At 71.5% G+C, this 56,708-nt stretch carries 44 protein-coding genes and 7 pseudogenes (1 of these 51 running past the window's edge); 23 read left to right on the top strand and 28 right to left on the bottom strand.

Annotation, left to right across the window (positions count from 1 at the left end; translation table 11 throughout):
- Together ACFP2V_RS24365 and ACFP2V_RS24360 are read left to right on the top strand one after the other, a co-directional pair.
- Positions 1–837, top strand: the 3' portion of a protein-coding gene (locus ACFP2V_RS24365) for a LysR family transcriptional regulator (protein WP_381216387.1). Its footprint begins 48 nt before the window's first position; 837 of the gene's 885 nt are visible here — the last part of the coding sequence; its start codon lies off the left edge, out of view; the stop codon is at positions 835–837.
- A 110-nt stretch (positions 838–947) separates the two neighbouring features.
- Positions 948–1,463, top strand: a complete 516-nt coding sequence (locus ACFP2V_RS24360; RefSeq protein WP_381216480.1) for a mycothiol transferase — start codon at positions 948–950, stop codon at positions 1,461–1,463.
- Here ACFP2V_RS24360 and ACFP2V_RS24355 read toward each other — a convergent pair.
- Together ACFP2V_RS24355 and ACFP2V_RS24350 are read right to left on the bottom strand one after the other, a co-directional pair.
- A complete protein-coding gene (locus tag ACFP2V_RS24355) occupies positions 1,445–2,521 on the bottom strand; it encodes an adenosine deaminase (RefSeq protein WP_381216384.1) in 1,077 nt (358 codons plus the stop codon). The genes ACFP2V_RS24360 and ACFP2V_RS24355 overlap by 19 nt on opposite strands.
- Before the next feature lie 81 nt (positions 2,522–2,602).
- Positions 2,603–2,995 (bottom strand): VOC family protein, encoded by a 393-nt coding sequence (locus ACFP2V_RS24350; RefSeq protein ID WP_381216381.1) that lies wholly within the window; start codon positions 2,993–2,995, stop codon positions 2,603–2,605.
- Positions 2,996–3,149: 154 nt separating this feature from the next.
- Between ACFP2V_RS24350 and ACFP2V_RS24345 the strand changes: the two genes are divergently transcribed.
- Complete coding sequence (locus ACFP2V_RS24345; protein ID WP_381216378.1) at positions 3,150–3,611, top strand: pyridoxamine 5'-phosphate oxidase family protein; 462 nt, start codon at positions 3,150–3,152, stop codon at positions 3,609–3,611.
- A 255-nt stretch (positions 3,612–3,866) separates the two neighbouring features.
- On the opposite strand, the gene ACFP2V_RS24340 is transcribed toward ACFP2V_RS24345, so the two are convergent.
- The 4 genes and pseudogenes from ACFP2V_RS24340 to ACFP2V_RS24325 form a co-directional block, all read right to left on the bottom strand.
- A complete protein-coding gene (locus tag ACFP2V_RS24340) occupies positions 3,867–5,246 on the bottom strand; it encodes a PI-PLC domain-containing protein (RefSeq protein ID WP_381216375.1) in 1,380 nt (459 codons plus the stop codon).
- 122 nt (positions 5,247–5,368) lie between these two features.
- Entirely contained in the window at positions 5,369–6,271 is a 903-nt protein-coding gene (locus ACFP2V_RS24335; RefSeq protein WP_381216373.1) for a glycoside hydrolase family 19 protein, read from the bottom strand.
- A gap of 232 nt (positions 6,272–6,503) precedes the next feature.
- Positions 6,504–7,660 (bottom strand): annotated as a pseudogene (locus ACFP2V_RS24330) (LLM class flavin-dependent oxidoreductase).
- A 26-nt stretch (positions 7,661–7,686) separates the two neighbouring features.
- Positions 7,687–8,241, bottom strand: a pseudogene (locus tag ACFP2V_RS24325) (acyl-CoA dehydrogenase family protein); the annotation flags it as partial.
- A gap of 292 nt (positions 8,242–8,533) precedes the next feature.
- Between ACFP2V_RS24325 and ACFP2V_RS24320 the strand changes: the two are divergent.
- Positions 8,534–8,974, top strand: a complete 441-nt coding sequence (locus tag ACFP2V_RS24320; protein WP_381216370.1) for an SPW repeat protein — start codon at positions 8,534–8,536, stop codon at positions 8,972–8,974.
- A 287-nt stretch (positions 8,975–9,261) separates the two neighbouring features.
- Complete coding sequence (locus ACFP2V_RS24315) at positions 9,262–9,525, top strand: GlsB/YeaQ/YmgE family stress response membrane protein (RefSeq protein ID WP_381216367.1); 264 nt, start codon at positions 9,262–9,264, stop codon at positions 9,523–9,525.
- Positions 9,526–9,741: 216 nt separating this feature from the next.
- On the opposite strand, the gene ACFP2V_RS24310 is transcribed toward ACFP2V_RS24315, so the two are convergent.
- Both ACFP2V_RS24310 and ACFP2V_RS24305 read right to left on the bottom strand, forming a co-directional pair.
- A complete protein-coding gene (locus ACFP2V_RS24310; protein WP_381216364.1) occupies positions 9,742–9,915 on the bottom strand; it encodes a hypothetical protein in 174 nt (57 codons plus the stop codon).
- Between the two features lie 53 nt (positions 9,916–9,968).
- Entirely contained in the window at positions 9,969–10,793 is an 825-nt protein-coding gene (locus tag ACFP2V_RS24305; protein ID WP_381216362.1) for a GNAT family N-acetyltransferase, read from the bottom strand.
- A 117-nt stretch (positions 10,794–10,910) separates the two neighbouring features.
- Between ACFP2V_RS24305 and ACFP2V_RS24300 the strand changes: the two genes are divergently transcribed.
- The gene (locus tag ACFP2V_RS24300; RefSeq protein ID WP_381216359.1) at positions 10,911–11,396 is read left to right on the top strand and encodes a nucleoside deaminase; all 486 of its coding nucleotides are present in this window, start codon (positions 10,911–10,913) and stop codon (positions 11,394–11,396) included.
- 46 nt (positions 11,397–11,442) lie between these two features.
- Here ACFP2V_RS24300 and ACFP2V_RS24295 read toward each other — a convergent pair.
- A pseudogene (locus ACFP2V_RS24295) lies at positions 11,443–12,131 on the bottom strand (chaplin).
- Positions 12,132–12,427: 296 nt separating this feature from the next.
- Here ACFP2V_RS24295 and ACFP2V_RS24290 point away from each other — a divergent pair.
- The 3 genes from ACFP2V_RS24290 (at position 12,428) to ACFP2V_RS24280 (ending at position 17,000) form a co-directional block, all read left to right on the top strand.
- Entirely contained in the window at positions 12,428–14,002 is a 1,575-nt protein-coding gene (locus tag ACFP2V_RS24290) for an alpha/beta hydrolase (protein ID WP_381216356.1), read from the top strand.
- Between the two features lie 68 nt (positions 14,003–14,070).
- Positions 14,071–15,165 carry a baeRF3 domain-containing protein gene (locus ACFP2V_RS24285; RefSeq protein WP_381216353.1) on the top strand — a complete coding sequence of 365 codons (1,095 nt, stop codon included), beginning with the start codon at positions 14,071–14,073 and terminating at the stop codon, positions 15,163–15,165.
- A gap of 392 nt (positions 15,166–15,557) precedes the next feature.
- A complete protein-coding gene (locus ACFP2V_RS24280; protein ID WP_381216350.1) occupies positions 15,558–17,000 on the top strand; it encodes a PP2C family protein-serine/threonine phosphatase in 1,443 nt (480 codons plus the stop codon).
- 108 nt (positions 17,001–17,108) lie between these two features.
- Here the strand turns inward: ACFP2V_RS24280 and ACFP2V_RS24275 are convergent, their stop codons facing one another.
- Positions 17,109–18,602: a DNA-binding protein NsdB gene (locus tag ACFP2V_RS24275; protein WP_381216347.1), complete on the bottom strand. Its 1,494-nt coding sequence runs from the start codon at positions 18,600–18,602 to the stop codon at positions 17,109–17,111.
- A 234-nt stretch (positions 18,603–18,836) separates the two neighbouring features.
- Between ACFP2V_RS24275 and ACFP2V_RS24270 the strand changes: the two genes are divergently transcribed.
- Positions 18,837–19,976, top strand: coding sequence for an aminoglycoside phosphotransferase family protein (locus ACFP2V_RS24270; RefSeq protein WP_381216344.1), 1,140 nt, complete (start codon positions 18,837–18,839; stop codon positions 19,974–19,976).
- A 341-nt stretch (positions 19,977–20,317) separates the two neighbouring features.
- Complete coding sequence (locus ACFP2V_RS24265; RefSeq protein ID WP_381216341.1) at positions 20,318–22,309, top strand: N-acetylmuramoyl-L-alanine amidase; 1,992 nt, start codon at positions 20,318–20,320, stop codon at positions 22,307–22,309.
- A gap of 83 nt (positions 22,310–22,392) precedes the next feature.
- Here ACFP2V_RS24265 and ACFP2V_RS24260 read toward each other — a convergent pair whose 3' ends face one another.
- The 3 genes from ACFP2V_RS24260 to ACFP2V_RS24250 form a co-directional block, all read right to left on the bottom strand.
- The gene (locus tag ACFP2V_RS24260; protein ID WP_055574914.1) at positions 22,393–22,890 is read right to left on the bottom strand and encodes a glycosyltransferase family protein; all 498 of its coding nucleotides are present in this window, start codon (positions 22,888–22,890) and stop codon (positions 22,393–22,395) included.
- A gap of 127 nt (positions 22,891–23,017) precedes the next feature.
- Entirely contained in the window at positions 23,018–23,920 is a 903-nt protein-coding gene (locus tag ACFP2V_RS24255) for a universal stress protein (protein ID WP_381216337.1), read from the bottom strand.
- A 187-nt stretch (positions 23,921–24,107) separates the two neighbouring features.
- Positions 24,108–24,350 (bottom strand): DUF397 domain-containing protein, encoded by a 243-nt coding sequence (locus tag ACFP2V_RS24250; RefSeq protein ID WP_381216334.1) that lies wholly within the window; start codon positions 24,348–24,350, stop codon positions 24,108–24,110.
- Positions 24,351–24,736: 386 nt separating this feature from the next.
- Between ACFP2V_RS24250 and ACFP2V_RS24245 the strand changes: the two genes are divergently transcribed.
- Positions 24,737–26,578 carry an alkaline phosphatase family protein gene (locus ACFP2V_RS24245; RefSeq protein ID WP_381216331.1) on the top strand — a complete coding sequence of 614 codons (1,842 nt, stop codon included), beginning with the start codon at positions 24,737–24,739 and terminating at the stop codon, positions 26,576–26,578.
- 198 nt (positions 26,579–26,776) lie between these two features.
- Positions 26,777–28,072: a phenylacetate--CoA ligase PaaK gene (gene paaK / locus ACFP2V_RS24240; protein WP_381216478.1), complete on the top strand. Its 1,296-nt coding sequence runs from the start codon at positions 26,777–26,779 to the stop codon at positions 28,070–28,072.
- A 34-nt stretch (positions 28,073–28,106) separates the two neighbouring features.
- Here paaK and ACFP2V_RS24235 read toward each other — a convergent pair whose 3' ends face one another.
- Positions 28,107–29,603 (bottom strand): acyl-CoA synthetase, encoded by a 1,497-nt coding sequence (locus tag ACFP2V_RS24235; RefSeq protein WP_381216328.1) that lies wholly within the window; start codon positions 29,601–29,603, stop codon positions 28,107–28,109.
- Between the two features lie 153 nt (positions 29,604–29,756).
- Here ACFP2V_RS24235 and ACFP2V_RS24230 point away from each other — a divergent pair, with 153 nt between their 5' ends.
- Positions 29,757–32,240, top strand: coding sequence for a penicillin acylase family protein (locus ACFP2V_RS24230; protein ID WP_381216325.1), 2,484 nt, complete (start codon positions 29,757–29,759; stop codon positions 32,238–32,240).
- A gap of 101 nt (positions 32,241–32,341) precedes the next feature.
- Here ACFP2V_RS24230 and ACFP2V_RS24225 read toward each other — a convergent pair.
- A pseudogene (locus tag ACFP2V_RS24225) lies at positions 32,342–32,880 on the bottom strand (nitronate monooxygenase); the annotation flags it as partial.
- 227 nt (positions 32,881–33,107) lie between these two features.
- On the opposite strand from ACFP2V_RS24225, the gene ACFP2V_RS24220 reads away from it, so the two are divergent.
- The gene (locus ACFP2V_RS24220) at positions 33,108–34,916 is read left to right on the top strand and encodes a serine hydrolase (protein WP_381216322.1); all 1,809 of its coding nucleotides are present in this window, start codon (positions 33,108–33,110) and stop codon (positions 34,914–34,916) included.
- Between the two features lie 22 nt (positions 34,917–34,938).
- On the opposite strand, the gene ACFP2V_RS24215 is transcribed toward ACFP2V_RS24220, so the two are convergent.
- From ACFP2V_RS24215 to ACFP2V_RS24200, 4 genes and pseudogenes are all read right to left on the bottom strand, one after another.
- The gene (locus ACFP2V_RS24215) at positions 34,939–36,501 is read right to left on the bottom strand and encodes a phytoene desaturase family protein (RefSeq protein ID WP_381216319.1); all 1,563 of its coding nucleotides are present in this window, start codon (positions 36,499–36,501) and stop codon (positions 34,939–34,941) included.
- A 139-nt stretch (positions 36,502–36,640) separates the two neighbouring features.
- On the bottom strand, positions 36,641–38,926 hold the full coding sequence (locus tag ACFP2V_RS24210) for a serine/threonine-protein kinase (protein WP_381216316.1): 2,286 nt from the start codon (positions 38,924–38,926) through the stop codon (positions 36,641–36,643).
- 394 nt (positions 38,927–39,320) lie between these two features.
- A pseudogene (locus tag ACFP2V_RS24205) lies at positions 39,321–39,539 on the bottom strand (hypothetical protein); the annotation flags it as partial.
- An 89-nt stretch (positions 39,540–39,628) separates the two neighbouring features.
- Positions 39,629–40,030: a four-helix bundle copper-binding protein gene (locus ACFP2V_RS24200; RefSeq protein WP_381216313.1), complete on the bottom strand. Its 402-nt coding sequence runs from the start codon at positions 40,028–40,030 to the stop codon at positions 39,629–39,631.
- 109 nt (positions 40,031–40,139) lie between these two features.
- On the opposite strand from ACFP2V_RS24200, the gene ACFP2V_RS24195 reads away from it, so the two are divergent.
- Together ACFP2V_RS24195 and ACFP2V_RS24190 are read left to right on the top strand one after the other, a co-directional pair.
- Entirely contained in the window at positions 40,140–40,547 is a 408-nt protein-coding gene (locus ACFP2V_RS24195) for a DUF6479 family protein (RefSeq protein ID WP_381216310.1), read from the top strand.
- Between the two features lie 463 nt (positions 40,548–41,010).
- A complete protein-coding gene (locus ACFP2V_RS24190) occupies positions 41,011–41,412 on the top strand; it encodes a hypothetical protein (RefSeq protein ID WP_381216307.1) in 402 nt (133 codons plus the stop codon).
- Here ACFP2V_RS24190 and ACFP2V_RS24185 read toward each other — a convergent pair.
- The gene (locus ACFP2V_RS24185; RefSeq protein ID WP_381216305.1) at positions 41,366–42,145 is read right to left on the bottom strand and encodes an SDR family NAD(P)-dependent oxidoreductase; all 780 of its coding nucleotides are present in this window, start codon (positions 42,143–42,145) and stop codon (positions 41,366–41,368) included. The genes ACFP2V_RS24190 and ACFP2V_RS24185 overlap by 47 nt on opposite strands.
- 172 nt (positions 42,146–42,317) lie before the next feature.
- Here ACFP2V_RS24185 and ACFP2V_RS24180 point away from each other — a divergent pair, with 172 nt between their 5' ends.
- A complete protein-coding gene (locus tag ACFP2V_RS24180) occupies positions 42,318–42,953 on the top strand; it encodes a TetR/AcrR family transcriptional regulator (protein WP_381216302.1) in 636 nt (211 codons plus the stop codon).
- A gap of 68 nt (positions 42,954–43,021) precedes the next feature.
- Here ACFP2V_RS24180 and ACFP2V_RS24175 read toward each other — a convergent pair whose 3' ends face one another.
- Entirely contained in the window at positions 43,022–43,417 is a 396-nt protein-coding gene (locus ACFP2V_RS24175; RefSeq protein ID WP_381216299.1) for a winged helix-turn-helix transcriptional regulator, read from the bottom strand.
- 83 nt (positions 43,418–43,500) lie between these two features.
- Here ACFP2V_RS24175 and ACFP2V_RS24170 point away from each other — a divergent pair, with 83 nt between their 5' ends.
- Together ACFP2V_RS24170 and ACFP2V_RS24165 are read left to right on the top strand one after the other, a co-directional pair.
- A complete protein-coding gene (locus tag ACFP2V_RS24170) occupies positions 43,501–44,409 on the top strand; it encodes an NAD(P)-dependent oxidoreductase (protein ID WP_381216296.1) in 909 nt (302 codons plus the stop codon).
- Positions 44,410–44,435: 26 nt separating this feature from the next.
- Positions 44,436–44,582 (top strand): annotated as a pseudogene (locus ACFP2V_RS24165) (phosphotyrosine protein phosphatase); the annotation flags it as partial.
- A gap of 50 nt (positions 44,583–44,632) precedes the next feature.
- Here the strand turns inward: ACFP2V_RS24165 and ACFP2V_RS24160 are convergent.
- Positions 44,633–45,022 (bottom strand): ArsR/SmtB family transcription factor, encoded by a 390-nt coding sequence (locus ACFP2V_RS24160; protein WP_381216293.1) that lies wholly within the window; start codon positions 45,020–45,022, stop codon positions 44,633–44,635.
- A 164-nt stretch (positions 45,023–45,186) separates the two neighbouring features.
- The gene (locus ACFP2V_RS24155; RefSeq protein WP_381216290.1) at positions 45,187–46,170 is read right to left on the bottom strand and encodes a PstS family phosphate ABC transporter substrate-binding protein; all 984 of its coding nucleotides are present in this window, start codon (positions 46,168–46,170) and stop codon (positions 45,187–45,189) included.
- A 325-nt stretch (positions 46,171–46,495) separates the two neighbouring features.
- On the opposite strand from ACFP2V_RS24155, the gene ligA reads away from it, so the two are divergent.
- On the top strand, positions 46,496–48,586 hold the full coding sequence (ligA, locus tag ACFP2V_RS24150) for an NAD-dependent DNA ligase LigA (RefSeq protein ID WP_381216287.1): 2,091 nt from the start codon (positions 46,496–46,498) through the stop codon (positions 48,584–48,586).
- A gap of 905 nt (positions 48,587–49,491) precedes the next feature.
- Complete coding sequence (locus ACFP2V_RS24145; protein ID WP_381216284.1) at positions 49,492–50,484, top strand: phosphotransferase family protein; 993 nt, start codon at positions 49,492–49,494, stop codon at positions 50,482–50,484.
- A 554-nt stretch (positions 50,485–51,038) separates the two neighbouring features.
- Here ACFP2V_RS24145 and ACFP2V_RS24140 read toward each other — a convergent pair.
- The 5 genes and pseudogenes from ACFP2V_RS24140 to ACFP2V_RS24120 form a co-directional block, all read right to left on the bottom strand.
- The gene (locus tag ACFP2V_RS24140; RefSeq protein ID WP_381216281.1) at positions 51,039–51,257 is read right to left on the bottom strand and encodes an EF-hand domain-containing protein; all 219 of its coding nucleotides are present in this window, start codon (positions 51,255–51,257) and stop codon (positions 51,039–51,041) included.
- Between the two features lie 266 nt (positions 51,258–51,523).
- Positions 51,524–51,664: pseudogene (locus ACFP2V_RS24135) on the bottom strand (cation-transporting P-type ATPase); the annotation flags it as partial.
- Positions 51,625–52,494, bottom strand: a complete 870-nt coding sequence (locus ACFP2V_RS24130; protein ID WP_381216278.1) for a universal stress protein — start codon at positions 52,492–52,494, stop codon at positions 51,625–51,627. The gene ACFP2V_RS24130 and the pseudogene ACFP2V_RS24135, both read right to left, overlap by 40 nt.
- A gap of 132 nt (positions 52,495–52,626) precedes the next feature.
- On the bottom strand, positions 52,627–53,697 hold the full coding sequence (locus ACFP2V_RS24125) for a zinc-dependent alcohol dehydrogenase family protein (RefSeq protein WP_381216275.1): 1,071 nt from the start codon (positions 53,695–53,697) through the stop codon (positions 52,627–52,629).
- Between the two features lie 531 nt (positions 53,698–54,228).
- Entirely contained in the window at positions 54,229–54,912 is a 684-nt protein-coding gene (locus tag ACFP2V_RS24120) for a TetR/AcrR family transcriptional regulator (RefSeq protein WP_381216272.1), read from the bottom strand.
- Between the two features lie 104 nt (positions 54,913–55,016).
- Here ACFP2V_RS24120 and ACFP2V_RS24115 point away from each other — a divergent pair, with 104 nt between their 5' ends.
- Complete coding sequence (locus ACFP2V_RS24115) at positions 55,017–56,603, top strand: acyl-CoA mutase large subunit family protein (RefSeq protein WP_381216269.1); 1,587 nt, start codon at positions 55,017–55,019, stop codon at positions 56,601–56,603.
- The last annotated feature ends 105 nt before the right edge of the window (positions 56,604–56,708 follow it).

The raw sequence follows: 56,708 nt of genomic DNA, 5'->3' as shown, positions 1-56,708 counted from the left end.
CACTTCACCCGTGCGGCGGAGCGGCTGCTGGTCTCCCAGTCGGGTCTTTCGGCGTCGATCCGCTCCCTGGAGCGCGAGTTGCAGACGCCGTTGTTCGTACGGACGACCCGGAGGGTGACGCTCACGGAGGCCGGACGGGCGCTGCTGGTGGAGGCTGAGCGGATCCTGGCGCAGGTGCGGGCGGCGCACGAGGCGGTGGCCGCGGTACAGGGAGTGCTGCGCGGCACGCTCGCTCTGGGCGCCGAGCAGTGCATCGCCGGGGTGCATCTGGCGGAACTGCTGGCCGATTTCCGGCGGCGCCATCCGGATGTGGAGATCCGGCTGCGTCAATGGGGCTCGGCGGCACTGGCGGAGGAGGTCGCGGCGGGACGCCTCGACCTGGCCTTCGCCTACCGGACCCACACGGACCCCGACCAGTTGCGGTCGGTGGCCCTCACCAGCGAACCGATGACCGTGCTCTGCCATCCCGATCACCGCCTGGCACGGGCCGGGACGCCGCTGAACCCGCACGATCTGGGCGGCGAGGTGTTCGTGGACTTCCATCCCGACTGGGGCCCGCGTCGCGCCACCGACACCGCGTTCGCCGCTGCCGGCGTACGGCGCACAGTGGCGCTGGAGGTGAACGACGTGCACAGTCTGCTGGACCTGGTCGACGAGAACCTCGGCATCGCCGTCGTCCCCCAGCATTTCCGGCACAAGCGCGCGGCGCTGACCGCGCTGCCGCTGAAGGACACCGGTGAGTCGGTGTACGAGAGTGTGGTGCTGGTCCCGCCCGAGGAGGCGACCAGTCCGGCGGCGCGGGCGCTGATGGCTCTGCTGGACGGCGGGCAGGCGTAGCGACCGGCGCACGGAGAAGGGAAGGACGGCGCGTGTCCGCGCGCGGCCGGCGTGGCGCCCATGGGTGCAGCCAGGGCGCGTACGACGGCGGGATGCGCGAGGGTGGTGCCATGCTTGCCAAGGACATCCTCATCGACGGCTACGGCAGAATTCGCGAAGAGGTCCACGCCGCCGTGACCGGACTCGGCCCGGACGCCCTGAACACTGCGCCGGCCCCGGGCGCCAACTCCGTCGCCTGGCTGGTCTGGCACCTCACCCGGATCCAGGACGACCATGTCGCGGACGCCTTCGGGCTCGACCAGGTGTGGCTCGCCCGGGGCTTCGAGAAGCGGTTCGCACTCGGTCTGCCCCGCCACGACACCGGGTACGGCCACACCCCGGAGCGGGTCGCCGAGGTACGGGTCGACTCGGGCGACCTCCTCACCGGCTACTACGACGCGGTGCACGAGCAGACCCTGGACGCCCTGCGCGCACTGGCCGCCAAGGACCTGGAGCGCATCGTGGACGAGCGCTGGGACCCGCCGGTGAGCCTGGGGGTGCGCCTGGTCAGCGTCCTGTCCGACGATCTCCAGCACGTCGGACAGGCCGCCTATGTACGGGGACTGCTTCAGCGCACGGAGTCGTAGCCGGGCAGGACCACGTCCCTGAGCAGGGCGTTGCGCTCGTCGAACGGGAGGAACGCGCTCTTGACGGCGTTCACCGTGACGGTCCGCAGGTCCTCGACGGTCCAGCCGGCCTGCTCCACCAGCAGGGACATCTCACGGGTCATCGTGGTGCCGGACACCAGCCGGTTGTCCGTGTTGAGGGTGACCCGGAAGCCGAGGTCCTTCAGCGCGGTGATGGGGTGCGTGGCGATCGAGCCGGCTGCTCCGGTCTGGAGGTTGGAGGTGGGGCACATCTCCAGCGCGATACGGCGGTCGCGGACCCAGCCCGCGAGCCGGCCGAGCTTGCCGTCGACGATGTCCTCCGTGATCCGCACGCCGTGACCGATGCGCTGGGCGCCGCACAGCTGGACCGCCTGGTGGATGCTGGGCAGGCCGTGGGCCTCGCCGGCGTGGACGGTGAACGGCACGCTCTCGCGGCGCAGGTGTTCGAAGGCGTCCAGGTGATCGGCGGCGGGGAAGCCGTCCTCGGCGCCGGCGATGTCGAAGCCCACGACGCCCGCGTCCCGGAACGCCACCACCAGGTCGGCGATCTCCCGCGTCCGGTCGAACATCCGCATGCCGCACAGCAGCGTCCCGACCCGCACCGGCGTCCCCGCGGCGGCGGCCTTGGCCATACCGGCCGCGAGGCCCTCCTGCACGGCCTCGACCACCTCGGGCAGGGTCAGTCCGCCCTTCGTCATCAGCTCGGGGGCGTAGCGGACCTCGCCGTAGACGACACCGTCGGCGGCGAGGTCGAGCACGTACTCCTCGGCGGTGCGCAGCAGTCCCTCGCGGGTCTGCATGACGGCGAGGGTGTGCTCGAAGGTGGCTATGTAGCGCACCAGGTCACCGGAGCCGGCGGCCTCGACGTACCAGGCGGCGAGCTCGTCCGGGTCGGTGGTGGGCAGGGCGTGGCCGACCGTGTCCGCGAGCTCCACCACGGTGGCCGGACGCAGTCCGCCGTCGAGGTGGTCGTGCAGCACGGCCTTGGGCAGCCGGCGGAGGGTGTCGGTGTCGGGGGTGATGCGGGGCGCGGTCATGGGCGGGCGTTCCTCAGTGGTTCGGTGTCGGAGGGGAGGGCGGAGCGGGGGCGGAATCGGTGGCGATGCCGGTGTGCGGGATCAGCCGGCGGGCTGAAGCAGGTCCCAGCGGTTGCCGTACAGGTCCTGGAAGACGGCGACCGAGCCGTACGGTTCGTGGCGCGGACTCTCCAGGAAGGTCACGCCCGCGGCCGTCATCCGGGCGTGGTCGCGTGCGAAGTCGTCGGTGTGCAGGAAGAAGCCGACGCGTCCGCCGGCCTGGTCACCGACACGGGCGCGCTGGCCGTCACCCTTGGCCCGGGCCAGCAGCAGGCCGGTGCCGGTGCCGCCCGCGTCCGGTTCGACGACGACCCAGCGGGAGCCGTCGGGCCGGGGGGTGTCCTCGGCGAGCCGGAAGCCAAGGGACTCGGTGTAGAAGCGGATCGCCTCGTCGTAGTCGTCGACGACCAGGGTGACCAGGGCGACACGTCTCATCGGGACCTCTCCGGGGTGGGATCGATCGGCAGAGGTTATACGTAAAACGTACGTACGCGCCAGTCCCGCTCCCGGCAGCGCCCAGGACGTGGGCCCGAAGACCTACGACGCCGGCCCGAGGCGTCCGGGCGGACCACTCGGCTACCGTCCGCGCATGAAGATCACCAAGTCACCGCAGCGGAGTCGGAAGCAGCGCAGAAGCGATGTCCTGGACCGTCTGGAGCGGGAGACGGACATCTGGGTGGCCTCGGCGGACGCCGAGGGGCTGCCCTGCCTGGTGCCGCTGTGGTTCGTGTGGGACGGCGAAGCCGTCTGGTTGGCGACCCGGCCCGCCAACCCCACCGGCCTCAATCTGCGGGAGAACGGCCGGACCCGGCTGGCGTTCGGCGACACGCGGGACGTCGTCCTGATCGACGGTGTGGTGGAGACGTACGGCGCACGGGAGGTGCCGCCGACGGCGGCGGAGGCGTTCCGGGAGAAGACCCGCTGGGATCCGCGCGCGGACCGGGCCGGCTACGCGTTCTTCCGGGTACGCCCCCGGGCGGTCCAGGCCTGGTGCGAGGAGCACGAACTGCCGAAGCGGCATCTCATGCGGGACGGAATCTGGCTGGTGTAGGGCGCGTCGCGGCGCCGGGCCGGCAGCGGCCCTCCTCGCTCCGCACCGGGTCAGGGCCTGTCCGGCGGATCATGCCGGAGACGCGGGGGCCGGCACACACTCCCCCGAGCTCATAAGTTCTTCGAGCAGGCGGCGTTGTCGTCCCTCTCCCCCACTCTCGGCTTCGCTCGATCGGGGGGGGGGATCCTCATGAGCGGGAGGGGCCCCATCGCTTCGCGTCGGCTCCCTCCTCCGACTTGATCCGCCGGCCAGGCCCTACGGGTACGTGTACGTGTTGAGGGCGTCGACGGCGGCCGCCGGGTTGCCGAGGTCGTAGCGGTCCACGGCGAGGAAGTTGGGCTTCTTGCGGGCGGCGGGCTGGCAGAACCTGCGGGCGCGGTCGGCGAGCTTGCCGTTGTCCGTGCCGGCCGTGTCGGCGACCGGGGCGTCCCGGAAATGGTTCATGACGAAGAGGGGACGGAACCCCGGCTCGGTACGGGTGAGCGGGATGTTGGTGCCGGCGTCGTACCAGCGGCTGTGGCAGGACCAGTCGGAGGCGCCGACGCCCGAGCCCATGGACCAGTGGTTCTCGACGGTCCACTCGCGCTGGTACATGACGCCGAAGCTGTCCCGGGTCAGTCCGGCGGACTGGTCGGCGGGGCGGCTGTGGTCGCTGAAGATCAGCAGCCGCTTTCCGGCGGCGGTCAGGTCCGCCATCGCCGGCCAGCCGTTCTCCCGTACGCCGGTGCGGTCCGGCCGGTAGAGCACGTCCGACAGACCGTTGACGCGGGCGAGTTCGGCGCGCAGCACACCCGGGTCGACGTAGTCCTCCAGGAACACGGTGACGACCTGGTCGGGGTGGGCCTTGAGGAAATCGACCATGCGCTGGAGGTCGACCCAGAGCGCGAGGGGCCTGCTGACCAGGGTGCAGCTGTTGTGGCAGAGGATCGCACCGTCCGGGGTCTGGTGGATGTCCAGCATGAATCCGCGTACCCCGTCGGCGAGTTGGCGTTCGATGCCTCGCGTCTGATTGGGGAAGAGATTGACGAAGGGCGGGGCGAAGCCGCCGTCGACTCCGTTGGCGTAGGCATTGTGCGAGGTGAGGAAGGTGACCTGGTCCAGGGTGCGGCTGTCCTGGGGCGGCATGGGCCGGGTGACCGGAGAGACCGGGGTGAGATACCAGTGGGCGAGGTCCGAGGAGTCTGCGGAGACGGCGAGTTGGGCGGGATGGTTGGCGCCGGAGGGTCTGGGGGCGACCGCGAGGCGCCGGTCGGTGCCGGGGGCGGCGAGCGTGTACCGGTCGGCACCGGCGGGGGCGATGCCCCAGGCCGCGTCGGCGCTCGCACAGGGGACAGTCCTGGCCTGGTCGCCGGCGCGGCCCAGGCAGGTGCCCGGGGTGTCCGTGTTCTCCAGGAGGTGCAAGGAGCCGCTCGCCCTCAGGTCCCACTGCTGGTGGTCCTCGTTGCCGCGGGGCCGGTGCTGCTCGACGGCCCCGGCGCCGGCGGCCGCGTTGAGACCGGTGGCGGCGCTCTGCACGTAGAAGGTGCCGGGCGCCGGTACCGCGTCGGCCCCCGCGGCGGGGGTGGGCGCCACGACCGCCGCGACCAGCGCGGTCGTCGTGACGGTCGCGGCGAGCAGGGCGTGGGGGGTCCGCATGGGGGGTGCCCTTCGGTCCGAAGGATGGCCGCGTGCCGTCCACGTCCGCGGAGGGAACGTGGACGGCACGCGGCCGGGTCACAGATGGTCAGGGGCATGACACCATGCCCGGCCGTCCTGTGTCAGCAGTACAGGTTGCCACCGGGTGACGTCCCGAGGATCTGGGTGAACTGCTGGTACTTGGTCACCCTGCTCTGCACCTGTGCGGGATTGCGGCCGTCGCACTCCAGGGAGCCGTTGATGCTGCGGATCGTCTGCCCGAAGCCGGCCTGGTTGACCATGGCGTTGTGCGGGGTCATGGAACCGGGGCCGGTCTGGGTGTTCCAGTACCACAGGGCCGTCTTCCAGGCCACGGAGGAGTCGTTCTGCACCAGCCAGGGGTTGCCCAACAGGTCGAGGCCCAACGCGTCGCCCGCGGCCTTGTAGTTGAAGTTCCAGCTCAGCTGGATCGGCCCACGCCCGTAGTAGGCGGCCTGGCCGGCCGGGCAGCCGTAGGGCTGGCTCCAGTCGCAGTAGTGCGGGTAGTTGGCGGTGTTCTGCTCCACCACGTGGACCAGACCGCCGGTTTCATGGCCGGCGTTGGCGAGGAAGGCGGCGGCTTCCTGCTTCTTCACCGTGTCGCTGCCCGTGTTGGCGAAGCCGGGGTAGGCGCTCAGGGCGGCGGTGAGCCCGCTGTAGGTGTAGAAGGGGTTCCTGTTCGGGAACATCTGGTTGAACTGCGCCTCGGTCACGACGAAGTTGCCGACCGGCGTTCCGGGGCCGTTGTCGCAGGAGTAGGGCTCCCAGTACCAGGTGCTGATGATCGGGTCGTAGCCCGGGTTGCCGTGCTCGGCGATGTACGCCCGGCCGTCGGTGTAGCGGACGATGTCACCGGCGTTGTACCACTGCCCGGCCACCCAGTTCGGGTAGCTGGAACACGCGGCGGCAGCCGAGGCGGCGGTGGCGGTCGCGGCGGGGAGGAGCACCGGTGCACTGGCGGCGATGATGAGGGCGGCCAGGACGCAGGACATGCGGCGTCTCGACAAGGGATCAACTCCTTTGCGGGACACGGCCACTCCCGGGCGAGGACATGCCCGAGCGGGGTCTCGCCGCACGCGCCGGCGGGGCCGGCCACGGGTGGGGGCGGCCGTGGTGGGGGGTGTCGGGCACACTCAACCGCATTGGTCTGTACCAGTCAAGGGTGTAGACCAGTCGGCCCCTCGTCCCCGTCCAGGAAGGCCCGCCGGTCCCCGCCGCGCCCGCCCCACGCGTCGACTCCTACCGCGCGAACGGCACCTGGACGGGGACCGCCGGCCCCACGTCCTCCTCGAAGGGGTGCCGCCACAGCCCTTGCGCGGCGAGGCGGGGCAGGACGCCCTCGCCGAACCAGTACGCCTCCTCCAGGTGCGGATAACCGGAGAGGACGAACTCCTCGATGCCCAGGTCGTGATACTCCCTGATCCGTTCGACGACCTCGTCGTGGGTGCCGACCAGGGCGGTGCCCGCTCCTCCGCGCACCAGGCCGATGCCCGCCCACAGGTTGGGGTGGATCTCCAGCCCGTCCCGGCTGCCGCCGTGCAGGGCGAGCATGCGCCGCTGCCCCTCGGACTCGCTCCGGGCGAGCCCGGCCTGCACGGAGCGCACGGTCTCCCGGTCGAATCCCTCGAGCAGCCGGAACGCCTCGGACCAGGTCTGTTCGGCGGTGTCGCGGGTGATGACGTGCAGCCGGATGCCGAACCGCAGGGTGCGGCCCTCGCGGGCGGCGGCCGACCGAACCCGTTCGATCTTCTCGGCGACCTGCGCGGGCGGCTCGCCCCAGGTGAGATAGACGTCGACGTGCCGGGCGGCCACCTCCACGGCGGCGGGCGAGGAGCCGCCGGAATACACCTCGGGCACCGGGCCGGGCGTTCGGGCCAGCGACGCGTCCTGCACACTCAGGCGCTCCCCGTCCAGGGTGACGGTCTCACGCCCCACAAGTCCCTTACGATCCGCAGGAATTCGCCGGTTCGGCGGTAACGGGCGTCCTTGTCGAGGAAGTCGCCGTAGGTGCGCTGCCCATGGCTCTCACCGCCGGTGACGACGTTGAGGACGTTGAGCAGGAGCCGTCCGCCGGTCTGACGCTGGAAGGTGGACGCCATCTGCACGGCGAGCGTGGGCGAGGCGAACCCGGGCCGGAAAGCAACCAGGAACTTCAGCCGTTCGGTGTGCCGGCTGACCATGGCGGTGGTCAGCCAGGCGTCCTCGCACCAGGCGCCGGTGGGGGGCAGGGCACCCACGAAGCCGAGCTGCTCCGCGGCACGGGCGATCTGGCTCAGACAGGCGACGGTCGGCGGCCGGTCCCGGCCCGAGGCGGACGCCGGGGTGCCGTGGCCGCCGCCGCCGACATGGCGGCTGTCGCCGCTGGCGGGCAGGAACCAGTGGAGGGTGAGGGACACGAGGGGTCTCCGATCAAGTGCGTTCGTCAGAGAAGGCCGTGGCGGGGCGGCGGAGTTCCGCTCAGCACGTACCGGCCCATGTGCTGGATCTTCCAGCGCACCGGGTCGTGCAGCATGTGGGTGCGGATGTTGCGCCAGAACCGGTCGAGTCCCTCGGCCGTGGTGGTGGAGCGGGCGCCGGTCACCTCGAAGACGCGGCTCGCGATCTCCAGGGCGGCATCGGTGGCGCGGGCCTTGACCGCGGCCACCCGCACCTCGAAGTAGCCGCGCGCCTGCTCGGTGACCGCGTCGGGGTCGTCGTGCAGCTTCTGTCCCTCGGCGGCGGCGGCATCGGCCAAGGCCTCGACCGCCCACGGCTTCGCGGTGAGGTCGCCGTAGGTGTCCACGACGTACGGCTCGTCGACCGCGCGGTCGTGGCCGCCGTGCAGCCAGGACCGGGTCTTGGTACGGGTGCAGGTGGCCGCCGTCTCCAGCGCACCGGCCGCGATGCCGAGGTAGAAGCTGACGAAGACCAGTTGGATGGTGGGGACGTTGAGGGGGTTGTAGACGCGCGGCCGGAACTCCTTGCCGACGTAGCCGACGTATCCGGCCACTGGCAGGCGACCGGGCGCGGGTGCTGCTCATGCCGCGAAGGCGCAGGTCGGATGCTGTGCCGCTGGCGGCCCGCGCCCTGCACGACCTCTTCGTGCACTGGGCCCGGGCGCTGCGGGCGACATCGGCCGAGCCCCTGCGGGGAGGAGCGGGGCGGGGCGGGGCGGACGCCCCATTCCGGCCTCTACACATAAAAGGGAAATAAGTGCAGAATAAGCCCAAGCGGCGCTTACCGCATACCGCCCAGAAGCGGTCAGGCCTGCTAGTCAAAGGAGACGACTCATGGCCCACGTCTCGCATCCCCGTGGCGACATCACAAGCCACCCCGATGCTCCAGAAATGCGGGCACGGTACGACCGTGTGCTCGGCGGTCGTGATGTGGTCCTGGTGGACGGACCGGTGTTCCTGCTCGGCCTCTACTGTGCGGTGTCCCCCTGGATACTCCACTACACGACGAGCCAGCCCGCCCTCGTGCCCCACAACCTGATCGTCGGCATCGCGATCGGTCTGCTCGCCCTCGGCTTCACCGCCGCGCCGTCGCGCATGTACGGCCTCAGTGGAGCCATGTGCGCCCTCGGCGTGTGGATGATCGTCTCGCCGTGGATCGTCGGCACCAATCCGGACGCGGGCGTCATCTGGAACAACATCGTCATCGGCGCCCTGACCCTGGTGCTCGGCATCATGTGCGCCGGCACGGCGTCCAGGAGCGCCCCGAGGACCTAGGGTCCTTCGTCCGGACGACGCCGGGCTCGCAGGGCCCGGCATCATCCACACGACAGACCCCGGGCTCCCGGCCGTAGAAGGAAACCGACCGAGTACAGGCCGGCCCGCGTTCACCGCGGACCGGCTCCTTCGCCTCCGGATCCGGCCCGCTCGTCCGTACCGGGGCGGGCATGCCCGAAGCGACGGGGCGAGCCCGTGGGGCCCGGGACCCGGATATCGGGGGACTGTCCCCCGCCGACCGCGGGCACAAGCTCTGCAAGCGGGTTGTTTCGAGGAGGAGGGGCGAGATGGAGATCGGCGGCATCATCAGTGCCATCATCATCGGCATTGTCATCGGAGTCCTGGGCCGGCTCGTGGTCCCGGGTCGCCAGCACATCGGGGTTCTGTGGACGATCCTCGTCGGCATCGTCGCCGCGCTCATCGGCTCGGCGATCGCCTCGGCGTTCGGGGTGGCCGACACCAAGGGCGTCGACTGGATCGAGTGGCTCATCCAGATCGGCCTCGCCGCCTTGGGTGTGGCCGCGCTGGACCGGGTGAAGACGCCCCGCTGACGCGAGAGGTCCGGCGGCTCGGGGCGCACACGGAGAACAGCGCGGGCACGGGTCCGGCGGGGACACGCCACGAGAGTGCGTCCCCGCCGGACCCGTTCGTGTCCCCGGATGCCGGAGCGCCTACGAGGTGATCGCGGCGGGTACTTCAGCGACGGCTCAGTTGATCTGAAGGCAGCGCAGCACTGTGACCCGCGGTGGTCCTCGAAGGGTGGGCTCTCAGGGCCGACGCCGACGGCCGCCGATCCGTACCGCAGCCCCGGCGGCCATGAGCGCCGGTCCCACGGCGAGGACCGGAAGGCCCGGGCCCGGATGGACGTACAGAAGAGCGCCCGCCGCGGTGGCCACGGCTCCGATCGACATCACGGCGAAGCCGACAGAGGACACGGACACACGGAGTTCCCAACGGGTGGCGGACCTGGGCAGGATGCCGACGCCGGCCGATGCTACGGGACATACACGTAAGGAGCCGTCGTGGTGAGTGGGGCGAAGCCGAGGCGTTCCAGAATCGGGCGGCTCCGGCTGGAGGCGTCGACCTGGAGGTAGCGGCAGCCGCGCTCGGCGGCGGCCCGTGCCCGGTGGGCCACCAGCGTGCGGTAGATGCCCCTGCCCCTCCAGGCATCGACGGTGCCTCCACCCCAGAGACCGGCGAACCGGGTGCCGGGCACGAGTTCCATCCGGGCCGCGCTCACCGGCTCCCGGCCGGCCAGGGCCACCACGGCGACCATGGTGTCGGGCGCCGCGGTGAGCCGGTCGAGCATCTGGTGCCGCAGCCAGGAAGCGTCGGCCCGGAACGCCTTCTCGTGCACGTCGATCATCAGGTCGACGCCCGCCCGGTCGGTGACGGGTACGATCCGGACGCCCTTGGGGGGCTCGGTGTCGAGGCGCAGCTCGGGGATCTCGCCGATCATCAGCGTCTCCTCGGGTCCGGGCGTGAACCCCGCCGCCACGAGCCGCTGCCCGAGGCCCGCGGGCAGATCATGGCCGTACAGCTTCCACTCGAACTCGCGGTTCAGCCCGGTGAAGTACGCGATCTGCGCGGCGATCACCATGTCCACATCCGTCCCCCGCGGGTCCGGGCCGCCCTCGCGCCGCTCCCCCGGCTCCGCCGCCCCGCCCAGGCCGGACCAGACGACGCCGTTCCAGCCGTGCCGCGGGGCGGTCTGACGCACCACCGGGCCGATGCGTTCGACGCGGGCGTCGGGGCCGTCCGGCCGCGCGTCTTCGCGCAGCTCACGGTCGAACAGGGCGAGTACCGCGGCGTGATCCATACGGCACACCTCAGCACGGGCCCGCCCGGCCGGGCAACGGGATTTGGCATCGCGTCCGCACGGCGCCCGAGCATAGGGTTGCCGTAGACCCACTCTCAGGGAGAAAGGCCTCGCCCCATGGTCGTGAAGGACACCGAACTGCCCTATCTGCGCCGCTGCGTGGAGCTGGCCACCGAGGCGCTGGAGGCCGGGGACGAGCCGTTCGGTTCGGTCCTGGTGGCCGGCGACGGCACCGTACTCGCCGAGGACCACAACCGGGTGGCCTCCGGGGACCGTACCCGGCACCCCGAGTTCGAGCTGGCGCGCTGGGCGGCGGCCCGGATGACGCCCGGTGAGCGGGCCGCCGCCACTGTGTACACCTCCGGCGAGCACTGCCCGATGTGTGCCGCCGCGCACGCCTGGGTGGGCCTCGGCCGGATCGTGTACGTCGCCTCCTCCGCCCAGTTGGGGTCCTGGCTCACCGAGCTGGGCGTGCCCGCGCCGCCGGTGCGGACGCTGCCCGTGAGCGAGATCGCCCCCGGCGTGACCGTGGACGGTCCCGTCCCCGAACTGACGGAGGCCGTGCGGCAGCTGCACCACAGGTTCCACCGCGCGGGCGGCTGACCCGGCGCGGGGCGTCGCCGCCCCAAGGGCCCTGTCCCCGTCGGCCTCAGGCCTGCGCGCCCGTGCCCGCTCCCAGGCGGGAGCGGCGGTACAGGGCGACCCCGCCGAGGAAGAGCGCCACTCCGGTGGCGAGGACCGGGAAGGTCTGGTCCGCGCCCGTTTCGGCGAGGGCGCTCGAGCCGACGGGGACGGCCGGGGCGGCGGCGTGCGCCTCGGGTTCCGGGGCGGGGAGGGTGCGGGGCGGGTCGACCGGCTCGGGTGCCGGTTCGACCGGGCGGCCGGGCACCCCCTCCGAGGTGTTCGTGGACTCGTTGCCGAGGGCGGGGTTGCCTACGCCGACCACGTTCACGCTGTTCCCACTCACGTTGACGGGGAGGTCGACGGGCAACCGCACCCCGTTGCCGGATGCCACGCCCGGGAGTCCTGCGCGCTGCCGTCGGCTGCGGCACCGCCCGAGGACCCGTGGGGCCCCTGGTGTCCGCCCTGCTCGTCCACTCCCTCGTTGACGCAGGTGTTGCCCGCGGCCGGGTCGAGGAGGCCCACCACGTTCACCGTGTTCCCGCAGGCGTTCACCGGGATGTGCACCGGGAGCTGGACGGTGTTCCCGGAGATCGCCCCGGGGGAACCGGCCGCGACGCCCTCCGCGCCGGCGTCGGCGTGCGCCGGTGTCACCACGGCCATCGCGCCCGACGCTGCGGCAACGGCGATCAGGCCGTTTCGGGTAGCCCGTCTCATAGGTTGCCTGCCTTCCGGACATGGTCGCGGGCGCTCACCCGCACCGGAGAGAACGCGAGTGCGCCGACCGGGTCATGGCCTGTCCGAAAGTCGCACGCCGTTCACTCCGTGGAGCGCCCGCCGCTCGAACTTCGGGGTCGGCTGCCGAACGGAGGCACGGGGCGACGGGCTCCAGGGTGCCAGGCCGGGCACGGCAGGGTGCCGTGCCCGGCCGACAGGCGGGGCCGGTGGGGTCCCCGTATCGTGATCGAGGGCGCCGGTTCCCGGTCCGCTGTGGGGCGCCCCTGGAGGCATCGATGCTGGCCAAGCTCTCCATGCGACTCCCGGTCCGGCGCTGCGCGGTCACCGGGGCGGCCGGACTGGCCCTGCTGGGCGCGGGGCTCCCGGCGGCCACCGCCGATAGCCCCGGCCTCGGCCGGTTCTACGACCAGAAGATCAAGTGGTCGGCGTGCGAGGGCGCGGGCCTGCCCGAGGACCTGCAGTGCGGGAAGATCACCGTCCCGGTCGACTACGCCGAACCCGGCAAAGGCTCCCTCGAACTGGCCCTCGCCCGCTACCGCGCCACGGGCGACCCCCGCGGCTCGGTGGTGCTGAACTTCGGCGGGCCGGGCGGTTCGGGGGTCCTCGGACTCGCCCACGGCGGCAAGGAGTTCATGGGCCTCACCGACGATTACGACGTGGTGTCCTTCGACCCGCGCGGCGTCGGCCGCTCCTCACCGGTCAGCTGCGGCACGGAGGCCACCGGCCAGGCGCTGGAAGCAACCGGCGGCGAGGATCTGGCCGATCCGCGGAAAACGCTCGCTCAGCTGCGCGAGGTGGCGGCCGAGTGCACCCGGCGCTCGGGCCCGGTACTGCCGCACATCGGCACCGTGAACGTCGCACGGGACCTGGACGTCATACGGCAGGTGCTCGGCGACAAGAAGCTCAACTACCTGGGCTTCTCCTACGGAACCCGGCTGGCCGCGGTGTACGCGGCCCGGTTCCCCGAGAGGGTGGGCCGGTTGGTACTGGACGGAGTGGACACGCTGACCGAACCACTGGCCGAACAGGGGCTGGCGAGCGTACGGGGCCAGCAGACCGCGCTCGAGCACTTCCTGACCTGGTGCACCGAGGACATCGCCTGCCCGTTCGGCCAGGACCCGCGCAAGGCACGGCAGTTGGCCGTAAAACTGGTCAACTCGCTCGACGGGAAACCCGTACCGACCGATTTCGGTTACGAGTTCACCGGTCAGGACCTCGCGGTCGCCCTGGGCCAGGGCCTCTACAGCAGGGAACTGTGGCCCTTGCTGCAACGGGCGCTCGCGGAGCTGATGGAGAACGGGGACACGCGCGGGGTGGAGGCCTTCGCCACCGGCGGGGTGACACTCCCCCTGCCGCATCGCGCCGACGATCCGCCCGTCGACGAGGAGGAGGTGCCGCTGGACAACCTGCCGGCCGCGCTGATGGCGGTGAACTGCGCGGACGATCCCGACCGCCCGGCCGCCGAGCAGGTGACCCGGGACCTCGACCGGCTGCGCACCGCCTACGAGGATGCCTCCCCGGTCTTCGGCCGCTACCGGCTCGCCCAGGTGCTGATGTGTCACGGCCGCCCCAAGGGGACCGACTTCATCCGGGAGAAGGTCAAGGACGTCGACACTCCGAAGATGCTGCTGGTCGGCACCCGGGGCGACCCGGCCACACCGTACCGGTGGACGGTGGAGACGGCCGAGCGGCTCGGCCCGTCGGCCGTGGTGCTGGACAACCGGGCCGAGGGTCACACCGGCTACGGATCGTCCGACTGCGTCCACCGCACGATCGACGACTTCCTCCTCTACGGCACCCTGCCGCCCAGCGGCAGCTCCTGCGGCGCCGAGGACGACACCCGCTCATGAGCCCGCACCCGAACGGCGCAACAGGTGCCCCAAATGCCCGATCCGCGATTCGGCTCTATGGTGCTGTCATGGAGCACGATCTGAGTCCCGCAACCCTTGCCGAGCTTCGCCGCCCGCGCCCCTACCCCGCGGTGTCGGTGCTGACGCCGACGCACCGGCGCGATCCTCTCAACGCCCAGGATCCGGTCCGGCTGCGCAATGCGGTGGCCGAGGCCAAGAAACAGCTGGAGGCCGATCCCGCGGTCACCCGGGACCGGCGTGGAGAAGTGGAGCGGCAGCTCGACCGGGCCCTGGCCGAGGTCGACCTGACGCACTCCGAGGACGGCCTGGTCATCTTCGCCGCTCCGGGCGAGCACCAGGTGTGGTCGCTCGCCCGGTCGGTGCCGGAGCGTGTGGTGCTCTCGGACACCTTCCTCACCCGCAACCTGGTGTCCGCCCACACGGCGGAGCGCCCCTTCTGGGCGCTGTCCGTCTCCCCGGACCGGGCCACGCTGTGGAACGGCGGCACGGACCGGGTCACCGAGGAGCATGCCGGCGGCTTCCCCCTGATCCGTACCGTGGAGAACTTCGACCCCGAGCGCCTGGAGCAGGTCGGGGATCAGCCGAGCGCCTTCCGGGACGAAGGCACCCGCCGGTTCCTGCGCGAGACCGACACCGCGATGGGCGCGATCCTGCGTGAGCATCCGCGGCCCTTGTACGTCACCGGGGAGCCGGCCGCGCTGTCCCTGCTGGGCGAGGCCGGCGGCGTGGCCCGGGACGCGGTGCACGTCCAGCACGGCGGTCTCGCGCACGGCACACCCGACGCGGTGTGGCAGGCCCTGCGCCCCGTGCTCGAGAGCGAGGCCCGCAAGAGCACCGAGGATGTCCGCCGGGCCCTGGAGACGGCCCGCGGGCGCAAGAGGTTCGCGGCCGGGGTCGACGAGCTGTGGCAGAACACCCGGGACGGACGGGTCCAGCTGCTGGCCGTCGAGGAGAACTTCCGGGTGACGGTGCGCGAGGCGGGCGAGCATCTGGTCGCCGCCGAGTCCGGCGACCTGGACGCCCGCGAGGACATCGTGGACGAGCTGGTCGAGCAGTGCCTGGAGACGGGCGCCGAGGTCCGCTTCGTCCCGGACGGCGCCCTCGGGGACGCGAGCCGGATCGCGGGCGTACTGCGGTACTGAGACAGGCGGAGCAGGCCCCGGGGGCTGCCGCACGTTCCGTCGCGAGGTTCCTGTCCCGTCGCGGGGTGCCCGGCCGGAATCCGGTCGGGCACCCCGCGATGAGGACGATACGGATCACTTCTGCGAACAAACACTTGTCCGTCGAACATGCGCGCGTGCCGCTGATGTCGACCGGAACCCTCATCAAGTCACTTACTCCCCAAGGGATTTGGCCCGCCAGGTCGATACCCGGCACACGTCTCCGAGTGACCCCGCGAAGACAGTGGCATACGCCATGGGCATGACCTTAAGGTGTCTTGCCGAATCCCTTACAGGGCGTGGCGGGCTGTGCAACAGTCGTAACGGTCCCTCCGTCCGACTCTGGCCCGAACCGTCCCACATCGGAGTGCGTCATGCCGCCCCACCTCTCCGCGGACCGCTCAACAGCCCAGCCGCCAGGACGCGACCCGGTCGACGCGCTCATCTCGCAGACCCGGCGGCTCAAGGGCGACGTGGACGCCGTACGGCGCGGCACCCCGGCGGACACCTCGGACCCGCAGGACCGCTGGCAGCGCGCACTGTACGACCTGGCGCTGCACCAGCTCAACGACCTGGACGAGCACCTGGCTCAGCTGCGGGACGGCCCGCTGCCCGTACCCGCGCCGGCCGCTCCCGCAGGGCCGGCCGGACCCCCGCCCACCACGCAGTCCACGCCGAGGCAGGGCGCCCTGCTCAGCCGGGTCGGCAGTGCCGAGTGGAACCTGCTGACGGACGAGGCCAGTTGGTCCGAGGAGTTGTACCGCATCCTGGACCGCGACCCGGCCGCTCCGCCGCTCACTCTCGACGAGCTGCCGTCGCTGGTGCACGACGAGGACCGGCCGAGGCTCACGGCGATGGTCACGGGCTGCCTCGTCGACGCCCGGCCCATCGACGGCGAGTTCCGGCTGATACGCCCGGACGGCAGCGTCCGGACCGTGCACATGATGGGCGAACCGGTCCTCGGGACCGACGGCAGCACCGCCTCGATGTGGGCCGTGCTGCGGGACGTCAGCGAACTGCGCCGGTGCCGAAGGGCGGTCAGCGAGACCCGTGACTCGCTGCGCCACCAGGGGCAGGACGCGGCGCGGGCCGAGCGCCGGCTCGCGGTCGAGCTGCAGGAAGCCGTGCTGCCGGCGTGGCGCGGCTCCCTGCGGCTCCCGCGAAGGGGGCCCCGGGCCCTGGACGTCGCCGCCCGGCGCCTCCCGTCGGCGACGGGTGCGGCGACCGGCGGAGAGTGGTACGACGCCCTCGAACTGTCCGACGGCACCACCCTGCTCAGTGTCGGCGAGCTGACCGGGCAGGGCGTCGGCGTGGCCTCGGGCATGGCGATGCTGCTCGGCGCCATGCGGGGCATGGCGATGTCCGGCACCGAGCCCGGACCACTGATGACCTGCCTCAACCGGTTACTGGACGCCACCGGGCAGCCCGCCCACGGCAGTGGCCTCTGTCTGCGCTACCGGCCCGAGACACGCTCCCTGATGTGGGCGCAGGCCGGACACCCCGTCCCCCTGCTGTTCCGCGGCGGAACGGGACGCGCGCTGGACGCCCCGGACGGCGTCCTGCTGGGCGCCGCCCCGACCGCCTCCTACGGGCAGGCCGAGGAGACCCTCGAGGCCGACGACCTGCTGCTGCTGCACACCGACGGGCTGGTGCCCGGAGGGGCCGGGGCCGCATCCGTCCGCCGACTGGTCGACCTGGCCCCGCGGTTCACTGAAAGCCGTACCGCGCAGGAGTGCCTGCTGGCCGTCCTGCGGGAGTTCGGTGACAGAGAACGCGAGGACGATGCCTGTGTACTCGTCGCCCGGGTGGCCTCGTAAGGCTCCTGAGCCTCTGATCCGGCGTCGGCGGTCTCGTACGAGAAGCACAACGGGCCTCGCGATGAAGCGCCCGCGCTCCCCCGGCGTTCCCGTACTCCCCCGGCCCCGCTACGCCTGTGCGCCGGCCCCCTTGCCCCTGGGCCTCGGCAGGGCCACCCTGATCTCCTCCCGCAGTTCCTGGATCCTGGGATACGAGGAGTACTCGGCGGTGAGCCGGTACATCTCGCGCAGCCGGTCCCAGGTGCGACGCGAGGAGTTGGAGCCCATCGACATCAGCGCGAGACGCGCGTACCGGTCGGCCTGTTCCGGGTCGTCGGCGATGAAGCAGGCGGAGGCCATGGAGAGATGGTCGAAGATCTTCGACCGCTCCCGGCCGTCGATGCGCAGGGACAGCGCCTTCTCCGCGTAGTGCTGGGCGTGCACCGCCGCGTCGGGCTCGAACTCGGCCAGTGTGCGGTAGGCCAGGGCGTGCATGCCGTACAGATCCTCGTCCTTGAAGGTCTGCATCCAGTCCGGCGGCTCCTGGTCCGGCCCCCGGTCGGAGACGAACAGGTCCTCGGCCCGGCCCAGGGTGCGGCGCATCGCCTGCCCCTTGCCCATGGACGCCTGTGCCCAGGCCTCGATGGTGTGGAACATCGCGCGGGTGCGCGGCAGGGCCTCCTCACCCGAGCCCGAGTGAGCGAGTTTCAGCAGGTCCAGGGCCTCGTCGGGCCGGCCCAGGTGGACCATCTGACGGGCCGCGCGGGACAGCGCCTCCCCCGCGCGCGGCCGGTCGCCGCCCTCCCGCGCGGCGTGCGCGGCGATGATGAAGTACTTCTGCGCCGTGGGTTCCAGGCCGACGTCGTGCGACATCCACCCGGCGAGGACGGCGAGATTGGCGGCGACGCCCCACAGGCGCCGCTGGAGATGGGGTGGGTGGTGGTAGGCGAGCATGCCGCCCACCTCATTGAGCTGGCCGACCACCGCCTTGCGCTGGAGGCCGCCGCCCCGGGCGGCGTCCCAGGCGCGGAACACCTCCACGGAGCGCTCGAGTTCCTCGATCTCCTGGGACCCGATGGGGGCGGCCTCGTACCGGTCGAACCCGGCGGAGTCGGCGTGCAGCGGATGGTCGAGTCGGGGAGTTTCAGTGGTCAGGGCGGGATCCGTGTGCAGCCAGTCGTGCATGGCACCGGTGAGTGCGGATCCCGCGGCGAGCGCGGCGCCCGCGCCCACCAAGCCGCGTCGGTTGAGCATGAGGTCCATTCCCGTGAATTCGGTGAGGACCTCGGCTGTCCGCTCGGGCGCCCACGGCACTCCGTCGGGATGTTCCGTACTCCCGCCGCGTGGCCGTTTCCCCGTACGCCCGTGCCGGACCAGACCGAGATCCTCGATGGTCACGACACGGCCGAGACGCTCGGTGAACAGGGCCGCCAGCACCCGCGGGACGGGATCGCGCGGGATCTCTCCCATGTCGATCCAGCGCCGCACTCGGGAGGTGTCGGTCGCCAGCTGGGGATGGCCCATGGCCGCCGCCTGCCGGTTGACCAGCCTCGCGAGTTCGCCCTTGGACCAGCCGGCCAGGCCGAACAGGTCCGAGAGCCGGGTGTTGGGTTGTCCGCTCACGTCAAGCCCCCAGGTTCTCGGCTGAGTTGACAGTAGCCGGGTGAAAGGTGCCGGGCGACTATTCGCCAGGGTTCGCCAGGGTGCGCCAGATGGTGTGCCAGGGGTCATCGGGTGTCGAGTAGGAATGCGCCACCACGACCCGGTCTTGGCCGGGGCATTCCCCAGGATGCGTCTGGGCGACCGGGCCGTGTGGTGCGCTGACGTCGCAGGCACACGAAGGGATCTGTATCACCCATGTACGCAGCATCGTCCTCCGTGTCCGCCCCGCCCCGGCCGCTCCGTCCGCGTCCGGCGGACAGCGGCCCCTACCTCGCCCCCGCTCGCCAGGCGGCCCCCGTACTCGGTGCGGGCAAGGCACGGCGCGCCCCGGGCTCCGGCCCCCAGCAACTCAGCGGCCGGATCGACCTGTCCGGCCCCCAGGGCGCCCAGTTACGCTCGGCGATCGCGTCGGTGCACCGCATCTGTCCGGAGTTCGCGCCGGTGCAGGTGCTGCGCCGCAACGGCCGGTCCGTCCTCCTGGTCGGTACGACCGGCCGGAGCACCGCGGTGGCCAAGTGCTTAACGGATCACTCGCCCGCCTGGGCCGAGCGGTTCCGGCACGAGATAGCGGTCTACCGCTCGTTCGTCCGGCACCGCCCGCCCGCGCGGGCACCCCGGCTGATCGCGGCGGACCCGGACAACTGCACCTTGGTGATCGAGCGGATGCCCGGCCGGGTGGCGGCACTGCAGCGGCACCCGGTGGAGGTACCACCACGGGCGGACATCAGGGCCGCGCTCGGCGCGATCTGCCGGCTGAACACATGGCGCCCGCCCTCCGGCACGTTCGACGCCCCGCTGGACTACGCGGCGCGGATCGCCCGCTATCACGAGCTGGGTCTGCTCACCGACCGGGACATGGGCGATCTGCAGAAGCTGCTGCACGGCATCGCGCACGCGGCAGGGCGCCACGGCATGGGCCAGTTCTGTCACGGCGACGCGCTGCTCTCCAACATCCTGATCTCACCGGCCGGTCCAGTGCTGGTGGACTGGGAGCACGCGGGCTGGTACCTGCCGGGTTACGACCTGGCGACGCTGTGGGCGGTCCTCGGGGACGCCCCGGTGGCGCGGCGGCAGATCAGCCAGATCGCGCAGTCGGCGGGCCACGCCTCACGCGACGCGTTCCTGGTGAACCTGATGCTGGTGCTGACGCGCGAGATCCGTACCTACGAGACGGCCGTGCAGCGTTCGATGCACGACGCGCCCCCGGTGGCGCCGAACGCGGCCCAGCCGGGCGCGCTGCCGTCCGGCGAGGAGCAGCGGCTGCTGCTGCGGCGGCTGCACGACGACTGTCAGCTGGCCCGCAAGGCCGTGCGCGCGGCGGTCGGCACACGCTGATCCCACGGGGACGTGCGAAGGCCCGCGGCGCTTCCCGGTGGGGAAGCGCCGCGGGCCTTCGCACGTCCTGGCGCGTTCCCCCGGGTCTCGGCACGGTGTTGGCACGTTCCCGGAATTTCACGGCCGGTTCCCGGCTCCATCGGTGTACGCCATTGACGTACCGCAGGTCTCCGGGCCGCCGCCACGAAAGTCCTGTGGACCCCGAGTGACAGGGGAATCACTCCTCTCCTGGGCATGATTGACGGATCATCGGCCAGCCGGTAACACAGACGCACCGCAGGCCTCCGTACGGCCCTGTGGCTCGTACGGACCATCCCGCCCGATCGTCCCAGGAGACCGCGTTGCGAGGATCCCCCACCCGACCCGGCCGTGCGCCGGTCGTCGGTTCCCGCCCTGCCCGCCGTACGGCCGGCGCCCTGGCTGCGGCAGCGCTCACGCTGCCGCTGCTCGGCGCGGCCCCGTCCGCTGTCCCACCGGTTGCCGCTCCGTCCGACGAGACCCGGCTGCAGGAAGCTTTCGTCGCCGCAGCCGCCGCGTACGAGGTGCCGCGGAGCGTGCTGCTGGGCGTCTCCTACCTCCAGTCCCGCTGGGACACGCACGACGGCGCGCCGAGTGTGACCGGCGGCTACGGTCCGATGCACCTCACGGACGCCCGCGCCGCACTGGCGGCGGCGACGTCGCATCACGACGAGGGGACGGAGGACCCCCGCGGCGATGACGCCCGGCCTCCGCTGCGCCCCGAGGCCCACGTGCCGCGCGCCGGTTCTCTCCCGGACCGGCTGGCCACCCTGCCGAGGGCGGCCGAGCTGACCGGGCTGAGCGCCGAGCGGCTGCGCGACGACCCGGCCGCGAACGTGGCGGGCGGTGCCGCGCTGCTGGCCGAGGCCCGGCGGGAGCTCGGCGGGGCGCCGAGCGAGGACCCGGCGGACTGGTACGGCGCGGTGGCCCGCTTCTCCGGCGCGGACGACACCGCGTCGGCGGCGGCGTACGCGGACGAGGTCTACGAGGTGATCCGCGCCGGTGCGTACCGGGTCACGGACACGGGAGAGCCGGTCGCCCTGGCCGCCCGTCCGGGCCTCGCCCCAAACCGGTCGGCGCTGCCCGGCGCCGGTCTGCGGACCGTGTCCGCCGGCTCCGCCACCGCCACGGAGTGTCCCGCGACGGTGTCCTGCGAGTGGATCCCGGCGCCGTACGAAGAGTTCGGAGACGGCGACTACGGCAACCACGACCTGTCGGACCGCCCTGCGTCGCAGCCGATCCGGTACATCGTCGTCCATGACACCGAGGGCGCCTGGGAGAGTGTTCTCAGCATGGTGCAGGACCCCACCTATGTGTCGTGGCACTACAGTCTGCGCTCGACCGACGGTCACATCGCCCAGCATGTGAAGGCGAAGGACGTGGCCTGGCACGCGGGCAACTGGTACGTCAACGCCGGGTCGATCGGGCTGGAGCACGAGGGCTTCCTGGCGGAACCGGACGCCTGGTACACCGAGGCGATGTACCGTTCCTCGGCCCGTCTGGTGCGGTATCTCGCCGAGAAGTACGACATTCCTCTGGACCGGCAGCACATCCTCGGCCACGACACCGTGCCGGGTACGACCGCGGCGACCGTGCCCGGCATGCACACGGACCCCGGGCCCTACTGGGACTGGGCGCACTACTTCGAGCTGCTGGGCAGCCCGTTCGAGGCCACGGCCGGGAAGAACGGCGGCCTGGTGACGATCCGCCCCGACTACGCCGCCCACGGCCCGGTGTTCACGGGCTGCGAGACCGCGGGCGAGCCGTGCGCGGTGCACGGGTCCAGTGCGGTACGGCTGTACTCCGACCACGACGAGAAGTCTGCCCTGATCAGGGACATCGGCCTGGGTTCGAACCCGACGACCGGGGTGAACGACCTGTCCTCACGGGTGTCGACCGGCCAGCAGTACGCGGTCGCCGACCGGTGGAACGGCTGGACCGCGATCTGGTACCTGGGGCAGAAGGCCTGGTTCAGGAACCCGAAGGAGCAGCCCACCGCGGTGCCCGCCGCGGGCCGGGTGGTGACCCCGAAAAAGGGCTCGGACTCCGTGCCGGTGTACGGACGCGCCTACCCGGAGAAGGCCGCTTATCCGGAGGGGGTGCCCGTGCAGGACGTGTCCCCGCTGCCGTACACGCTGCTGAAGGGCCAGCAGTACGTCACCGGGGGCAAGATGCCCGGTGAGTACCTGTACGCGGTGACCTTCGACCCGTCCTCGCACCAGGTGGTCCGGGGCAAGGAGCTGTACTACCAGATCCAGTTCGGCCACCGGGTCGCGTTCGTGCGGGCGGCGGACGTGACGGTGAAAACGGTGTAGCGGCGGCCGTCCCCGACGCTCGGTTGCGGCCTTCGATTCCGGCCCCTGTTCCCAGTCGGGGAACGGGGGCCGGTCCGGGCCGGTCAGCCCTGCTGGAACAGTTCGGCGGGCAGCGGCTTGAGGAGGGTGTACAGGTCGTCGGTGATGGGGCGGTCCCAGGCGGCGATGGTGACCAGCACGTTGTCGCTGCGGTCGAACTGCACGCAGGAGATCCGGCTCTCGGAGAGCTTCACTCGACGCACGATGAGCAGGTTGTCGCCCTGCATCACGGGCACGTCCTCGGTACCGACGACGGTCACTTCCTCGTCGTTCTCCAGCGCCAGCAGCAGCTGTCCGACCTCGAAGGGAACCTCGCCCTCGGGGACCTCGCGGGCCGGGGAGCCCTCCGGCAGATTGCCGATGATCATCGCGGGGCCGCGGCCGCCGAACAGGTCGTAGCGCAGGAAGACGCCCTGGCAGGTGCCGTCGGGGGCGGGCAGCAGCCCGGCGCCCAGGTTTCCGGGCCAGTCGCCCGGGTCCATGGCCAGGACGTCGAAGTCGGGTCCGGCGGGAGTGGCGCTGCGGCGGCGGAGGAACGACATGCCGCCATGGTACGTGCCCGGGCCCGCGGGCGGACGACCGGGCGACGCCCGCCACGCCCACCCGGTCCGCCGCTGTCGTCGGCCCTGCGGACAGTCCTCGTGGACGGCCCGCAGCTTTTCGCGGGGGCTACTCCTCCGGCGGCGCCGGCGGGACCACCGCGACGGGGCTCGACGCGTGGAGCAGGACGGCCTGGGTGACGGAGCCCATCATGCGGGCCGGTGCCAGCAGGCGTCGCCGGTGGCGTCCCACGACAACCAGTCCGGCCCCCTCGGAAGCCGCGACCAGGTGCCCGGCGGCGTCCCCGGGCAGCACCCGGATCTCGGTGGTGACCTCTGGGTGCCGTTCGCGGTGCGGGGCGAGGAAGCCGTCGGCGAGGATGCGGGTCTCGTGCTCGACGGCGCTCTGGTCGATCTGCGGCGCGGGCATCTCTCCCGGCAGCATCCAGGTCTGCAGGGGCCACGGATAGGCGGCCAGGACGCGGAGCCCGGCGCCGCGCAGGGCGGCCTCGCGGAAGGCGAAGGCGAGGGTGGCCTCGTCGGGGCTGTCGACGTTCACGCCGACGACGCCGGGGCCCGCTCCGGAAGCTTCGGCGGGCGTGCCGGTGTCCCGGTCGGGCCGGGGGACCACGACGACGGGGCATTCGGCATCCCGGGCCGCGGCAAGGGAGTTGGAGCCGAGCAGCAGGCTGGCGAAACCGCCGCGGCCTCGGGAGCCGAGCACCAGCAGCTGTGCCGTGGCCCCCAGTTCGGCCAGGACGGCACCGGGAGCGCCGTCCAGGGCGACGAAATCGACGGCGGGAAGGCCGGTGCGGTCCTCCAGCCGGCTGCGGACCAGACCGAGGACCGCGTCGTCCTCGGCTGCGGGAAGAACGGCGGGCGCCGCGTCGGGCCGTCCCCAGAGGGCGTACTGGCGTACGTGCGCCACCCGCAGTGGGGCCTCGCGCCGGTGTGCGGCGCCGAGGGCCCACTCCAGGGCGCGCAGACTGTCGTCCGAACCGTCGACCGCCGCGACGACCGGCTGGCTGCTCATGGGGTTCCTCATTTCCGGACTACGGCGCTCACTTTCCGGGGCCGTCCTGGCTCGGGCCTGGCCCCGGCCCCGGAAGGGTATCCCTGGTCGTGTGTCCAGAAGATCGGCGGCGACACCTGTCCGGCGGTCCTTCCGCTCACCGGTCGGCAGACCCCAGGAAATGCACCCCGGGACGTACGCGTCCTGCTCACGTCAGGTCGAACTCCCCCTCCCGGGCTCCGGACACGAAGGCGCCCCATTCGGCCGGGGTGAAGATCAGGGAAGGGCTCTGAGGGTGCCCACTGTTCCGCATGGCGATGAAGCCCTCCACGAAGGCGATCTGGACATCCCCCAGGCCTCGGCTGCTGGACTGCCACTGTGCGTTGCTCAGGTCCAGGTCGGGCTTGTCCCAGCCGGTGAGCGGTCGCTGCTGGGTGGTGCTTTCGGCCACGTCCGTGCTCCTCCCGATTTCCGTTGTCCGCGGCCAGCCTAGCGATCGGTTCCGGCCGCCGACAGGTCATGTCAGGAGTGCCTTTCCACAGGGGCGGCACGGGGAGCGCGGGCACGACACGGACGCGGGGCGGACGGGTCAGGACTCGGGGCGGACGGGTCAGGACTCGGGGGCTGATCGGAGCAAGGCGCACGTGACGCGCGCCGGGACCGCCTGCGTCCTGACGGCGGACTCCTGACGGCGGACTCCGAAGCACGGACTTCGGACCGCGGACTTCGGACCGCGCGATTGAACGCGGGATGACGTGCGGACGTACTGATGGCGGCAGGCCCGTTCACGGGCCCGGTGTGCCATGCCCTCGCAATACCGCACGGAAGGACCCCCGGGTGCAGCTCTTCACACGCTCCCGTCAGCTGTCGGCCCCCACCGAGAGCGGAGCGGACCCGGACGACGGACCGAGCGAAACCACCGACAACCCCACCGCCCCCGCCGGCACGCCCAAGCCCTCCGAGGAGACCCCCGGCGGCCCGGCGCCCACGCGACGGGACCGCTGGCGCCGCAACCACCCCCGCGCCGCCCGTGGTGTCACCGTCGGGACGACCGTCCTGGCCGGAGCGCTGCTGCTGTTCGCGCTCCTCGTGCCGAACCGCGTGGAGCGGCTGTCCCCCGAGGCGTTCCTCCGCATCCCGGCCGAAGGCGTCCTGCTGGCGACGCTGCTGCTCGCGCTGCCGCCGAGGCCCCGGCGGATCACGGCGGTGGTCTCGGGCGCCCTGCTCGGTCTGCTCACCGTCCTGAAGATGGTGGACATGGGGTTCTACCAGGTGCTGGCCCGGCCGTTCGACCTGGTGCTCGACTGGATCCTGTTCGACGACGCGGCCGAGTTCGTCCGGGAGTCGTTCGGCCGGGGCGGGCAGATCCTCGCCGTGATCGGTGTGATCGTCCTGTTCGTCGCCCTGCTGGCGCTGATGACGCTGGCGGCGGTGCGGATCACGAACCTGATGGCCCGCCACCGTCCGGCCGCCGCCCGTACCACCCTGGTCCTCGGCGTCGCATGGATCACCTGTGTCACCCTGGGCGTGCAGATCACCGGCGTCCCGCTCGCCACCAAGGGCACCGCGGAGATGCTGGGCAACCGCGTGGAGCAGGTGCGCGCGGGGCTCAGGGACACGCGGGTCTTCGAGCGGCAGGCCGCCGTCGACGCCTTCGCCGGCACCCCGCCCGACCAGTTGTTCACCGGGCTGCGTGGCAAGGACGTCCTGTTCACCTTCATCGAGAGCTACGGCCGGGTCGCGATCGACGATCCGGCGATGGCGGAGCCGATCGACGCGGTACTGAAGGAGGGCACCGGCACCCTGAAGGCCGCCGGTTTCGAGTCGCGCAGCGGCTGGCTCAGGTCGCCGGTGACGGGCGCGGGCAGCTGGCTCGCCCACTCCACCTTCCTGTCCGGCCTGTGGATCAAGAACCAGCAGCGCTACCGCAGCCTCACCACCAGCGACCGCATGACCCTCACCAACTACTTCCGCAAGACTGGTGACTGGCGCACCGTCGGTATCGTGCCCGGGGTGCGACGGGCCTGGCCGGAGGGCAAGTACTTCGGCCTGGACCACATCTACGACTCCGAGCACCTCGGCTACCAGGGCCCGTACTTCAGCTGGACGCCGGTGCCCGACCAGTTCAGCATGGAGGCCTTCGAGCGGCTGGAGCACGGCAGGGAGGACCGTGAACCGATCATGGCGGAGATCATCCTCGCCTCCAGCCACAACCCGTGGTCCCCCAACGCCCACATGATCGACTGGGACGACCTCGGCGACGGCTCCGTGTTCCACGAGATCAAGAAGGAGGGCACCGACCCCGCCGAGGTCTGGCAGGACCCGGAGAAGGTACGCACCGAGTACCGCAAGTCCGTCGAGTACTCGCTGCGCAGTCTGATTGAGTGGATGGAACGGTACGGCGACGAGGACACGGTCCTGGTCTTCCTCGGCGACCACCAGCCCGTCCCGACCGTCACCGCCGGCAGCACCAGCAAGGACGTGCCGATCACGATCGTCGCCCGCGACCGGAAGGTCCTGGACCGGGTGGCGGACTGGAACTGGACCGACGGCCTCAAGCCCGCGCCCGACGCCCCGCGCTGGGGCATGGACGAGTTCCGCGACCGCTTCATGACCGCGTACGGACCGCAGGGAGGCAAGCACGGCGGGAACGGCGGCGCGTCCGGCGCCACCGGCTGAGCGGAGACCTCCCGGCCCCACCCCGCTGCCCTCTCTCCCCGCTCACGGCATCCCCGACGCACGGAAGAAGTGTGCCCCGGCTCTTGCCTTGGGCGGGGTAGGGCTGGATTACTGATGCCTGCGGAAACGACCGAATGATCGGTCGCCCGTATTGGCGTGATTGATACGGTGGATGCGATGAGCGAGGGGAAGTTCCTGATGGCTCAGGCGGTGGACCTGCTCGACCCGGCGGAACGGCTCGACGCGGAGGAGCTGCGGGCACTCCAACTGGAGCGGCTGCAGTCCTCATTGCGGCACGCCTACGACCATGTGCCGTTCTACCGGGCGTCCTTCGAGGCGGCAGGCGTCCACCCGGACGACTGCCGCTCCCTCGCCGACCTGTCCCGGTTCCCGTTCACCACCAAGGCGGACCTGCGGGAGAACTACCCGTACGGGATGTTCGCCGTGCCGCGCGAACGGATCCGCCGGCTGCACGCCTCCAGCGGGACCACCGGGCGCCCCACGGTGGTCGGCTACACCGAGGGCGACCTGTCCATATGGGCGGACATGGTGGCCCGTTCGATCCGCGCGGCGGGCGGGCGGCCCGGGGACACGGTGCATGTGGCGTACGGCTACGGCCTGTTCACCGGCGGCCTGGGCGCCCACTACGGCGCCGAGCGGCTCGGCTGCACGGTGATCCCCGCCTCCGGCGGCATGACGGCCCGGCAGGTGCAGCTGATCCAGGACCTGAAGCCCGCGGTGATCATGGTGACGCCGTCCTACATGCTCACCCTGCTGGACGAGTTCGAGCGGCAGGGCGTCGATCCGCGCGGCACCTCCCTGCGCGTGGGGATCTTCGGCGCCGAGCCCTGGACGGAGCGGATGCGGCAGGAGATCGAGGAGCGGTTCGCGATCGACGCGGTCGACATATACGGACTGTCGGAGGTCATCGGGCCGGGTGTCGCGCAGGAGTGCGTGGAGACCAAGGACGGGCTGCACATCTGGGAGGACCACTTCTTCCCGGAGGTCGTCGACCCCCTTACCGGCGAGGTGCTGCCGGAGGGCGAGCGGGGCGAGCTGGTGTTCACCTCGCTCACCAAGGAGGCGATGCCGGTCGTCCGGTACCGGACGCGGGACCTGACCCGGCTGTTGCCGGGGACGGCCCGGACGTTCCGGCGCATGGAGAAGGTCACCGGCCGCAGCGACGACATGGTGATCCTGCGCGGGGTGAACCTCTTCCCCACCCAGATCGAGGAGATCGTGCTGCGCACACCGGGTGTGGCGCCGCACTTCCAGCTCCGGCTCACCCGGGAGGGCCGTATGGACGCCCTCACGGTGCGCGCCGAGGCCCGGCCGGACTCGGACGCCGCCACCCGCGCGGCGGCGGCCCGGTCCGTCGAGGCGGCCGTGAAGGACGGCGTCGGGGTGTCGGTCGGGGTGGAGATCGTCGATCCGGAGACGCTGGAGCGGTCGGTGGGCAAGATCCGGCGGATCGTGGACCTGCGTCCGCGCTGAGCCGCGCCGGTTCACGCCGGTTCGGGTACCGCGTTCACCCGGTGAAGCGGTCGCGCAGCTCCCGCTTGAGGATCTTCCCGCTGGCGTTGCGCGGCAGCTCGTCCACGAACAGCACCCTCTTCGGCACCTTGAAGGAGGAGAGTCGCTCGCGCGCGTGCGCGATCAGCTCCTCCTCCGTCGCCTCGCCGCGCGCGACGACGACCGCCGTGACGGCCTCCACCCAGCGGTCGTCGGGAAGGCCGATCACGGCCGCCTCGGCGACCGCCTCGTGCGTGTACAGCGCGTCCTCGACCTGCCGCGAGGCGACCAGGACGCCGCCGGAGTTGATGACGTCCTTCACCCGGTCGACGATGGTGAAGTAGCCGTGGGCGTCCCGCACCGCGAGGTCCCCGGAGTGGAACCAGCCGTCGCGGAAGGCCTCGGCGGTCTCCTCTGGCTTGTCCCAGTACCCCTCGCACAGCTGCGGCGACCGGTAGACGATCTCACCGGGTGTCCCGTCGGGTACGTCCTTGCCGTCCTCGTCGACCACCCGCGCGTCCACGAACAGCACGGGCCGCCCGCAGGAGTCCATGCGCCCCTTGTGCTCGTCGGGAGCGAGGACGGTCGCCAGCGGGCCGATCTCACTCTGCCCGAAGCAGTTGTAGACGGCCAGGTCCGGCAGCCGCCGGGTCAGCCGCTCCAGGACCGGCACCGGCATGATCGACGCCCCGTAGTACGCCTTGCGCAGTCCACTCAGGTCCCGGGTCGCGAAGTCAGGGCGGTGGGACAGGCCGATCCAGACCGTGGGCGGGGCGAACAGGCTGTCCGCGCGGCCCGCCTCGATCAGATCGAAGATCCGGTCGCCGTCGGGCGCGTCGAGAATGACGTTGGTCGCGCCGACCGCGAGGTAGGGCAGCAGGAAGACGTGCATCTGCGCCGAGTGGTAGAGCGGCAGCGCGTGCACGGGGAGGTCGCCCGCCCGGAGGTCGAGGGCGGTAATGGCGCTCAGGTACTCGTGCACCAGGGCGCGGTGGGTCATCATCGCGCCCTTGGGCCGGGCGGTGGTGCCGGAGGTGTAGAGCAGTTGCACCAGGTCCTCGGAGCGCGGCTCGGGACCGTCGTGGGCGGGCGCCTCGGCCAGCAGGTCGAGCAGCGAGCCGTCGGCGTCGCGCAGGGGCAGCGTCCGTACGCCGTCCGGGAGCCGCCCGGCGAGGTCGGGGTCCGCGAGGACCAGGCCGCTGCCGGACTGGCCGACGAGGTAGGCCAGGTCGTCGCCGGTCAGGTTCTGGTTGACCGGTACGTGCACCAGGCCCGCGCGGGCGCAGGCGAGGAAGCCGATCAGATAGGCGTCGGAGTTGTGGCCGTAGGCGCCGACCCGGTCGCCGGGCGACAGCCCCGTGCCGAGCAGGACGCTCGCCGCACGGGAGACGGCGGTGTCGAGCGCGTCGTACGTCCAGGTGCGGTCGCCGTACTCGACGGCGACGCGCGCCGGGGTGCGGCGGGCGCTGCGTCGCAGGAGTCCGTCAACCGTGCTGGCGTGTCCGGGCGTCATGGAAGACGATCCTCGGTTCACCGGCCGGGGAGGTCAAGACACCGGACCGGTCGGCAACAGACCGCGCGAACGGTCCGGCTCACGCCCCCGACCGGTGCGGATGTCCACTGTTACCCTCAACCACCCCTTCCCCCAGCGATGTCGGGAGGCACGATGCGTTTACGTCCGAGACGGTCGACCGTCGCGGCGGTGACCCTGTTGACCATGGGTGCCACGCTGCCGGCCGTTGCCGCCGAGCAAGCGGGCCGTCAGGAACATCCGTCCCACCACGGCTTGTCCGCCGTGGTCCGCTACACCGAGCACGGCATTCCGCACATCGTCGCGAAGGACTACGCGAACCTGGGCTTCGGCAACGGCTGGGCGCAGGCCGCCGACCAGGTGTGCACACTCGCCGACGGGTTCGTGACGGTCCGCGGCGACCGCTCGCTGTTCTTCGGGCCGGACGCCGCACCCGACTACTCGCTGTCCTCGGCCGGCACGAACCTCTCCAGCGACCTGTACTTCCGGGGCGTGCGGGAGGCCGGCACGGTGGAGAAGCTGCTCGCGCAGCCCGCGCCGAGTGGCCCGAGCCGTTCGGTGAAGGAGCTGATGCGGGGCTTCGCGGCCGGGTACAACGCCTGGCTGAAGCAGAACCGGATCACCGACCCGGCCTGCCGGAACGCCGACTGGGTGCGGCCGGTGACCACGCTGGACGTGGCGGCGCGCGGATTCGCGATCGCCGTGCTCGGCGGACAGGGCCGGGCCGTGGACGCCATCACGGCCGCCCAGCCGCCTGCTTCGGCCGGGCCGGGCACGGCGGAGGGTTCGGGATCCTCCGCGTCACCGGGATCCGCTGAGCCTTCGGAGGCCGGGGACACGGCGGGGGCGGCTCCGTCGCCCTCGCCCGAGGAGGCCGCGCGGGCCGCTCGTGAGCTGTTCGCCGCCGACAGTGCCGACATGGGCTCCAACGCGGTCGCCTTCAGCGGCGGGACCACGGCGAACGGGCGCGGCCTGCTGCTCGGCAACCCGCACTATCCCTGGCAGGGTGGCCGCCGGTTCTGGCAGTCGCAGCAGACCATCCCCGGCGAGCTGAACGTGGCGGGCGGTTCCCTTCTGGGCACGGTGGCCGTGTCCATAGGCCACAACACTCGCATGGCGTGGAGCCACACCGTCGCCACCGGTGTCACGCTCAACCTCCACCGGCTGACGCTCGACCCGGCCGACCCAACGGCCTATTTGGTCGACGGCAAGCGGGAACGGATGCGGAAACGTACCGTCACCGTGCCGGTGGTGAACGGCACTCCGGTGACCCGCAGCCAGTGGTGGACCCGCTACGGTCCCGTCGTCACCTCGCTCGGCGCCTCGCTGCCCCTGCCCTGGACGGGCGGCACGGCCTACGCGCTGAACGATCCCAACGCCACCAACCTGCGTGCCTCCGACACCGGGCTGGGCTTCAGCAAGGCCCGCGACACCCGCGATGTCCTCGACACGCTGCGGCGCACCCAGGGTCTGCCCTGGGTCAACACGATCGCCGCCGACTCCCGGGGCCACAGCCTGTTCACCCAGTCACAGGTGCTTCCCCGCATCACCGACGAGCTCGCGCAGCGCTGTTCGACAGCGCTCGGCCAGGTCACCTACCCCTCGTCGGGGCTCGCGATCCTGGACGGTTCACGCGGGGACTGCGCCCTCGGCCGCGACCGTGACGCCGTGCAGCCGGGCATCTTCGGCCAGTCCAGGATGCCCACCCTGAAGGACGCGCCGTACGCGGAGAACTCCAACGACAGCGCGTGGCTGTCCAACGCCGACCGGCCGCTGACCGGTTACGAGCGGGTCTTCGGCACGGTCGGCACGCAGCGGTCGATGCGCACCCGGGGTGCCATCGAGGACGTCGCCGCGATGGCGGGCCGGGGCCGCCTGACCGTACGGGACCTCGAGCGGCAGCAGTTCGCCAACCGGGCGCCCGCGGCCGATCTCGTCGGCGACGACATGGTGAAGGCCTGCGCCGCGCTGCCGGGCGGCACCGCGCGGGGCACGGACGGCAGGGAGGTGGACGTACGGAAGTCGTGTGCCGTGCTCGCCGGGTGGGATCGCACCATGGACACCGGCAGCCGGGGCGCACTGCTCTTCGACCGGTTCTGGCGGAGGCTCACGGCGGCGGGGCCGGAGACGCAGCTGTGGAAGGTGCCGTTCTCGGCCACCGATCCGGTCCGTACCCCGCGTGGTCTCGACACCTCCGTTCCGGGCTTCGCCACGGCTCTCGCGGACACCGTCACCGAGCTGCGGGCCGGGGGCATCGCGCTCGACTCCCGGCTCGGTGAGCACCAGTTCGTGGAACGTGGCGACAAGCGGATCGCCGTGCCCGGCGGTACGGAGTCACTGGGCGTCTGGAACAAGGTCGAGGCGCGGTGGGACCCGGCCCGCGGGTACACGGAGGTGTCGACCGGGTCCAGTTACGTCCAGGCCGTCGGCTGGGACGGCAGCGGGTGCCCGGTGGCTCGGACGCTGCTGACGTACTCCCAGTCGTCGAACCCGAAGTCGCCGTACTTCAGCGACCAGACGCGGCTGTTCTCGGGTGAGCGGTGGGTGACGTCCCGCTTCTGCGAGAAGGACATCCGGTCCTCGCCGGAGCTGAAGGTGGTCCACGTGCGGGAGCGTTGAGCGAGGCCGTGCGTGTCGATGCGGGGTGAGACCCGCGTGTTCATGCGATGAGTGAGGTCGCAGGGGCCCGCCCGGTGGTGAGTGGACGTCACACCGGGCGGCTCCTGCCCTCCCCCTTGGGCGCCGGAGGCATCGGGGGTGAGCACCATGGAGGCGGTCTCCCCGGTGTGTCCGCGGCCTCGTAGCCCTGGACCACGACGCCGGGGGGCGGGCCGGGGGGTTGGCCGGCAGTGCGACGGGGTGGTCGAAGGCGACGTCGAGCCGGTCGCGGGCGACCTGTTCCCTCCACCCGGTGATGGGCCGGCCTGCTGCCTCGCTGTCGGCGGGTGCGGGCACACCGTGCGGGCGAGCAGCTCCTTGACGTACCTGCGGTGCCGCTCGGGGATCATCGCCTCCGCGTCAGCCCCGGTGACGCCCTCCGCCTTCTTCGCGGGCGTCACGACGTCGACGCCGCAGGGCCGCCCTCCGATGTGTGCCTCGATCCGGTCGAGGTCCCGTTCGAGGTCGTCGGGGGCGGTGCGGCGGACCGAGCCGAGCACGCCCAGGCCCGCCGGCCCGGCTGAGGGCCGCGACGACGGCGACGGCGGGGGAACGGTGTGAAGCCGAGGACGGCGTGCCCGACTCCCGGAGACCGGCTCAGCTCCGTCTGCTGGGGCGCGGGATGCCGCGGTCCCCCGGCGGGGGAAGGGCTTTCCCGATGTCTCGCCGGACGACGTCGGGCAATCGGCCGCGCCCGTCCTCCCTATACGGCCACGCACACCCCATTGACACATCCCGCACCTGACAGGAAAGTTTCACCCCGCAAGGCGATCCCCGAAAGAATCTTTCAGGCCGTCGGCCGCGGCCACGACACGGGAGGAACCCTCCATGGTGGACGAAGAGTCGAGCGGCATCACACGCCGTCAACTCGGCGGAAACGCACTGGCCCTGGGCGGCGCCCTGGCCTTCGCCTCCCTCCCGGCCGGCCCGGTCTCGGCGGCTTCGGCGGAATCGGCTGCGGCGGGCGGTGGACATCCGACCCTGCGGCGTGGGCCGGCCCGGCGGGCCGGACTGCTCGCCGGTCATCTGGACCAACTCGTCATCGACGCCGAGGCGTTCCTCGGCCCATCGCCCGAACACCCCTGGTACGCGGGCGCCGTGCTCCTCGCCGGGCGCGGCGGCACCGTGGCCCTGCACCGGCCCATCGGCATGGCGGTGCGCTACCAGGCGTACGACGAGAAGACCGACACCGGCGTCGAGTTCCCGGCGGACCGGCAGATCCCCATGACCGAGGACACCGTCTTCGACCTGGCCTCGGTGTCGAAACTGTTCACCTCCGTCCTCGCGGTGCAGCAGATCGAGCGGGGCACGCTGGAACTGGAGGCGGCCGTCGCCTCGTACCTGCCGGACTTCGGCCGCGCCGGCAAGGCGGACATGACGCTCCGTCACCTGCTCACGCACACCTCGGGTTTCCGCGCCTGGATCCCGCTCTACAAGGCGTCCACGTACGAGGAGCGCGTCCGGCTCGTTCTCGACGAGGCACCCGTCAGCGCGCCCGGAACGGCGTATCTGTACTCGGACCTGAACATGATCTCGCTCCAGCTGGTGCTCGAGAAGGTCACCGGCCGCGCCTTGGACGTCCTCCTGCGGGACGAGATCACCGGCCCCCTGGGTATGGACCGCACCCGCTACAACCCGCCCGCCTCCTGGAAACCGGGGATCGCCGCCACCGAGGACGCCCGCCTGCCCTGGTCCGGCCTCGACCGGGGGCTGGTGTGGGGCGAGGTGCACGACGAGAACGCCCACAGCCTGGGCGGGGTCGCGGGCCACGCGGGTGTGTTCTCCTGCGCCTGGGATCTGGCGGTCCTCGGGCGGACCCTGCTCAACGGCGGCGGCTACGGCCGGGCGCGCATCCTCGGACCGGAGTCGGTGAAGCTGATGTTCACCGACTTCAACACCGACTTCCCCGGGGAAGAGCACGGCCTGGGCTTCGAGCTCTACCAGCACTGGTACATGGGTGCGATGGCCACCCCGCGCACGGCGGGCCACACCGGGTTCACCGGTACTTCGCTGGTGCTCGACCCGACGACCGACTCGTTCCTCGTCGTCCTGGGAAACTCGGTGCATCCGGTACGCAGTTGGCGCTCCGGCTCGGCTCCCCGGGTCGCCGCCGCGAACCGGCTGGCCCGCGCGGTCCCGGTCGGGCCTGCGCCGGGGCGGGGTGGACGGGACGGACGGACGTCCTGGTTCTCCGGAATGGCCGGTTCGACGACAGCGACGCTCACACTGCCCGCGCTGGACACGTCACCCGGCAGGGCACGGCTGCGCTGTGCCCTGTGGTGGGACACCGAGCCCCATGCCGACCTCCTCACCCTGGAAGCCACGACCGACGGTGGCACCACCTGGCAGCCGGTGCCGTTCGCCACCGGGCGCCGGGGCGAGGCACCGGAGCGGCATACGGCGGGCACCGCGACGGGCTGGTCGGGCCGGGTCTGGCACGGGCTCACCGCCGGCCTGCCCGCCGCGCAAAGCCTCACCCTGCGCTGGCGGTACGCGACGGACCGGCTGTACGTGGGGCGTGGTGTCTACGTCGACGGGATGCGCGTGCAGGCCGCCGGCCGCACTCTGTTCGACGAGGCCCGTCCGGCGGACGCCGCACGCGTCAAGGCGACGGGGTGGACCCGGTCCGCCGACTGAACGGGGGCCGGCCCGGCCTTTGTCAGTCCGCCTCCAGCACCGCCATCGCCGCGTTGTGGCCCGGCACCCCGCTCACCCCGCCGCCGCGCACCGCGCCCGCGCCGCACAGGAGGACGTTGGCGTGCCGGGTCTCCACGCCCCACCGGCCGGTGTCTTCCTGGGCGTGGGGCCAGGACAGTGCGCGGTGGAAGATGTTCCCGCCGGGCAGCCCGAGATCGCGTTCCAGGTCCAGCGGGGACTTCGCCTCCAGACAGGGGCGCCCGTCCGCGTCGGTCGCCAGGCAGTCGGCGAGCGGTTCGGCCAGATGGGCGTCGAACTGGGCGAGCGTCGCGGCGAGGAGTTCCTCGCGTACGGCGTCGTTGTCGCGGGCGAACAGCCGGGCCGGGGTGTGCAGGCCGAAGAGGGTGAGCGTCTGGTAACCCTGGGCGGCGAGCTCCGGACCGAGGATCGTCGGGTCGGTGAGCGAGTGGCAGTAGATCTCGGAGGGCGGCGCGGCGGGCAGTTCACCAGCGGCGGCCTGTGCGTGCGCGGCGGCCAGTTGCCCGTATCCCTCGGCGATGTGGAAGGTGCCGGCGAACGCCTCGCGCGGGTCGACGGAGCTGTCGCGCAGCCTCGGCAGCCGTGTGAGGAGCATGTTCACCTTGAGTTGGGCGCCCTCGGCCGAGGCTGGGGGCGTGTCGCCGGTGAGCGCCGCCAGTTCCCTCGGGGAGACGTTCACCAGGACGTGCCGGGCGGCGGCGACGCCCTCGCCGTCGGCCGTACGGTGGGTGACCTCGGCCGTGCGGCCGTCCGTGTCGATGCGTACCACCTCGTGACCGGTGGCGATGACGGCGCCCGCGTCGCGCGCGGCGGCGGCCAGCGCGTCGGTGAGGGCGCCCATGCCGCCGACCGGCACGTCCCAGTCGCCGGTGCCACCGCCGATGACGTGGTAGAGGAAGCAGCGGTTCTGCTCGAGCGCGGGGTCGTGGGCGTCGGCGAACGTGCCGATGAGGGCATCGGTGAGGACCACTCCCCGTACGAGGTCGTCGGTGAAGTTCTCCTCGACGGCGACACCGATCGGTTCCTCGAACAGGGCCCGCCATGCCTCCTCGTCGTCGACGGTGCGGCGCAGCTCCTCGCGGGTGGGCAGCGGCCCGGTGAGGGTGGGGAAGACGCGCTCGGCGACGCGGCCGGTCATGCCGTAGAAGCGCTGCCAGGCCCGGTATTCGCTCTCGGAGCCGGTGAGCCGGGCGAACGCCTTGCGGGTGCGCTGCTCACCGCCGCCGACGAGCAGCCCGGTGGGCCGTCCGTCACGTTCGGCGGGGGTGTACGAGGAGATGGTGCGGGCACGCACCCGGAAGTCGAGCCCCAGTTCCCGGACGATCTTCCGGGGCAGCAGGCTGACCAGGTACGAGTACCGGGACAGCCGTGCGTCGATGCCGGGGAACGGCCGGGTGGACACCGCTGCCCCGCCGGTGTGGTCCAGCCGTTCCAGCACCAGTACGGAGCGTCCGGCCCGGGCCAGGTAGGCGGCGGCGACGAGACCGTTGTGGCCTCCGCCGACGATGACGGCGTCGTACGTCCGGGTTCCTTCGTGTGCGGTCACGGTTCTTCGTAACACGTGAAGATCCGGATCTGCCAGGCGTCGGGCGATGTTCGGGCAGGGACACCACCGGGCGCACTTGTCACAGGGGCACACCTGTCGTACGTCATACAGGTCATCGCACCCGCCGTGCCTGCCACGCTCAGCCCGCCGCCCGCCGCTGCTTCAGTGCCGCCACCTCGCGGTACAGCCCGGCGGCCACGTCTGCGTGCCCGAGTCGCTCCAGGCAGTGGGCCTCGTCGTCGCGGGCGGCGAGGGTGTCGCGGTGGTCCGCGCCGAGGAGGCGCTCACGGGCGTCGGCCACCCGGCGGTACTCGGTGAGCGCGTCCGCCCAGCGGCCCAGCCAGCCCAGGCCGACGGCGACCTCGCGACGGCTGACCAGGGTGTCCGGATGGTCGGCGCCGAGGGCGCTCTCGCGCAGCGAGCACACGGCGCGGGACTCGGCAAGGGCCTCGACCCAGCGGCCGAGCCGGCCGAGGTTGACGCCCAGGCCGTGCCGGGCGCGCAGGGTCTCGGGGTGGGCGGGGCCCTGGACCCGGGTGCGGTCGTCGACCAGGCCTCGGTAGAGGTCGAGGGCCTGTGCGGCGCGGCCGAGCCGGCCGAGTCCGATGCCGATCTCGTAGCGGGCGGCGAGCGTGTCGGCGTGGTCCGGGCCGAGCACCCGCGCGCGGGCCTCGGCGACCTCGCGGTAGGCCCCCAGGGCCTCCGCCCACCGCCCCAACTGGCCTAGCGTGTAAGCGACTTCGTAACAGGTGACCAGGGTGTCCGGGTGTTCGGGGCCGAGCACCCGGGCGCGGGCGGCAGCCACTTCGCACGCCGTGCCGTACGAGTCCTCCAGGCGGCCGAGCCTGCTGAGGTTGAAGGCGAGGTTGTGCCGACAGCGCAGGGTCTCGGGATGCTCGGCCCCCATGGTGCGCTCGCGGGCCGAGAGCACCGACAGATACACCTGGTGGGCGTCGAGGGGCCGGCCCAGCTGAGCGAGGACGTACGCCATTTCCTGACGGGCGGCGAGGGTGTCGGGATGCTCGGAGCCGAGCGTGCGGATACGGGCCTCGGCCACGTGCTTGTACTCGCGCAGGGCGTCGGCGACGCGGCCGGTGCGGCTGAGGGTGAAGGCGACCTCGTAACGGCTGGCGAGGGTGTCGGGGTGGTGCGGGCCGAGGAGGTGCTCGCGCTCCGCGGCGACCGCGCGGTGCACCTCCCCCGCCTCCGTCCAGCGGCCCAGGCGGCCGAGGCTCAGACCCGCGTTGTGCCGTCCGGCCAGGGCGGTCAGGGCCTCGGGAGACGGGGCGGGCCGCTCCTTCGCCGGGGGCGGCTCGCCACGGCCGGTGGCGGGGCGGGCGATCCATTCGCCGGACAGGCCGGCCGCCGGGCCCGGGGGCGCGGTGTGCGGTCCGGCGACGGCCGCCTTGCGGCCGGTGGTCATGCCACGCGTCCAGGACGGCAGCCGGGGCGCGCGCCCCACCGGCCCGGGCCGGGCGGCCGGATGTGACGGGGGCGCGGGGTCGCTCGGGCCGGGCGTCCCCGCGGGGCGAGGCCGGGCCGGCACCGCGGCCGGCACCGGCAGCAGCTCCGACGCGGCCCGCAGTGCGCCGATCCGGCGGGCCAGTTCGCGTGCGCTGTCGGGGCGCCGGCCGGGTTCCTTGGCCAGCAGGTCGAGGATGATCCGCTCCAGGCGCTCGGGCAGTTCTGCGCGGTGGGCGCGCGGCGGCCGGGGCGGGGTGTCACGGTGCCCGACGAGGATGGCCCACGCGTCGTCGAGGTCGAACGGCGGTACTCCGGTGGCGATCTCGTAGAGCACGCAGCCGAAGGAGTACAGGTCACTGCGCCGGTCGACCTCGGTGCCGCTGATCTGCTCGGGCGACATGTAGTGCGGGGTGCCCATCGCGACGCCGGTGCCGGTCAACCGGGAGGTGAACCCGATGTCGTGGCCGAGGCGGGCGATGCCGAAGTCGCAGATCTTCACCGTGCCGTCGGCGAGCCACACGATGTTGGCAGGCTTCAGGTCCCGGTGCACGATGCCCTGGTCATGGGTGTAGGCGAGGGCGGCGGCGACCTGCTCGGCGATCTCCACCACCTCGTCGACCGGCAGCGGGTGCTGCTTGTTGTCCTCCAGGAGCCGACTGAGGTCACGGCCCTGGAGCAGCTCCATCACCAGATACAGCACACCGTCGTACTCGCCGAAGTCGTGCACGACGGTGATCCCGCGATGCTGCAGGGACGCCGCCACCCGGGCCTCCCGCCGGAACCGCTCGCGCAGCACTCGGCTGAACGCGTGGTCGTGCTGTGCGCCCACCGGCTTGAGGCACTTCACCGCAACCTCTCTGCCGAGCGACTCGTCGCGTGCCCGCCACACCTCTCCCATGCCGCCCCGTCCGATCGGATCGACCAGCCGGTACCGGCCGTGGATCAGCCTGCTGTCCCCCATCTTCCGCCCCCGTCAGTGGTCAACGCGCCCTCCCCTGGCCCGTCCAGTATGGCGATGTGTCGCCCGATTTTGTACGGTGCCGGACGCCGTCGCGCGTCGGGGAACAGCCGCCGCCTGTCACCTGTCGCTCCCGATGACCTGTGCTCCCGCCGACCGGCGCGGCATCACACCCGGCAGGCTGCCGGGCCTTCCTGGCACATTGGTACAGGCCGAAGGCCCTCCGCCGTGCGCCGTTGCCGGCATCGCGGACGCCGACCACGCCTCGATCAGCGCTCGGCCACCGGTTCCCGCCCAGGCTGTGAAACCCCTCCGGTCTGCCGGGGACTGCGGATTCGCCGAGCCGTTGTTCGGCCTGCGAGCGGTACCGCTCGTGAGCCGGCCTCGGTAGGTGACAGCCCGCGCCGAGCCGGCCGTCGGCGCCGAGCCGCCGGACGGTCTCCCGGTGGAACCGCTTCCGGGCGGCCGGATCGGCGTGCCGGGTGTGGATGTTGTCGAGCACCGGTTCGGCGAAGGAGGCGCGCGGTTCGGTGCGCAGCCGCTGCTGCTCGGGCATGCGGTCCAGACGCACGGCGTCGCCTCCGGACCTCCCGGAACCGGTCCTGCCGGCACACATGGTGGGACGCCTCGCAGAAATCGGGAACGGCGAACGCCCGCCCGACCGGTGACGGTCGCGCCGCCGGTCGGTTCAGCGTGTCGCGGACGTCAGGGCGTCGAGGGGGTCAGTGTGTCGAGGAAGTCCGTGCAGGCTCGCGCGCAGACCCGGCACACCTCGGCCGTGCGCTCCGCGCCGGGGTGCCCGTCGAAGGCGTGCGCACCCTCGAGACACACCTGCCGGCACCATTCCACCTGGGCCCGGACGGTCTCCTCGTCCGTCTGGCTGTCCTCGGACAGCACACGGCTGGTCGCGTCGCACACTTCGGCGCAGATGACGCCCTTGCGTCGTACGAGTTCCTGGGGGGTGCCGCCGCCGGGATCCACCAGGCTCGCCCGCACCGCGCAGGCCCGCGAGCATTCCGCGCACGCCTGCGCGCAGGCGAACCGGTCCTCGAGATACCGGTACAGCTCCTGCTGGGACACCTGGGGTACCTGGGATGTCGTCGTCACACCGGGCGGGTAGCCCTGGCCACCGCCCCTCAAACCACGGATGGTCGCACCACGGACGGTCACACCTGTCCGGCCCGATACATCAGGGTGTCTGGGGTATCCGCACACCATGTCGAACCCTGTGATGAACATCCTGCCGAATGTCTCGCCGAACGCCCCGACGAACGCCCCGACGAACTCCTCCTGGACCCAAGCGGGCGATCTCGCCGTCGGCCGCGGCACCGTCGGCATCGGGCTCGTCGTGGTGGCCGTGCTGGTCGTGGGCCTGCTGATCGGCCTGTTCGCGTCGGGCAGTCGCCGGGTCCGGCGCGGCGAATCCGCCAGGCCACGCCCTGACGAGCAGCCGCGGATGCCCGAGGGCGGCCCGGTCCGTGAGGTCCGCGAACGCCGGGAGCCCGACGAGATGCCCCGCGACGGCGACCGTCTGAGGCCGCACGACCTGCACGGCGGCAGCTCCGGCAGCCGAACCGGCACCTCGCAGGACCGTCCGCGCTGGGACGGGAACGACCGCATCTAGGCCCCGGTTGCGAAGCCCCCGCCTGCACCGCCCGCCGGCGGCACGGCGGGCAGTGCGGGCGGGACGGGTCATGAGTTCACGGTCGGATCACACAGCCGCAGAACCGTGACCCGCCCCTTCGCCTGCTTAAAGCGAGGTGGATCACAGGGGCCGGGTGCATCGTGGGGCGGGGTCCAGCGTCTTTGTCCGGGTGCAGGGGATCGAACGGACGGGACGGTGAGGACGGAGCGGTTTCGGGCAGACGGCTTCGACGAGTTTCGCGGCTGCCCGCTGGGGGGCGCCGCTCCATGTCGCGCGTCTGCTCACGTTCTTCGCGGGGCTCGCCCGGCCGACCGCCGTCACCCTCGCCGTCGCCGGGCTGATCGCGGCGTGCCGACGGCGGGAGAGCGTCCGCCGTCCGCTGCTCGCGGCGGCCGTCGCCGCGCTGGGGACGCTCGGCCACCTCGGCCGGGTCGGCCATCGCATGGGCGGCCGGGGTGGGTACAGCAAGCTCCAGGACGGGGCGTGGGGCCACGCGTTCGACTACGGCCGGCACAGCCTCGACGTCCTGTCCTCGGTCCCCGTGGGCCGTTTCGACCATCTGTTCGCGATGCTCTTCGAGGACGTCATCGGTGCCGGGGTGGTCCTGCTCGTGCCGTTCCTCACCGTGCTGCCGGTCCGGCTGCGCCCACCGGCCGTGCTCGTCGTGTACACGGTGCTGTCGTATCTGATGGTGACGGGCACCCAGCAGTACTTCGGCAATGTCTCGCGCACGACCCCACCGTGCGAGGCGCGCCACTGGACGGGACGGGTCCGGATGACTCGGGGTCCGGACGGAGTCAGACCGCCGACCAGCCGTTGTCCACCGGCAGGACGACGCCGTTGATGCTGCTCGCCGCGTCGGAGGCGAGGAAGACGATGGCGGCGGCCTGCTCCTCCGGTTCGCTGATGCGCCCCATGTTGACCATGTACCGGCCGACGACGGCGGGCCCGTGGGCCTCCCGGTCGATGTCGAGGCCGGTCGCGATACCGGTCGCCGTGCCGCCCGGCACGATGGCGTTGGCACGGATGCCCTGGTCCCTGTACATCACGGCGAGGGAGCGGGTGAGGCCGAGGAGTCCGTGCTTGGAGACGGTGTACGCGGTGCCCGCCGCGCTGCCGCGCAGCGCCGCCTCGGAGGCGGTGTTGACGACGGCTCCGCCGCCCGCGGCGAGCATGTGCGGCAGAACGGCCCGCGTCAGCAGGAACGGCGCCGTGAGATTGACGCGCAGGACACGGTCCCACTCGGCGTCGGTGACATCCACCGGTGCGGACATGCTGTCCATCACGCCCGCGTTGTTGACCAGGACGTCGATCCCGCCGAAGGCGTCGAACGCGGCAGCCACGACCTCGTCGACCACCGCACCGTCGCTCAGGTCCCCCGCGACGGCGACCGCCGTGCCGCCCGCCGACCGGATCTCGTCGACGACGCTCCCGGCCCCGTCGGCGTTCAGGTCGGCGACGACGACCTTGGCCCCCTCTGCGGCGAACCTCAGCGCGGCCGCGCGGCCGATGCCGGAGGCGGCCCCGGTGACGACGACGCTTTTGCCGGACAGGCCCGTACCGGATGTGGCACCCATGAGAACTCCTCTGCTCGACGTATGGACATGCCGATGCGCCGACGGTCTGTCGGCGTTCGTCGGCGTGCGTCAGCCTACTGGTTATTGTCGCAGCGCGACATAAAGACATGGTGTGCCATTACGGCGGAGCACGACATAAAATAAGGTGTCCACAGCGAGCGAGGGGGCCTGCATGACCGGACGAGCCGGTGGCACCACGGGGCGACCGCCATTGACGGAGCGGCGGCGCGCCGAGACGCGCAGGGAGATCGCCGAGGAAGCGGTACGGCTGTTCGCCGCACAGGGCGTGGCGGCGACCACCGCGGAGGACATCGCCTCCGCCGCGGGGATCTCCACCCGCACCCTGTGGCGGTACTTCCGCTCGAAGGAGGAGTGCGTCCGCCCGCTGCTCACCACGGGGCTGGAGGCCCTGGCCCGGGAGGTGCGGGACCGGAACGGCACCGCCCCCCTCGCCGAGTCCGTCCTGCACGCCCACCGCGGCGAGGGCGCGGAGCAGGATCCGCGGGCCCTGCGCGACCTGGTACGGCTGTGCCGGGACGAGCCGGGGCTGCGTGCCGTATGGCTGGAGGCGCACTACGACGCCGAGACCGAGTTCGCCGCGATGATCGCCGACCGCACCGGCCGCACCGCAGACGACCTCACGGTCCGCATGGAAGCGGGCGTACTGAATACCGCGCTGCGCATCGCGGTGGAGGACTGGGCCCTACGGCCCGACCCGACGGCGGGCCCTCCCTTGGGGGACACCGTCGCGGCTGCCTTGCGCCTGATCACCCACGTCTCCGCACCGAAAACCTCTCGGCCCGCCTGACGGCCGTCCGCCCGGCCCACCCACCCGGTCCGCGCGTGCGGCCGCCGTCGCGGTGGCGTCCGGGATGCTCAGCCGCGTGAGGGCCCGGCCACATCGACCGCTTCGGCCACGTCGACCACTCCCTCTTCGGAGCCTTCGCGACGCATGCGCTCGGCACCCCGGACGCCGAGCGGCCCGAGCGCTTGATCAAGCGTGCGCCCGTGCCCGGTCAGGGAGTACTCCACCCGCGGCGGCACCTCCGCATGGACCTCCCGGCACACGAGTCCGTCCTTCTCCATCTCCCGCAGGTGCCGGGCGAGCATCTTCTCGCTCACTCCCGGCAGACCGCGACGCAGCTCGGCGAAGCGGCGCACGCCATGGGCGTGGAGCTCCCAGAGGATCGCCCCCTTCCACTTACCGCTCACCACGTCGAGCGCGGCGTCGATGCCACAGACGTAAGGCCCGCGTCTCGGCGCCCTGACCATCGCCGATCCCCTTACTGAAGGGTAAGTACCGCAGTAAACAGTGGGTACTTCCGAGAAGAGGGGCGCTCTTCGAGCGTGGAGGGGTGAACGAACGACAGAACCACACCACCAGGCAGAACAGCGCTGTCACCATGATCGGGCTCGGCCCGATGGGGCAGGCGATGACCCGCACCCTCCTCACCGCCGGCCACCCGGTCACCGTCTGGAACCGCACCGCCGGCCGGGCCGACGGTGTCGTCGCCGGCGGAGCGACACTCGCGGCGACACCCGGCGAGGCGGTCGAAGCGGGTGACCTCGTGATCCTCAGCCTCACCGGCTACCGGGTGATGTACGACGTCCTCGACAGCGCCACCGCATCGCTCGCCGGGCGGACGCTGGTCAACCTGAGCTCCGACACTCCCGACCGCACACGCGAGGCGGCGACCTGGGCAGCGGGCCACGGCGCCGCCTTCCTCACCGGTGGCGTCATGGTCCCCGCGCCGATGGTCGGCACGGAGGCGGCCCATGTCTACTACAGCGGCTGCGGCGAGGTTCTGGAGCGCCACCTGGCGGCGTTGACGCTGCTCGGCACACCGAAGCATCTGGGCGAGGACCCGGGCCTCGCCCAGATGATGTACCAAGCCCAGCTCACGGTGTTCCTCACCACCCTGTCCGGACTGATGCACGCGACCGCGATGCTGGGCACCGCGGGAATGAAGGCCGGGGAGGCGCTGCCGGTGTTGCTCTCCTCCGCGGACTCGATCGGCGACATCCTGAGAGCAGGCGAAGAGAACCCCGGCGCCGCGCTGGACGCCGGAGAGTATCCCGGCGACCTCAGCACGGTCACCATGATGGGTGCGACGTCCGACCACATCGTGGAGACCAGCACGTCACTCGGTCTCGATCTCGCGCTCCCGTTGGCCGTGCAGGCCCACTACGGGCACGCGATCGAGAACGGGCACAGCAGCGACAACTGGACCCGCATCATCGACAGCATCCGAGCACCGCGCTGACCGGACACGGGCCCCGTGAACATGCCCCGCCCCGCCCCGGCAAGCGCTACCTGGACTGGACGCTGGACGACCTGGCCGGCCAGGGCGTCGCGGCGGTCCGTCCGATCCGCGACGAGATCAGGAAGCGGGTCGAGGACCTGATCGCGGAGATCGCGCCGGAACCGACGGCCTGAGAGCTCGGCCCCAGCGCTCTGCCCGAGCGGATCCCGGCGGGACAGGAGGGTCAGACCGTTGCCGGCTCCTGCGGGCTCACGGGCTCCAGGGCCTCGCGCACCCGGCGCAGCCCGGCGGGGTCGACGGAGTACCAGACCCAGGTGCCGCGCCGCTCACGGTTCAGCAGTCCGGACTCGGTCATGACCTTGAGGTGATGACTGACGGTGGGCTGCCGCAGGCCGAGGCAGTCCGTGAGGTCACAGACGCACGCTTCCCCCTGGGGAGCCCGCTCGATGAGGCGCAGCAACTGCAGTCGCGTCGGATCGGCGATGGCCTTCAGCACGGCGGCGAGCCGCTCGGCCTCACCGCGGTCGATCAACAGGCAGGCCAGGTCCGCCGTACACGCTTTCGGGCCGTCCGACACCGTCTCCGTCCGCACGCCGTACGAAGAGATAGCCATCTATTCAGCATAGGTGCGGGCAGGGGTTCCTCCGGTGCGGGAAGCCAGTCCTTCCCGCCTGTTCACCAGGCGTTCGCCTGCGCCGCAACTCCTCCAACAGCCCGGCACACACCGGGCCATTGGACGCCGGGCGATGGGCAATGGGCAATGGGCGATGCTCCTGCTCAGGACTCCTGCTTCGCCTTGAGGGTGGCGAGGTCCTTGCGCAGTTCGGCATCCTGCTCCGCGTTGAGCGGCACGAAGTTGGCCTTCTCTGCGATGCTCTTGTTGTTCTCGACGTAGTACTCGATGAACGCCGCGACCTCCGGCTTCTCCAGCGAGGACACCTTCGGGTAGATGAACAGCGGTCGCGCCAGCGGCTTGTAGCTGCCGTCCTGAACGGCCTGCGTGGTCGGGGCGACGCAGCCGTCACCACTGTCGATCGCCAGGGCCTTCAGCTTGTCCTTGTTCTCCTCGTAGTAGGAGTGGCCGAAGTAGCCCATGCCGCCCACGGAGCCCGAGACGCCCTGCACGATGAGGTCGTCGTCCTCGTTCGCCGCGTAGTCGGTGCGCGAGGTGCCCTCCTCACCGTTGACTGCCTCGGTGAAGTAGTCGAAGGTACCCGAGTCCGTGCCGGGGCCGAACAGCTCCAGTTCCTGGTCGGGGAACGCCGCATCGACCTGGTTCCAGTTGTCGATCTTCGAACCGGGCTGCCAGATCATCCTCAGCTGGTCCACCGTGAGGCACTCGACGAAGTCGTTGTCCTTGCTCACCACGACGGAAAGGCCGTCACCGGCGACCTGGAGCTCCTGGTACTCGACACCCTTCAGCCTGCAGGCCACCACCTCGACGTCCTCGATCGCGCGCGAAGCGTTGGAGATGTCGGTCTCGCCGTGGCAGAACTTCTTGAAACCGCCACCGGTTCCGGACGTGCCGACGGCGACCTCGACGTCGGTGTTCTCCTCCCGGAAGAGCTCGGCCGCCACCGTCGACAGCGGAGCCACCGTGCTGGAACCGTCCACCTGGACGGTGCCCGACAGCTTCCCGTCCTCACCGCCGCTGCCGTCCGGCCCCGCCTCGGCGCTGCCGCACGCGCTCACGGCCAGCAGTACGGCTGCCGTCAAGGCCAGAGGGGTCTTGGCCCTGCGCAACGAGGTGGGAATGTTCACGTGTCTCTCGATCCTGGTGACCGCCGAGGGTGCCCGGCCATGCCGATGAGGTGCGCGATGCGCTCCGTTGGGACACTTGGATCGAATCTCGCCTATACGAACTGAGGGCATACAAGCAACAACTGGAACATGAACCGTAGGTATCCACCCATATGAATGCATCCAGTGGACGGTGACACAGGCAACGGCCCGGCAACGGCCCGGCGTCGACCGAGGGATCGGCTTTGAGGAATCGGAGCCACTGTCGGCATCACGGCATCGGCAGCAGGTCGGTGCAGGCCGGCGCCCGGGCCCGTTGTCAGTGGTGGGCGGCATGATGCCGGCCATGACTACTCCCGCAGCAGTGATCGTGGATGCCGTCGCCTACGCACAGGCGGTCGAGAACGCGGTGAGCGCGGCGGCCGCCTACTACGAGGGCGGCACCTCGCCGTTGGACGACGACACCTACGACCGGCTGGTCCGCGGGATCACCGCCTGGGAGGCGGCGCACCCGGACGAGGTCCTGCCCGACTCCCCCGCCGGCAAGGTCGCCGGCGGCGCGGTGGAGGGCGACATACCGCACACGGTGCCGATGCTCAGCCTCGACAACGTCTTCTCGGCCGAGGAGTTCACGGCGTGGACGGCGTCCCTGACCCGACGCATCGGCCGTGAGGTCACCCGCTTCAGTGTGGGACCGAAGCTGGACGGGCTCGCGATCGTCGCCCGCTACAGCGACGGTCGCCTCACCCGGCTGATCACTCGTGGGGACGGGCTCGCCGGGGAGGACGTCTCGCATGCGATCGGCACCGTCGTGGGGCTGCCCGAGCAGCTGGCCGAGCCGGTCACCGTGGAGGTGCGCGGCGAAATCCTGATGACGGCGGCTCAGTTCGAGTACGCGAACGAGGCCCGCACGGGCCACGGCGGTCAGCCGTTCGCCAATCCGCGCAACGCGGCCGCGGGCACCCTGCGGGCGAAGGAGCGGCTCTACACCGTGCCGATGACGTTCTTCGGCTACGGGCTGCTGCCGCTGCCCGACACCGACGGCCCTCTTGCCGAGCGGCTGGTGGAGCTCCCTCACAGCGACCTGATGTCCCTGGCCGCCGAGCTCGGCGTGCACACCAGCGCCGCGACCATGGTCCCGGAATCCGTCGCCGAGTCGCCGGAGCAGGTCCTGTCCCGGGTGAAGGAAATCGCCGCGGTGCGGGCCGAGTTGCCGTTCGGCATCGACGGGATCGTCATCAAGGCCGACCTCGCCGCGGACCAGCGGGACGCCGGCTCCGGCTCCCGCGCGCCCCGGTGGGCGGTCGCGTACAAGCTGCCGGCCGTGGAGAAGATCACCCGGCTGCTGGAGGTGGAGTGGAACGTAGGACGGACCGGCATCATCGCCCCGCGCGGCGTCCTCGAACCAGTGGTCGTCGACGGCTCCACCATCACCTACGCCACCCTGCACAACCCGGCCGACATCACCCGTCGCGACCTGCGGCTCGGCGACCACGTCATGGTCCACCGCGCCGGTGACGTCATCCCCCGCATCGAGGCCCCCGTCGCCCACCTGCGCACCGGCGAGGAGCAGCCCATCGTCTTCCCCAGGCAGTGCCCGCGCTGCGGATCGGACATCGACACCAGCGGGGAGCGCTGGCGGTGCGCGCAGGGCCGCACCTGCCACCTGGTCGCCTCGCTCTCCTACGCCGCGGGACGCGACCAGCTCGACATCGAGGGCCTGGGAGCCACCCGCGTCGTCCAGCTCGTCGACGCGGGCCTCGTCGCCGATCTCGCCGACGTGTTCGCCCTCCGGCGCGACCAGTTGCTCGGCCTGGAGCGGATGGGCGAGACCAGCACCGACAATCTGCTCGCCGCGATCGCCGCGGCCAAGGAGCAGCCGCTGTCGCGGGTGCTCTGCGCGCTCGGCGTCCGCGGCACCGGCCGGTCCATGTCCCGCCGCATCGCCCGGTACTTCGCCACCATGGACACCATCCGCTCCGCCGACGCCGAAACGATGCAGCGGGTGGACGGCATCGGATCGGAAAAGGCACCGTCGATCGTCGCGGAACTCGCCGAACTCGCCCCGCTCATCGACAAGCTCGTCGCGGCGGGTGTCAACATGACGGAACCCGGCGCCACTCCGCCTCCGGCCGCCGACACCGGCCCCGACGGCCAGAACACGGCCGGGACGCCCGGGGCGGACCACCCACTGGCCGACATGACGGTGGTGGTCACCGGTGCGATGACCGGAAACCTGGAGAAGCTCTCCCGCAACGAGATGAACGAACTCATCGAACGGGCCGGCGGCCGCTCCTCCTCCAGCGTTTCCAGGAAGACCACCCTCGTCGTCGCCGGAGAAGGCGCCGGCTCCAAGCGCGCCAAGGCCGAACACCTCGGCATCCGCCTCGCCACCCCGGACGAGTTCGCCACGCTGGTCGCGGCCCTCCTGGAGTGAGCTGAACCTCGACACCGCGTCGGCGTACGGGGAAGCAGCGCGTTTTCCTGTCTGTGGCCGCCTCCTGCAGCCGGCCGGCGACGTCCGGCCGACCGGCCATCATCGGTGCGCCGTCCATGGAGGGCTCCAGCCCGCCGATCCCCCGAGGCGGTTCGGAGGTTCTCGGGCTGTGGCTGCCGCAGTGGCAGTCATGGACCTGGCCTTTCACACAGTGCTGGAACAGGATCGACGTGGAGCGGCTCATACCGGGGCGTCACGGGGAGACAGGCAGGCAACCCCTCCTCGACGTCCGGACACGGGTGGGGCCGAAGTGGCGGTCGAGGACACCGAGGCAAACCCGACAGCCCTCAAGGCCCGGCCGCCGAACCGCTGCCGGGTCGCGGACTTCACCCCCCATCGTCACCTGGGCCGGAGTCGTCTGCGTCGCGTTCGTCGTGGACACCTTTCCCGCCGCATCGTCGGCCGGTCGGCGGCCACCACCAAGCACGCCGAACTCGTTCTGGCCGCACGGGAGACGGGGCTGTGGCAGCGCGACCGGGAAGGCAGTCCGCACCCGCCCGGGCAGCTGATCCAGCGCGGCAGCGCGGGCAGTCGGCCCAGCACACCTCGTTCAAACCGGCCCCCCTCTCCAGGGCGAGGGCCTTGCAGCGTCCATCGGCTCGGTCGGCGACGCCTGCGGCAATGCCTTGATGGAGCCCATGACCGTCCTTTCAAAACCGAGTTGGTCAAACCCGGCACGGTTCAGTGTCGCCATCGCCTCCAACGAGTCCTTCGGCGGCTGGACCAAGACCTTCACCAACCCTCGCCGGCACCCGGGCACGCGCGCAAGAGCCCGCCAGACCGGCCGACTTGCTGGAAGGCAGCCGCGCACCGACGGCACACTGGGTCAAGGCTAAAGTCGGCGGATGCGCCAGTTCACGGAGACTGAAGCCTTGTCGGGGATCGTGTGTGAGGCACTGGGGGCGGGGGTCCACGTTGTCGGAGTCGACCGGTTGCGAGGCGGGAGCAAGAAGGGCGTCTACCGGGTCCACGTGGACGGACCACGGGCAGCAAGTGTGATCGTCTACAGCTGGGCCGGGGTCGAGAACTTCTGGCCAGGTGCGGAAGGGATCGACGCGGCGCACCCGTTCGCTCCCGCCTCCGGGCTGATCCCCTTTCTGGCCGCTCAGCGGAGGCTGGACCTTCTCGGGGTCCGGGTTCCGGCGGTACTCCTGGCTGACGACGGCCGACGCCGCTACCCGGCGGATGTGGCGGTCGTCGAGGACGTTGCCGGCGGCACTCTGGAAGCGCTCCTGGATACGGATCCCGCACGGGCGGCGGGTGCCTTGAGCGAGCTGGCAGCAATGCTCGACGTGATGCACCAGCAGCACAGTCAGCAGTACGGCAGGGTGGACGTGCTTGAGCGGGGCGACAAAGCGAGTGGCGTGTCGTGCGAACAGTTGGTGCTTGAGCGTGCCCTCGGGGATCTCGCGGAGGCAGCGGAACGCGACTCCCGGATCGGGTCGGTCGCGGCCCCCTTGCACGATCGCCTGCAGGAGCTGGCCGCACGGGTGTCCCCGCGCAGGGAACACGGGCTGATCCACGGCGAACTCGGGCCCGACCACGTCCTGGTCGACGCCTCCGGGCACCTCGTCCTCATCGACATCGAGGGCCTGATGTTCTTCGATGTCGAGTGGGAGCACGTCTTCCTGCGGCTTCGTTTCGGCGAGCAGTACCCCGCCTTGTCACGCCCTGGACTCGATCCAGCCCGGCTCGACCTCTTCATGCTCGCGATGCGTCTCTCGCTGGTGGCCGGCCCCCTGCGCCTCCTCGACGGCGACTTCCCACACCGCACGCCGATGCTGGGGATCGCCGAGCACAACGCGAAGGAGGCACTGGCCCTTCTGCCGTTGTCGTAACCGAGGAGGCCGTCGGTGACCACGCTTGCCCACTTCCTGACATCACCCTCTCCGGCAGGTGGGCGGGGAAGCCGGGGAATCACGTGACGTTCCCTGCCTCTCGGCCTGCCGCTCGGCCGGCACGGCCGTGACGGCCGAGGTCTCGGCGGGCGGACAATGCGCCAGGGTCGCACACCAGCCCTCGCCGTAGCGCTCGACAGGTCCAACGGGTTGGGGCTGCTACGAGGTCCCTCCTCCAGTCCGGCGGCCTGCTGCCGTTGAACCAGGGGCGTCCAAGGGAACGTCCTTGGGCGGTCCTCCTGCGCACTGCCGCGCAGTGTCTCTCCGGAGGGGCTGAAAACCGGCGTCGACGCCTCTCCGTCTGCTTCGCACGGGCCTCAGTTTTCGGGACGGGCATTTCACGCCAACGGCTCTGCCACAGAGGGTCTTACGAGTCGTGGCTCTGAGCATGCGCTCGCCCGCCGGCGGCAACGCCCGCCGCATCGGCCGAGCACCCGACGGTACGCGGGGCGGCACGGACGGGCCCGGCACCCTCGCGTGCCGGGCCCGTGGTGTCAACGGTTCATGGCCGCCCAGAACTCCTCAAAGGACATCTGGCCGTCGCCGTTGGCGTCGAGCGAGTCGATCAGTTCCTGAGCCTCCGACTCGGTGATCCCGGAACCTTCCAACTCCGCCACGACCTTCCGGTACTCGTCTGCGGTGACCAGGCCGTCCCCGTCCACGTCGTAACGCTCGAAGACCTTCCGCGCCGCCGTCTCCACGATGTCCGCCATGTACTCCGTCTTTCTGCGATCTTCGCTGACGGACCCACACTATCCGTCCGCCCTGGAGCAAACGCGGGCGCTGCCCCAGCCCGCCCGGGACGCCGCCCTCGGTCCGCGTACAGCGTGGCGAAGGCCACGCCCTGACCTGAGCGACCACCGTTCAGGGCGTTCTGGCTGAGCGTCCCGGTCGGCAGCGGCCCGGAGCGGCGCACCGCCGTTGCCGCGGCCGGCAGCACCTTGATCGGCGGATCACGGAGCTGCGCCACCGCTCGTGCGTACAGGGGGACGGCGCGGTCGGCGACCACTTCGTTGGGACCGCACCGAGCCAGTCGACGTGCCGCGTTCTCAGGGCTGAGGCCGCCGGCCAGGCACCGGCTCAGCCGTGCCGGGACTCGGGCACGGTGATCACCGGGCACTCCGCCCGGTGCAGGAGGCCGTGCGCCACCGACCCCAGCCTCATGCCGGAATACCCCCCGCGCCCGTGTCTGCCGACGACGACCACCAGGGCACCGGCCGAGGCGAGAGCCAGTTCCTCCACCGGGTGGCCGCGCACGACCTCCCAGGTGAGCTTCACATCCGGGTACCTCCCTCCCCATCCCGCCACCGTCTCGGACAGGATCCGGCGCCGCTCGTCGAGCCCCGCCGCTTCGTCGCCGAAGGACACGACGGGCCGCCGCCACACCCACACGGCGTGCAGGGCGGCGCCATGCAGCGCCGCCTCTTCCACGGCGAACTCCACGGCGGCTCTCGAGGATTCGCTGCCGTCGACGCCCACGACAAGATGGGGATGCCGCTGCCCCGCCTGCCCCGGCTCCCCGACCACGACGACCGGGCAGTTCGCCCGGGCACTCACCGGAACGGCCACCGAGCCCACGCCGAGGAGTTCCTCCGGCCGGCTGAGCCGACGGGAACCGACGACGACCATCCGGGCCTGCGCCGCCTTCCGGCAGAGCACCACCGACGGCATACCGTCGAGCAGTTCCGTCGCCAGGGGCACTTCTGCGTGCAGCGCCCGCACCGTGGCGGCCGCCTCGGCGAGCGCGCCTTCGCCCTGCAGCCGGAGCATGGTGCGACGCCAGGGTGTGTCGACGTGCTGTCCGCCGGGCAGGGGCGGTACCGCCACCACGAGCCTGAGGGGCGACCGCCTGCGCTCAGCCTCGTCGGTCGCCCAGGCGAGCGCCGGAACGGACTGCTCGCGCGGGTCGATCCCAACGATCACCTCATTGCGTACAGCGGCGTTCTTCATGGCTCCTCCTGTCGCCTCGTGCCGTCATGGGGCACGGACTGCACCGCCGCCGGATCGGCCCCTGCAAGGCCGTCGCGCAGCCACGGGGTCCAGCTCCACGCAGCACACGGCCCAGGACGCCACTCGGTCCTTTCAGGACGCCCGGACCGTCAGGGCATCGTGCTGCTGCCCGCCGAGAACGACCTTGAGCGCACCGGTGTCGACGGCCCGTGAGAAGACGTCGTACGCCTCTTCCATATGGTCCAGCGGGAAAGTGTGGGTGACCATGGACGCCGCGGGCAGACGGCCGGCGGCCACCATGCGCAGCAGCGTGGGAGTGGAGTGCGTGTCGACCAGACCGGTGGTGATCGTCACGTTCTTGATCCACAGGTCTTCGAGGTGGAGTGTCGCGGGCTTGCCGTGCACACCGATATTGGCCACATGCCCGCCCGGCCGCACCATGCGCGTGCATGCCTCGAAGCTCTCCGGCACCCCCACCGCCTCGATGACCACGTCGGCGCCGAGCCCTTCGGTGAGGTCGGCGACCAGTTGCTCGGCTTCTTCACCCGCGGCGGCCACGGCATCGGCGCCCAGGCGCTTGGCGGCCTCCAGGCGGGACGGGGCGAGATCCGCGGCGATGATCTTCTCGGGCGTGTACAGCCGGGCGGTGGCTATCGCCGCGAGCCCGATGGGCCCCGCTCCGACCACGGCGATCGTGTCTCCGGGCCGTACGCGCCCGTTCAGAACACCTACCTCGTAGGCAGTGGGGAGGATGTCGGCCAGCAGAACGGCGTCCTTGCTGTCCACGGCGCCGGGAAGGGGGTACACGGACAGGTCCGCGTGCGGTACACGGACGTACTCGGCCTGGGTGCCGTTGATCAGGTGGCCGAGGATCCAGCCTCCGCCGCCGCGGCACTGTCCGTACGCCCTCTCCCGGCAGAAACGGCAGCGGCCGCACGCCGTGATGCACGAGACCAGGACGCGGTCGCCGGGGCGGACATCGCGTACGTCGCTGCCCACCTCGACGACCTCGCCGACGGCTTCATGCCCGAGCACCGTGCCGGGGCGTACCTCCGGTACATCGCCCTTGAGGATGTGCAGGTCGGTCCCGCAGATGGTCACGGCGTCGACCCGGACGATCGCGTCGGTGGCCTCCTGCAGGGTGGGGTCCGCGACCTCTTCCCAGGCGGACTTGCCGGAGCCGTGGAACACGAGTGCTTTCATGACGATCCCTTCCGGGCACCGGTCGTGGGCAACCCCAGCGACCGGTGCCCTGCGTGCGACCACCCGCGGCCCCTGGAACCGTCGGCGCCGAGGATGACGGGACACCCGCCATGGGGTGGCCGCCTCGAACGGAGTGACCTCGTCTGTCCAGCCTGCCCGTGACGGCTGCCGTCCGCATGGGCAGGCGCTCCCCGTCGCCGGACCGTCGGGCCCGGTAGCGCAGTCCCCGCCACCGCTTGTGCACCAGGGCTGAACCGTCCAAGGCTGGACGTGGGGGGTGCACCGGACGATCCCACGATGCCGCCCGGTAGGAGCCGGCCGCCGCTCTTTCGGCCGCGAGGCCGGGTCGGACCACAGTGGGGGACGTACGGCCTCATGATGCGGGGCCGGCCGGCGGCTGCCGAGGCGGACCGCCCGGGTGTGAACCGGGCGTGACAGGCGCCCCTTCTCGGCGCCGTCGTGCCGTCTCCGCGCAGCGGTGCCCCGAACTGGCGGCTGCGCAGGCCGACCAGTTCCGCTGAACAACCGGGGTCAACGCCCGAGCTCGTCCTCGACGAGACGTCGCAGTCTGGGGAGCAGAACGTCGATGTCCTGCCCGGTCCGGAAGGCGACCACGGTGGTGCCGCGGCCGGGCTCCGGCTGGGAGCCGGGGGCCGGGAAGAGCGCGAGCACCTCGCGCATCGCTTCGTCGACTTCTGCCACCGGGTCGGAGGACTCCCCCCGCAGCCACCGTCGCAGCACATGGTTGTGGGCCGCGACCACGGATGCCGCCATGAGTTCGGCCCGCAGTGACGCCGATGTCGTGGGGTCCCCCATCCAGTCCGCGATGAACTCGCGGAACAGCCGCTGGTAGCGCGCCACGCTGGCGATCTCCCGGTCGCGCAGGGCGGCCACTTTGCTGGTCAGGGCGTACCGCCGCCGGGCGAGGTCGCCCTCCTCGATGTAGTGCAGCAGTACCAGGCGGACCGCGTCCGAGACGGCGACCAGGGCCGTGCTGTGACTGGAGGTCGCCAGCCGGTCCCGGATCAGTTCGAGCAGCCGGTCGTGGTCGGGGAAGATCACCGCTTCCTTGGACCGGTAGTGCCGGAAGAACGTCGTACGCCCCACGCCGGCCCGTTCGGCGATGTCGTCGATGGTCGTCTGCTCGTATCCGTGCTCGTCGAACAGGGCGAAGGCGGCGTCCGCGAGCCGGATCCGTGCGGGTGGCTTGCTCATGGCCGCCCATCCTCCCCTGTCGGGTTGCTCAAGTATTACTTGCCTTGAGCGTATGGTACTCAGTACCGTCCTATCGATATCGAGTACCGCCTCTGGAGGTCCGTGTGGATCACGTTGCACAGAGCGAGTCCGGTCTGCCCGTCCAGCCGGTCTACGACGGCCGGTCGCTGGCCGGGTTCGACGCGGACGCCCAGTTGGGGTCCCCGGGCACGTTTCCGTTCACCCGGGGCGTATATCCGTCGATGTACACGGGCCGCCCGTGGACGATGCGGCAGTACGCCGGCTTCGGCACGGCGAAGGAGTCCAACGAGCGCTACCACGAACTGGTGGCCGCCGGGACGGGCGGCCTGAGCGTGGCCTTCGACCTGCCGACACAGATGGGCTACGACTCCGACGAGGCGGTCGCCCGAGGCGAGGTCGGCAAGGTCGGCGTGGCGATCGACTCGATCGAGGACATGCGCACCCTGTTCCAGGGCCTTCCGCTGGACAAGGTGTCGACGTCCATGACGATCAACGCCCCCGCCTCCGTGCTGCTCCTGCTGTACCAGTTGGTCGCGGCGGAACAGGGCGTTGCAGGCGGCCAGTTGACCGGGACCATCCAGAACGACGTGCTCAAGGAGTACATCGCCCGCGGCACCTACATCTTCCCGCCGAAACAGTCCCTGCGGCTGATCAGCGACATCTTCGCCTACTGCCACAAAGAGCTGCCGCGCTGGAACACCATCTCCATCTCCGGCTATCACATGGCCGAGGCCGGTGCGACGCCCGCGCAGGAGATCGCGTTCACCCTCGCCAACGCCAAGGAATACGTGCGCACCGCGCTCGCCGCAGGCCTGGACGTCGACGACTTCGCGCCGCGCCTGTCCTTCTTCTTCGTGGCCCGCACCACTCTGCTGGAGGAGATCGCGAAGTTCCGGGCCGCCCGCCGTATCTGGGCCCGCATCATGCGTGACGAGTTCGGCGCGAAGAACCCCAAGTCGCAGATGCTGCGCTTTCACACCCAGACCGCCGGCGTGCAGCTCACCGCCCAGCAGCCCGAGGTCAACCTGGTCCGGGTCGCCCTGCAGGGCCTGGGCGCAGTCCTGGGCGGTACGCAGTCCCTGCACACCAATTCCTACGACGAGGCCATCGCCCTGCCCACCCAGAAGGCGGCCCGGCTGGCGTTGCGCACCCAGCAGGTCATCGCCTACGAGACCGATGTGACCAAGACAGTGGATCCCTTTGCCGGGTCCTACGTCATGGAGTCGATGACGGACGACCTCGAGGCTGCAGCGCTGGAGCTGATCAAGGCCGTGGAGGACCGCGGCGGCGCCGTCGCCGCGATCGAGCAGGGTTTCCAGAAGTCCGAGATCGAGAAGTCCGCGTACCGCGTTGCCTTGGAGATCGACAACGAGGAGCGCACCGTCGTCGGTGTCAACAAGTACGTCCTCGACGAGGAGGAGCCCTACGAGCCGCTCCGGGTCGACCCGCAGATCGAGATCGACCAGTGCGAACGGCTCGCGGCGCTGCGCGGGGACCGCGACAAGGACGCCGTCGAGCGCGCCCTGGACGGCCTGCGGGCCGCCGCCCGGGGCGCGGACAACGTGCTGCCTCCGATGCGAGAGGCGCTGCGGCAGCGCGCCACCGTCGGCGAGGTCTCCCACGCCCTGCGCGACGTCTGGGGCGTGCACGTCCCCCACGACACCTTCTGAACTCTCTGACCAGTGACGTCCGGGTGGAGCAACCAGTGAACGACATCGATATTCATACGACCGCGGGCAAGCTCGCGGATCTCCAGCGTCGCATCCACCAGGCGA

The sequence above is a fragment of the Streptomyces incanus genome (assembly GCF_042656345.1).
Classification (GTDB): Bacteria; Actinomycetota; Actinomycetes; order Streptomycetales; family Streptomycetaceae; genus Streptomyces; species Streptomyces incanus.
Note: the sequence above shows the minus strand (reverse complement) of the source record. Positions and strands in the feature narration are given on the sequence as shown.

Excerpts from the sequence above, each read along its gene's own strand:
- ACFP2V_RS24340 (WP_381216375.1), bottom strand. The coding sequence starts at position 5,246 with ATGCGGACCCCCCACGCCCTGCTCGCCGCGACCGTCACGACGACCGCG.
- ACFP2V_RS24125 (WP_381216275.1), bottom strand. The coding sequence starts at position 53,697 with ATGAAAGCACTCGTGTTCCACGGCTCCGGCAAGTCCGCCTGGGAAGAG.
- ACFP2V_RS24345 (WP_381216378.1), top strand. The coding sequence starts at position 3,150 with ATGAAGATCACCAAGTCACCGCAGCGGAGTCGGAAGCAGCGCAGAAGC.
- ACFP2V_RS24290 (WP_381216356.1), top strand. The coding sequence starts at position 12,428 with ATGCTGGCCAAGCTCTCCATGCGACTCCCGGTCCGGCGCTGCGCGGTC.
- ACFP2V_RS24220 (WP_381216322.1), top strand. The coding sequence starts at position 33,108 with ATGGTGGACGAAGAGTCGAGCGGCATCACACGCCGTCAACTCGGCGGA.
- ACFP2V_RS24210 (WP_381216316.1), bottom strand. The coding sequence starts at position 38,926 with ATGGGGGACAGCAGGCTGATCCACGGCCGGTACCGGCTGGTCGATCCG.
- ligA (WP_381216287.1), top strand. The coding sequence starts at position 46,496 with ATGACTACTCCCGCAGCAGTGATCGTGGATGCCGTCGCCTACGCACAG.
- ACFP2V_RS24320 (WP_381216370.1), top strand. The coding sequence starts at position 8,534 with ATGGCCCACGTCTCGCATCCCCGTGGCGACATCACAAGCCACCCCGAT.
- ACFP2V_RS24235 (WP_381216328.1), bottom strand. The coding sequence starts at position 29,603 with ATGACGCCCGGACACGCCAGCACGGTTGACGGACTCCTGCGACGCAGC.
- ACFP2V_RS24195 (WP_381216310.1), top strand. The coding sequence starts at position 40,140 with ATGTCGAACCCTGTGATGAACATCCTGCCGAATGTCTCGCCGAACGCC.
- ACFP2V_RS24255 (WP_381216337.1), bottom strand. The coding sequence starts at position 23,920 with ATGAGCAGCCAGCCGGTCGTCGCGGCGGTCGACGGTTCGGACGACAGT.
- ACFP2V_RS24305 (WP_381216362.1), bottom strand. The coding sequence starts at position 10,793 with ATGGATCACGCCGCGGTACTCGCCCTGTTCGACCGTGAGCTGCGCGAA.
- paaK (WP_381216478.1), top strand. The coding sequence starts at position 26,777 with ATGGCTCAGGCGGTGGACCTGCTCGACCCGGCGGAACGGCTCGACGCG.
- ACFP2V_RS24185 (WP_381216305.1), bottom strand. The coding sequence starts at position 42,145 with ATGGGTGCCACATCCGGTACGGGCCTGTCCGGCAAAAGCGTCGTCGTC.
- ACFP2V_RS24140 (WP_381216281.1), bottom strand. The coding sequence starts at position 51,257 with ATGGCGGACATCGTGGAGACGGCGGCGCGGAAGGTCTTCGAGCGTTAC.
- ACFP2V_RS24145 (WP_381216284.1), top strand. The coding sequence starts at position 49,492 with ATGCGCCAGTTCACGGAGACTGAAGCCTTGTCGGGGATCGTGTGTGAG.
- ACFP2V_RS24130 (WP_381216278.1), bottom strand. The coding sequence starts at position 52,494 with ATGAAGAACGCCGCTGTACGCAATGAGGTGATCGTTGGGATCGACCCG.
- ACFP2V_RS24120 (WP_381216272.1), bottom strand. The coding sequence starts at position 54,912 with ATGAGCAAGCCACCCGCACGGATCCGGCTCGCGGACGCCGCCTTCGCC.
- ACFP2V_RS24180 (WP_381216302.1), top strand. The coding sequence starts at position 42,318 with ATGACCGGACGAGCCGGTGGCACCACGGGGCGACCGCCATTGACGGAG.
- ACFP2V_RS24230 (WP_381216325.1), top strand. The coding sequence starts at position 29,757 with ATGCGTTTACGTCCGAGACGGTCGACCGTCGCGGCGGTGACCCTGTTG.
- ACFP2V_RS24300 (WP_381216359.1), top strand. The coding sequence starts at position 10,911 with ATGGTCGTGAAGGACACCGAACTGCCCTATCTGCGCCGCTGCGTGGAG.
- ACFP2V_RS24285 (WP_381216353.1), top strand. The coding sequence starts at position 14,071 with ATGGAGCACGATCTGAGTCCCGCAACCCTTGCCGAGCTTCGCCGCCCG.
- ACFP2V_RS24355 (WP_381216384.1), bottom strand. The coding sequence starts at position 2,521 with ATGACCGCGCCCCGCATCACCCCCGACACCGACACCCTCCGCCGGCTG.
- ACFP2V_RS24315 (WP_381216367.1), top strand. The coding sequence starts at position 9,262 with ATGGAGATCGGCGGCATCATCAGTGCCATCATCATCGGCATTGTCATC.
- ACFP2V_RS24360 (WP_381216480.1), top strand. The coding sequence starts at position 948 with ATGCTTGCCAAGGACATCCTCATCGACGGCTACGGCAGAATTCGCGAA.
- ACFP2V_RS24350 (WP_381216381.1), bottom strand. The coding sequence starts at position 2,995 with ATGAGACGTGTCGCCCTGGTCACCCTGGTCGTCGACGACTACGACGAG.
- ACFP2V_RS24260 (WP_055574914.1), bottom strand. The coding sequence starts at position 22,890 with ATGTCGTTCCTCCGCCGCCGCAGCGCCACTCCCGCCGGACCCGACTTC.
- ACFP2V_RS24270 (WP_381216344.1), top strand. The coding sequence starts at position 18,837 with ATGTACGCAGCATCGTCCTCCGTGTCCGCCCCGCCCCGGCCGCTCCGT.
- ACFP2V_RS24190 (WP_381216307.1), top strand. The coding sequence starts at position 41,011 with ATGGGCGGCCGGGGTGGGTACAGCAAGCTCCAGGACGGGGCGTGGGGC.
- ACFP2V_RS24175 (WP_381216299.1), bottom strand. The coding sequence starts at position 43,417 with ATGGTCAGGGCGCCGAGACGCGGGCCTTACGTCTGTGGCATCGACGCC.
- ACFP2V_RS24160 (WP_381216293.1), bottom strand. The coding sequence starts at position 45,022 with ATGGCTATCTCTTCGTACGGCGTGCGGACGGAGACGGTGTCGGACGGC.
- ACFP2V_RS24280 (WP_381216350.1), top strand. The coding sequence starts at position 15,558 with ATGCCGCCCCACCTCTCCGCGGACCGCTCAACAGCCCAGCCGCCAGGA.